Genomic DNA, 57,071 nt, shown 5'->3' with positions numbered 1-57,071 from the left:
TCCACCCGGCTCATGGATTGCGGCACGAGCGCGATACCGGTGCCGATGCCAACGAGGGCGGCGATTTCCGTGAAGTCGTGGGCGATGGCCCTGACTGATGGTTCGAAGCCGGCCTCCCGGCAGGCCTGCAGGGTGTTGCGGTAGAAGCCGACTTCCTGCGGTTGGCGCGGCGTGATGAAGGTATTGTCGGCCAGTCGGGAGAGCGTGTCGATAACGCGCTCTGAGAATTCGTGATCCGCGGGCACCATGGCAACCAGCGGCTCGCGCAGCAGGACCTGCACAATAACGCCTGATGGGATCGGCGCCGGCGCGCGGATATAACCGAAATCGAGCAGGCCGTCGGCAATGCGCTGCAGCTGCTGGCGCAGTTCCATTTCCTGCAGCTCGACCTCGACATAGGGATAATCGCGTTTGAACTCCCTGATGGAGCCGACGACCGCGCCGGAATAAGCCGCCGACGCCACATAGCCGATCGAGATGCGCCCGCTTTCGCCGCGGCCTGCACGGTGGATGGCCGCGACGGTTGCCTCGGTCTGCACCAGCACCTTGCGCGCTTCCTGGAACAGGATCTCGCCGGAATGAGTGAGTTGCACGCCCCGGCGGGTCCGGTCGAGCAGCGGCGTTCCGACGATCTTTTCAAGGCTCCTGATCTGCTGGCTGAGGCCTGGCTGGGCGATACCGAGGCGGGCCGCAGCGCGCTCGAAGTTCCGCTCCTCGACGAGGGTGACAAGATACCTCAAATGCCGGAGTTCAAAGCCGGGGTCGGACAGGGCCAATTCTCTCTCCTGGAAGAATTCAAATCTATGGCATTAGGCGCGTTTCATAAATCAGACTTATGAAAAATTCGAGCCTCGTTTATTGGACCTTGGAAAAATAACATGATTAGAAAAATCCAGTTTTCCAATGTAACGGGCTTTCGATGACTGGTTCTCCTCACCTGCTCAAATTCGTTTCGACGACGGCGCTGGCAAGCGCGCTTCTGGCGCCGCTGTTTCCGGCTACTGCGCAGGAAGTCAATCCGACGACGCTTGCCCCGATCGTCATCAGCGGCTCCAAGAATGAGGACCCGACGGCGCCGGTTAAGGGATTTGTCGCAAGGACGAGTGCGACTGCCACCAAGACCGGTACGCCGCTGCTCGAAACCCAGCAATCCATCTCGGTGCTGACGGCTGACCAGCTGAAGTCGCAGGGTGCCGAAACCGTCGGCCAGGCGCTCGATTATGTGCCCGGGGTCGTCGGCGAGCCCTATGGCGCCGATCCGCGCTTTGATTCCCCGCGTATCCGCGGCTTCGACAGCCGTCAGGCGCAATTCCTCAACGGACTGCGCATGATGCGCACCGCAGGTGCCCCAGCGGTCGATCCCTATCAGCTCGAGCGTATCGAAGTGCTGCGTGGTCCGGCGTCGGTCATGTACGGCCAGGGCAATCCGGGCGGCATGATCAATCTCATCAGCAAGCGGCCGGTCTTCGAACGTTTCGGCGAGGTCGGCGTACAGGCTGGCAGCTATGACACCTATGGCACCTATTTCGATTTCGGCGACATCATGCCCGGCAATTCCGATTTCGCCTATCGTCTGACCGGATTGGCAAGGACGGCCTCGGCGCAGGTCGACGAGCTTGACAATGACCGCTACTTCATTGCGCCAGCGCTCACTTGGCAACCGGATGACGATACCAAACTGACGATCTTGACCAGCGTCCAGCACGATAATCCGAGCACGCCGTCCGGCTTGCCACCACAGCTCACCCTCGACGCTTCGGGCGCCAACCGCTTGTCGCGGGATTTCTTCGTCGGCGATAAGAGCTTCGACAGGTCCGACCGGACGCTGACCAATCTCGGCTATGAACTCGAACATCGCCTGAACGACACCTGGACCTTCCGCCAGAACCTGCGCTACCAGAATTTCGACTGGAACTATCAGGCCCTCGGCATGTCGACGACCGGCCTTACTGGCGGGCGGACGATCAACCGCAACGCCACTATCCAGGATGAGCTGCTCAACACCTTCAATGTCGACAATAACCTGCTTGCGGAATTCGATACCGGCGAGATCCAGCACAAGGTGCTCTTCGGTCTGGATTACCGCTACTACGACAACAATGTCGGCACCCAGTTCTGGCGCGCCACGCCGCTCGATGCCTTCAATCCGGTCTATGGCTCGGTCAAGCTGATTGCGCCGACGCTCAGCACCAAAGTCGATTCGCAGATGACGCAGGTCGGCCTCTATGTGCAGGACGAGCTTGCTTATGAGAACTGGCGCGCGACGGCAGCCCTTCGCCAGGATTGGGCAAGCACTGAGGGCACCTCGACGAACCGGCTGACTGGCGTATCGCGCTCCCTCGACAAGGACGACCAGAAGCTGACCGGTCGCGCCGGCCTCAGCTATGTCTTCGACAACGGCATCGCCCCCTATATCAGCTATGCCACCTCCTTCGAGCCAGTGCCGGTGCCGGCGACCGGCGGGCCGCTGCAGCCAACAACGGGCGAACAGGTGGAAGTCGGCGTCAAATATCAGCCGGAGGGCTGGAATGGTTTCTTCACTGTCGCCGCCTATGACCTGAAGCAGAAGAATGTTCTGACGATAATCGCGCTGCCGTCCGGTGGCACGACGACGGGGCAGATCGGCGAGGTCGACGTCAAGGGCATCGAGCTGGAAGGGGTCACCAGCCTGACCGACGGCCTCGATCTGCGGGCTGCCTACACTTACATGCAGGCTGAAATCGTCGGCGGCATCGACGACGGAAATCGTCCGGACAATGTGCCCGAACATGCCGCCAGCCTCTGGCTCGACTATACCTTCCCCGAGGATATGGCGCTTGAAGGCTTCGGTCTCGGCGGTGGCGTGCGCTATGTCGGCCAGCGCTATGGCGACACCAAGAACACACTCGATCTTGACGCCGTCACCCTCTTCGATGCAGCAGTGCATTACAAGAAGGACAATGTGACCACCTCGCTGAACGTGAAGAACCTTGCCGACAAGGATTATGTTGCAAGCTGCAGCTCCTTCGGCTGCACCTATGGCGATGGCAGAACGGTGATGGGCAAGCTGACCTTTCAATGGTGAGTGAATTTCGCGACGCATATGGAAAGAGCATCAGCCGTCGGCAGGCGCTTGCACTGCTGGCGGCATTCGCTGTTCCGGGAAAAACCTTCGCGGAAACGCGCCAATCCCTTCCAAAGCGCATCGCGGCGATCGACTGGGCCATGCTGGAAACGCTGGCGGCTCTCGGCGTCATGCCGATCGCCGCGACCGAACTCGTGCAGTTTCGCAAGGATGCCGTCGAGCCGGTGCTGGATGAGAGCGTTGCCGATCTTGGCCTGCGCGGATCGCCCAACCTCGAACTCCTGCGTCTCTTACGCCCGGACCTCATTCTGATTTCACCCTTCTATGCCAGGTTCGAGGCGAGCTTTCGGGCGATCGCGCCAACCTTGTCGCTGCCCTTCTACAACAGGGGCGAGCCGCCCTATGCGAAGGCAATCATCGCCGTTTCGGCACTGGCAAGTGAACTCGGCCTCGACGAGCGTGGCCGCGAAGTCGTGGCCAAACAGGCAGCCCTTGTCGAGGAGGCACGCCTCAGCTTGCAGGGCTTTGCATCGCGGCCGACCTATCTCGTCAATATCGGGGATGCGAGGCACGTCCGCGTCTTCGGCGCCGACAGCATGTTCGGCGATATCCTTTCCAGGCTTGGCCTGCCGAACGCCTGGACGGACCGCTCCCGTTATACGTTCGCCGCTCCGGTGCCGATCGAAAACCTGGCTGCCGAGCCGGAAGCGCGCATTGTCATCATCTCCGATATCCCTGTCGAAGCGCGCAACGGCCTCAAGAACAGCATGATCTGGCAGTCGCTGCAGCCGGTGCGGGACGGGCGTGTGCTGATGCTTGGCAATATCAATCCCTATGGCGGCGTCGCAGCCGCTGCCCGCTTCACGCAGCTCTTCAAGACGGCCTTGTCGTCGTCAGGAGAAACGCCGTGATCAGACCTGCTGCGCTCACTGTCGCGCTTCTCGCCTTCGTCGCTTCCGCCGGCCTCTTCCTGTGCGCGGCACTCAACCATCTGCCCTTCGCCGACTGGCCGTCCTTACCCTTCGATGCCGGGCAGATGACCACGCAGCAGATCATTTTCGCCTATGCCGTCCTGCCGCGCGGGGCAGTCGCGATTCTGGCCGGTGCAGCCCTCGGGCTTGCCGGCGCCCTCTTGCAGCGATTGCTTCGCAACCCGATTGCCGATCCCTCGACGCTCGGCGTCTCCTCAGGCGCGCAGCTTGCGATCGTCGCTGCCACGCTGTTCTTTCCCGAGGTGCTCGATGGCTACCGCGCTTTTGTGGCGCTTGCCGGTGCTGCCACGGCCACGGCGCTCGTCTTCCTGCTCGGCTGGCGGCGCAGCTTCGAGCCCATCACCATGGCGGTTTCCGGCCTGCTGGTTGGCATCACCTGCAGCGCGCTGTCAGCAGCGATGACCCTGTCTCAGGGCGAATATCTGATGTCGCTCGTCACCTGGAATGGCGGTTCGCTCAGCCAGCAGGACTGGTCGGCGACGGTGACACTCGGCCTGGAGCTGCTGCTCGGTCTTGTCATCACCGTGCTTCTTCTGCGTCCGCTGACCCTGCTCGGCCTCGGCGACAGCGGTGCGCGCTCGCTGGGTGTGGCGCTCGTCGGCACGCGCATTGCCGTTGCAAGCCTTGCCGTAGCCCTCAGCGCTGGCGTTGCTGCCGCCGTCGGTCTCGTCAGCTTTGTCGGCCTGGCCGCCCCCGCGCTCATGCGCCTGCTCGGTGCGCGCACGACACGCAGCATCCTGCTTCTCTCGCCTGTCGCCGGTGGCTTGCTGTTGTGGTTCTGCGATGGTGTCGTGCAACTGCTCGCTTCCTCGGCGGGCGAGACTTTCCCGACGGGATCGGTGACCGCACTGATCGGCGGGCCGTTGCTGCTCTGGCTGCTGCCGCAGGTGCGTGCCGTCGAGCCGCCGCAGCCGCCCGATAGCGTCGTCGTTTCCCGGGCACCGCTGTCGCGCCTCATCCTGATCCTCTGCCTGCTCCCGCCGCTCGTCTGGGCGGCCCTCTTCGTCGCGCGCCTGCCGGATGGGTGGACGTTGCTTCGCGGCGAGCTCTTCTGGGAACTGTTTCCCGCCCGCTGGCCGCGCCTGGTCGCATCTGCCGCCGCCGGCGGCCTGCTTGCCATGGCGGGCGCCATGCTGCAGCGCCTCACCGGCAATCCGATGGCAAGCCCCGAGGTCCTGGGGGTCAGCGGTGGGGCCGGCGTCGGTTATGCCATTGCCTTGAGCTTTTCCGCCAATGCCGACGCGGCTGGTCTTTTCGTCGGCGCCGGCGGCGGTGCGATCGTCGTCCTCGTCGTTGTGGCCCTCTTTGCCGCCCGCCGGCATCTGCCGCCCGAACGCCTGCTGCTTGCCGGCATTTCCGTCAGCGCCTTCAGCTCGGCGATCCTGAGCGCACTTCTTGCTGTCGGCGACCAGCGTGCCTGGCAGATCCTTGCCTGGCTCGGCGGTTCGGCTGCGGCCGCCACGCCGCAAACGGCTACGTTCCTCGCCGGCCTCACCGTCGTCATCCTGGCCGTCGGTCTGATCTTCACGCGATGGATGACCATTCTGCCGCTCGGGGCACCCGTCGCGCTTGCGCTCGGCTTGCCGCTCGTCGGTGCCCGCACGATGATGGTGCTGACGGCAGGCATTGCGACCGCTGCCGCCTCGCTGCTTGTCGGCCCCTTGAGCTTCGTCGGCCTGATGGCCCCGCATATCGCCCACCGGGCCGGTTTCGAAAAGGCAGGCAGCAGGCTTTTCGCCGCCGCGGTCATAGGGGCTGTGCTGATGGTGATCGCAGATCTCGGTGCCCGCACCGTGACCTTCCCCTACGATCTGCCGCTCGGCCTGTTTGCCGCTTTCGCAGGCGCCCCCTATCTCGTCTGGATGATGGGAAAACGGCCATGAGGGGAGCAGTCGCGGAAGAGATCAGCCGCGCGAATAGGATGCGGCAACCGACTGGGGCATCATTACTTCGATCGAAGGGAATAATTTCAGGAATTCGACCAGAGGCACGGGGCGGGAGAGAAGGAAGCCCTGCAGGTCGTTGCAGCCGGCTGCGACGAGAAAGTCTCTCTGCCCCTCCGTCTCCACGCCTTCCGCCGTCGTCGCCTTTCCGAGCGTGCGGCTCAAACCCAGGATCGCGGAAACGATGGCGGCGCCCTCTGCCTGAGCCCCAAGCAAGCTGACGAATGAGCGATCGATCTTGATCCGGTCGATGTTGAATTGAACGAGATGGCTTAGCGACGAAAAACCGGTGCCGAAATCGTCGAGGGCAATTCGGATCCCCTGGGATCGGAGTCGGCCAAGCGTTGCCTGCGCATTTTCATCGATATTGAAGAGTGCAGCTTCCGTCAGTTCCAATTCCAGCCGCGATGGCGGCAGGCCGGTTTCCGCCAGGATCGAAAGCACATGGCGGTCGAAGTCCCGATGCCGGATTTGCGAGGGTGAAACATTGACGGCGACCGACATGTCGGCTGGCCAGCAAGCCGCCGCTTGCGTGGCATTCCTGAGGACCCACTCGCCCAGCTGGTCGATCATGCCAGCCTCTTCTGCAATGGGGATGAACTTGTCGGGCGACAGAAGCCCTTGGGTGGGATGGCGCCATCGCACGAGGGCCTCAGCACCCGATAGCTGCCGAGGCGCGTCGGCACGATGCACGCCTTGAAAGAAGACCTCCAGATGGCCCGGATTACCCGAACGCGAATTGTCCGGAATGCCGGAAAGCTGCACTTGATCTTCCAGCACGAGACGAAGATCGTTCTTGAGATTTTCCCGCGCTTCGACCCTATGATCGAGAGAGGGTTCATACTCGATCAAGCAGCCGCGCCCGTTGGTCTTGGCTTCATAGAGCGCAACATCCGCACGCCGCAAAAATTCGCTGGTTGCCTGGGTCGTGTCACGAAAGGTGGCGATGCCGATCGAGCAGCCTATGCGGACGACGACGTCGCCTCCGCGAAGCTGAAACGGCTTGCTCAAGGCCTCGATTATGGCGTTGCAAAGGACAATATGGGTGTCGTCGGCTTCCCTCGCATCGGGAAGAAGCAGGGCAAACTCATCGCCGCCGAGGCGGGCAAGTGTATCGCCCGATTTCATCAGGGCGTTCATCCGGTCGACGGCGCTGCGCAGAAGCTCGTCGCCGGCGGCATGTCCATGGATGTCGTTCACCTCCTTGAACTTGTCGAGATCGACGAGGGCAAGGACGGCGCGTCGGCCGGGGGATTTCATGGCCGCAAGGCATTGCTCGAAGCGAGCCGCAAACAGCGCCCGGTTCGGCAGGCCCGTCAAAACGTCATGAAGCGATAGATGCCGCGCATGATGTTCGCTGGCGCTGAGTTCTCTAAGGCTGCGGCGCAAACGACCCATCAGTGCGAAGAAGAGCCCGGCAATGACCAGGCCGGCAATGGAGAGGACCGGAACAAGCCGGCCGATGACGCGTGAGCCCGGCAGGTCCGGCGTCCAGATAACAAAGCCGATAGGCTCTCCGGTAGCCGTCGCCTCTATTTGAAACGCAACCTCATTTTGCTCCTGATCGGCGGTGCGGGCATAGCGCGCGCCGGCCAATCCCTGTTCGCGGCTCAGTGTATCGAGCGTGATGCCGTCGAGGAAGCGGAACGTCACGAGGTAGAGCCTGTTGCCGTCATTCCCCTCCTGCGGATCCACTTTCGAAGACCCCATGACCGAAACGACGCCGGCAACCGAAGGGCGGCCCTCCAGCCGCATCAGCTCCACCTGGCTCGGTTCCGGTTCGGAGCTCGGCCCCTGCGGCGCACCGTGCTGCCTTGCTTCGAGATCCTGGATCATCGGCTGAAGCAGCGGCCGCACCCATTTGAAGCGACGTTTCGTTTCGGGATCCGATTGCAGGGCAAGCTCGCCTGCCGGGGTCACGAGGAATGCCGCGTTGTAGCCGAAGACCGTTGTTGCGATCTTCCCGAATGTCGCTGCGGATGTCGCGCCAGCGCGGTCGCTCTTGCCGCTCGCGGTTGCTGAATCCGCCACCAGCAGCGAGGCATAACCTGCGCCCATCAGCTGGATATCCTGCGACACGCGCTTGACTTGATCCTGAAGGCGGCTGTTGACGAGTTGTCGCTGACGATCAAGGGCGGCTGCATCGCTTTCCTCTCCCGCCCAAATGGCGGCGAGGAATACAAGCCCAAGAATTGCCAGCCCGCTGATCGCAAGCAGGAGCAATATCGACCCGGACGACGCCCAGGTCGCTCTGTGAGCAAATAGTCGTGATGATTGACGAGCAGACACGGAACCTCCTCCCACGGAGTTCCGATACTGGCCTTGATTGATTACGAAAAGCTTTTCAAGCAGCCGTAAATTAACGGCTGAAAAGTGATGAGCTTTTTAATCGTTGTGTGGTTGGCTGCTTGCTGCGTGACGCTTGCCCGATGCAACGTTGGCAAGATAACTCCAAGATAAGGTGATGTTATGTTGCGATTTATATATAGTTTCCGCTTGAAATTTCTCGCATTGTCTTTTGCCGCCCTTATATCGGCGAGTATTCTTGAGCCCGCTATTGTCTCAGCTGCGGAAAACGACAGCATCCGTATAGCGGTCGAGGGCGCATTTCCGCCGTTCAACTATCTCGATTCCAACAATCAGCTTCAAGGCTTCGACGTGGATTTCGCCAAGGCCCTTTGCGAGACGGCAAAATTGAAATGCGAATTCGTCATCCAGGAATGGACTGCGATGATCCCGAACCTGCTGGATAACAAGTATGACGCGATCATCTCGTCAATGTCGATGAGCGCAGAGCGGCGCGAAAAGGTTGCCTTCACCCAGAAATATTATGACAGCCCGTCGGTCTTCATCGCGCCCAAAAAATCCGGCATTGCCGGCACCTCACCCGATGATCTGAAGAACATACGGCTCGGTGTGACAGCGGCGACCTCCCAGGAAGCCTATGCCAAGAAGTTCTATAGTGGCGTCGCGACGACCGTGTTCCCTGCATCTCCGGATCTCTACAAGGGTCTTGCCGACGGCAAGGTCGACATCATCCTGGAAGACAAGCTGGCGGTCTACGACTGGCTCGCAAACACCAAAGCGGGCAGCTGCTGCGCCTTCAAGGGCGAAGATATCAAGAATACCGAATATTTCGGTGACGGCGCCGGTATCGCCGTGCGCCCTTCCGACAAGGCGTTGCTGGACAAGCTCAATGCTGCGCTGGAGACGATCCAGGCCGGCGACACCTACGATACGATCAACGCGAAATATTTCCCGTTCAGCATCCGCTGAGGGCGCGCCGCCTCGCTCGTTCTTGATGACCTAGCTCTCGGTCATGCGCCGATCCTCGTCGGGGCCGACCGAGAGCTGCTTCCAGTCCAGGTCCTCCTGCAGTTCCAGATATTGGGTCGGGCCGATCTGGTCCGTGTCTCGCAGTTCCTCGAGGCGCTGGCGCTGGGCGATCACCGCTGCGATCGTCAGATCGCGGCGTCGGATGAGCTGCGAGGCCTCATCCGTATTGGCCGGCGCGTTCCAATGATCCTTGCTGACTGCGCGGAGCGCCGCGGCTTCGGCACCATCTTCCTTCTCCAGTCGCTGAAATGCGGCTTCGGCAAGCGACCGTCGGGCCGCCTCGAACTCATCGCGGACTTCCGCCTGCCGCCCGAGTTTTAGAAAGTGGATCATCGGGGCGAGTGTCGCTCCCTGGATGACGAGCGTTGCGAGCACGACCGCAAAGGCCGTCAGCACGACGAGGTCCCGCTCAGGAAAATCGGCAGGCAGGGCAAAGGCGGTCGCGAGCGTGACAAGGCCACGCATGCCGGACCAGCCGACCAGAAAGGTCTCGCCGTTGGTAAACGGCGCCAGCACATTGCCGCGCCGGTGGCGTGAAGCGACGATCGCATGCAGCAGGAAGGCCATGGCCAGGCGCGCCAGGATGACGCCGCCGACGACGATGGCGGCAAAATAGAGGGCCCGTTCCAGCGCGTCGGCGGACATGGATTCAAGAATACGGCGGGCCTGCAGGCCCATGAGCAGGAAAGCGACTACGTTCAGCAGGAAGACGACCGTCGTCCAGACGGCGAAGGAATGTACCCGCATGCGCGGGGAATCATCGACCGTTGAAAGCGTGGCGATCGTCATGGCGCTCGCAACCGTCGCCAGCACCGCCGAAAGGTGCAGATGCTCGGCGATCAGCCAGGTCGAAAAGGCATAGACGAACTGCAGCAGCGTGCCGCCGACCGTATTTTCGGTGATGGGGCGCAGCCGTGAGACGAGGAAGCCGAAGACGATGCCGAAGAGAATGCCGCCGGGTGCGGCAAAGCCGATCTGCAGCGCGGTTGCGCCATCGAGCCCGCCGCGTGCCTGGACTGTCAGTGCCGCTCCAAACAGCAACAGCGCCGTTGCGTCATTGAACAGGCTTTCGCCCTTGAGCAACGCATCCACACGCCGATCCACCGGCAGATTGGAAAGCACGGCGGTCGCTGCAGCAGCATCGGGCGGGGCAACGATGGCGCCGAGCGTGACGGCCACCGCAATCGGCAGGCCAACAGTCAGCATGCTGATCGAGACCACCAGGCCGGTCGTGACCAGAACGGCAATCACGGCATAAAAGATCAGCGGCAGCACCATGCGCCGCGCAGCACCCATCGGGAAGTCATAGGCGGAGTCGACGAGCACCGGCGCGATGAACAGGGCAAGCGCCGTCGGCGGATCGATCGGGATAACAGGCGCGCCGGGCAGCATCGCCACGCAGACCCCGGCAGCAGCCAGAATGCCGGGATAGGGCAGATGCATGCGCCGGGTGATCTGCAGGAGCAGGATGGCGACAGCCAGCAAGGCAACAAGGGTTTCAAAGAAGGTCATGTCGGCATAGTAGCAGGCTTTCGGGCGCATTGAAGCGGGGGCAGCTCCCATGTAAAGCTGAAGCCTATCAAGGTGATGACGAAGCACGTGGCGGAGGGGTGACGATGGACTACGACGTGGCTGTTATCGGCGCTGGCGCAGCGGGCATTGCTGCCGCACGAAAGCTTACCGATGCCGGGCGCTCGGTCGTCATCCTCGAGGCCAGCAACCGCGTCGGCGGCCGGGCCTGGACGATCGAACTGTCAGGCATGCCGCTCGATATGGGTTGCGGCTGGCTGCATTCGGCCGAACGCAATCCCCTTGTCGCAATCGGCCGTGCGGCCGGCTTTACGATCGAGCGCGGGCCGACGGCCTGGCAGAATCAGTGGCGCGATCTCGGTTTCTCGCCGGAGGAACGTCGGGCTGCCGCCGCTGCCTGGGAAGCGCTTGAAGAGCGCCTGCGCGTCAATCCACCCGAAAGCGACCGGGCGTCGGACGCGCTGGAGCCGGATGGCGAGTGGAATGCCTATTGCCAGTCGCTCAGCGGCTATCTGAACGGCGCACCGCTGGAGCGACTGTCGGTCGCCGATTTCCTTGCCTATGACAATGCCGCGACTAACGCCAACTGGCGGGTGCACGAAGGCTATGGAAACCTGATCGGTGCTTCCGTTCCTGATGTGCTCCTGCGCCTGTCGACACCGGTTCGCCGTATTGCCCTGACCGGTCAAGGCGTGCGGCTGGAAACCGACCGCGGCCCGGTCGCGGCGGGTGCGGCGATCGTCACGGTCTCGACCAATGTTCTTGGCCGCGGCACCATCGCCTTCGACCCTGAGGCCGATGACCATCTGCATGCCGCAGCGCAATTGCCGCTCGGCCTCGCAGACAAACTGTTCCTGGAGCTCACCGGCAATCACGGTCTTGAGCCGGAAACCCATCTGCTCGGCGATGTCAGGAGTGACGAGACCGGCAGCTATTATATCCGGCCGCTCGGCCGCCCGGTCGTCGAAGGCTTCTTCGGCGGAAAGGGCGCCGTCGTCATCGAACAGTCCGGCCTGCTCGACGCCTTCACCTTCGCCCTCGACCAGCTGTCATCGCTCATCGGAAACAATATTCGCCGCCACCTGCGGCCTCTGGCCGCCTCGTCATGGTGCCACACGGATTGGGTTCGCGGCTCCTACAGCCATGCGCTACCCGGCCATGCAGGCGCCCGCACCATCCTTGCACGACCGGTCGCCGACCGGCTGTTCTTCGCTGGCGAGGCGACACATCAATCGGACTTCTCGACCGCACATGGCGCTTGGGAAAGTGGCTTGCGTGCCGCCGACGAGGTGATCGGGGTGATTGGCTAGAGACCGGTTCGACCAGTCCAGGCTTTGCGCGCTTCGCCGTCCGGCCCAAGGGCGCGGTCCAATTTTCCCCAGTTTCGAATTGCCGTCCGGCATAAAGGACGCGCAGGATCACGACCTGCGTCGGTTCAAGCACGAATGCCAGGCTTACGCGGCGCTCAAAACCGACGATAGCGCAAACCTGGCCGGACATGATCACGAACGTTGCCACTAACTTAGAGGTGGGGCGACCTCATAGGCCTTCAGCATCTTACCGCTGAGAGAGTCGAGATGACGACGTGGTTGCAGCCACTCTCATCTCTCTCAAATGCTCTTGCCCGTTGCCGCTAAAAGAAACCGCCTGAGTCAAGCGATCCTGTCAGGCTATTGCAGCATGCGGCCCTGGAGTTGCTCGGCAGTGAAGCCCGGCGCGGCAGCGGTTGCGCCGGCGCCGTCAAGGCCGGTCGCAACGACAGCAACGCGGAACCTGCCGTCCAGGCTGCGATCGAAGATCGCGCCGACGACGATTTCGGCGTCGTCCTGCACCTCGTCGCGAATGCGGCTTGCGGCCTCGTCGACCTCAAACAGCGTCATGTCCGAGCCGCCGGAGATCGAGATCAGCACGCCCTTGGCGCCCTTCATCGAGATATCGTCGAGCAACGGGTTGGCGATGGCCGCTTCCGCTGCCTTCATCGCCCGGCCCTCGCCGCTGGCTTCGCCGGTACCCATCATCGCCCGGCCCATGCCGCGCATGACGGATTTCACATCGGCGAAGTCCAGGTTGATCAAGCCTTCCTTGACGATGAGGTCGGTGATGCAGCCAACCCCGGAATAGAGCACCCGGTCGGCCGTCATGAAGGCATCGGCGAAGGTGGTCTTGGCGTCGGCAATGCGGAAGAGGTTCTGGTTGGGAATCACGATAACGGTATCGGCTGCCTGGCGCAGCGCTTCGATGCCGGCTTCCGCCATTTTCATTCGGCGATTGCCTTCGAAGGTGAAGGGCTTGGTGACGACGCCGACGGTCAGGATGCCGGCCGAACGGGCCGCATGCGCAATGACGGGTGCCGCACCCGTGCCCGTGCCGCCGCCCATGCCGGCGGTAACGAAGCACATGTGCGAACCGCTCAGGTGATCCATGATCTCGTCGAGCGATTCCTCTGCGGCGGCGCGGCCGACTTCCGGCAAGGAGCCGGCGCCGAGGCCTTCGGTGACATGGGCGCCAAGCTGGATGCGACGCGATGCCTTGGAGGTCGCCAGCACCTGCGCGTCCGTATTTGCAGCGATGAAATCGACACCGGCCAGTTTCTCGGCGATCATGTTGTTGATCGCGTTACCGCCGCCGCCGCCGACGCCAATCACCGTAATCTGCGGCCGTAGTCCCGTAATGCCGCTCTTGGCGTCTGTCATCGAACTCTCCTTTTGTCCCTCGTGCATGCTCCGCCCCGTCGCGGACAGCGAATCGCATAATACGCTAAGCGCGCAACAAGGCAGAGGCGGGGCGAGCTTTGCAATATCCAAAGGGATTTCAGCACTCGATCATATTCAAACAAAACGCCCGGTGAGATTGCCCTCAAGGCAAGTTTCGCTAAAGATGAAAGCGAAACGAAGGGAGGGCGCATGTTTCTGTCGGATCGTCAGGAGAAGATCATCGCGCTTGCAAGATCGTCGGGCCGGGTGCTGGTCGATGATCTGGCAACGCAGTTTGCCGTGACACCGCAGACGATCCGCAAGGATCTGAACGATCTTTGCGATGCGCAGCTCCTGACGCGCATACATGGCGGTGCGACCTTCCCGCGCGGAACGGAAAATGTCCGCTACGACGCAAGGCGCCAGATCGCCGCGACGGAGAAACAGGCGATCGGCATTGCCGCAGCCGATCTTATCCCCAACAACAGTTCGCTTTTCATCAATATCGGCACGACGACAGAAGCCGTGGGCGAAGCCCTCTCCGATCATCACGAGTTGATGGTGATCACCAATAATATCAATGTTGCCAATAGATTACGACTGATCGACAATATCGAGGTGGTGATTGCCGGCGGCGTCGTGCGCCAGTCCGACGGCGGCATTGTCGGGGAAGCGGCCGTCGATTTCATCAGGCAGTTCAAGGTCGATTATGCCGTGATTGGCGCCTCGGCAATCGATCCTGACGGTGCCCTGCTCGATTACGATTTCCGCGAGGTCAAGGTGGCGCAGGCGATCATCGCCAATGCCAGACACGTCATCCTGGTGGCGGATTCGACCAAATTCGAACGGACCGCACCTGTTCGTATCGGCCAGATTTCGCAGGTCCATACCTTCATTACCGACCAATGCGATTCACCTTCCATCCGCAATATCTGTCAGCAGAGCGGCGTCGTTCTGGTCGAAACGGCGAAAGCCAATCGCTGATTTTAGCGGCGAGTAACATTCGTTTGACATTCGAAAAATTTTCGGTTTAATCGTCCTCACTTTCGCAATGGTTGGGGAAACTATTGCGCTTTCTGGCTCAAAGAGGGGGAGCATGAGCCGAATCCACGATATTTTCGTCATTGGCGGTGGGATCAACGGCTGCGGCATTGCGCGCGATGCGGTTGGCCGTGGTTATACGGTGGCCCTTGCCGAGATGAACGATTTCGCCTCAGGCACCTCGTCGGGCGCCACAAAGCTCATCCATGGGGGCTTGCGCTATCTCGAACATTACGAGTTCCGCCTGGTGCGGGAATCGTTGATGGAGCGCGAGATCCTGTGGGCCATGGCCCCCCACATCATCTGGCCCCTGCGTTTCGTGCTGCCCTATCACAAGGGCGGCATCCGGCCGGCCTGGATGATCCGCCTCGGCCTCTTCCTCTACGACCACTTGGGCGGCCGCAAGCTGTTGCCGCCGACATCGGTTCTCGACATGCGCTCCGATCCGGCCGGCAAGCCGCTGAAGGGCCTCTTCACCAAGGCCTTCGAATATTCCGACGGCTGGGTCGACGATGCCCGCATGGTGGTGCTGAATGCGCGCGATGCCGCCGACAAGGGCGCGCTGATCATGCCGCGCACCAAGGTCGTGTCGGCGAGACAGGAGAAGGGTGCCGACGAGAAGGGCGTCTGGACGATCGAGACGGTCAACACGGTAAGCGGCAAGAGCGAGCGCCATCAGGCCCGCATGCTCATCAATGCCGCCGGCCCCTGGGTCGATCATGTCATCCGCGCAGCCTTCGGCCAGAACGAGGCCCGCCATGTGCGCCTCGTGCAGGGCAGCCACATCATCGTCAGGAAGAAGTTCGATGGGCCACGCGCTTATTTCTTCCAGAACCCCGACAACCGCATCATCTTTGCCATCCCCTACGAGACCGATTTCACGCTGATCGGCACCACCGACCGCGATTACACAGCCGATCCGAAGGACGTGAAGATTTCCGAAGAGGAGACGCTCTATCTCTGCAATGCGGCATCGGAATATTTCAAGGAGCCGGTGAGGCCGGAGGATATCGTCTGGACCTATTCGGCGGTGCGGCCGCTCTTCGACGACGGCGCCTCGAAGGCACAGGAGGCGACGCGCGATTATGTGCTGAAGATCGAGGGCAAGGCCGGCGAGGCGCCGCTTCTCAATGTCTTCGGCGGCAAGCTCACCACCTACCGGCGGCTGTCGGAACATGCGCTGGAAAAGATCGGCGAAGCGATCGGTCTCAAGGGCAGGCCATGGACGGCGGGCAGCCATCTGCCGGGCGGCGACTTTCCGGTGCAGGGTTATGAGGGCGAAGTCAGCAAGCTGAAGAGCCGCTATCCGTTCCTGACCGATGCCCATGCCCGCCGGCTCGTACGCCGCTATGGCACCAGGGCAACCACGCTTCTCGGCGGCGCCCAGAAGATCGAGGATCTGGGCAGGCCGTTCGGATCCGACCTCTATGAGGCCGAGGTCGAATATCTCGTCCAACATGAATGGGCCAGGCACGCCGAAGACGTGCTCTGGCGAAGAACAAAGGATGGCCTGCGTCTTTCCAAGGAGCAGGTCAGATCACTGGAGGAGTACATGGCTGCCATGCCGGCGCAGATGGCCGGATAAGGTGGCGTGTGGTCCCCGTTGCGAGGAGGCACGGGAATCGGAATGCTGGAGCTGCGAAACGCCGCCAAGATGGTGGGCGCGGACTATCATATCTATCCGACCGATCTGGTTCTCGAGCGGGGCACGCTGAATGTCCTGCTGGGGCCAACCTTGTCGGGCAAGACATCGCTGATGCGTCTGATGGCGGGGCTTGATCGGCCGACCGAAGGCTCGGTGCATTTCGACGGCGCCGATGTCACCGGCATGCCGGTGCAGAAGCGCAAAGTCGCCATGGTCTACCAGCAGTTCATCAACTATCCGGCATTGACCGTCTACGAGAACATCGCCTCCCCGATGCGCATTTCCGGCAAGGATGCGGCTGCGGTCGATCGCGACGTGCGCAAGGCAGCCGAACTCCTGAAGCTCACGCCCTATCTCGATCGCACGCCGCTCAATCTCTCCGGCGGCCAGCAGCAGCGCACTGCGCTCGCGCGCGCCCTCGTCAAGAATGCCAGCCTGGTGCTGATGGATGAGCCGCTCGCCAATCTCGATTACAAACTGCGCGAGGAATTGCGCGAGGAATTGCCGAAGATCTTCGCCCAGTCGGGTGCGATCTTCGTCTACGCCACCACCGAGCCATCGGAGGCATTGCTGCTCGGTGGCAATACAGCGACGCTGAACGCCGGCCGCATCACCCAGTTCGGACCGACGATCGAGGTCTATCGCCGCCCGGTCGATCTCGCCACCGCCGGCATCTTCGCAGATCCGCCGCTGAACGCCATCGAGGTCACCAAATCGGGCCCTCTCTTCGTGCGCCCAGGCGGGGGCACGCTTCCGGTTCCGGCCCATCTTTCCACCGTGCCGGACGGGCCTGTCACCATCGCCTTTCATCCGCACCACCTCGGCCTTGCGCCGCAGACCGGCGATGCAGCCCGTCTGCAAGCGCGCACGCTGGTGTCCGAAATCACCGGTTCGGAGAGCTTTGTTCACCTCGACTATGACGGCGTGCGCTGGGTGATGCTGGCACACGGCATTCACGACATCGATCCGGACATGGAAATCGAGGCCTTTCTCGACACGCGCCACATGATGGCCTTCGGCGCCGACGGACAGGCCATCGCCACGGTCGGAAAGGTTTAGGAGAGCACAATGGCACGCATCACGCTCGACCATATCCGCCACGCTTACGGCGCCAATCCGAAGAGCGACAAGGATTATTCGCTGAAGGAAGTCGACCACGAGTGGAACGATGGCGGCGCCTATGCGCTTCTCGGCCCCTCCGGCTGCGGCAAGACCACGCTGCTCAATATCATCTCCGGCCTCCTGCAGCCGTCGCATGGCCGCATCCTGTTCGACGGTAAGGATGTCACGGACCTTTCGACCCAGAGCCGCAATATCGCGCAGGTCTTCCAGTTTCCGGTCATCTACGACACGATGACGGTCTACGACAATCTAGCCTTTCCGCTGCGCAACCGTGGCGTCGCCGAAGCGGATGTCGACCGGCGCGTGCGCGACATTCTCGAGATGATCGACCTTGCCGGCTGGGCGAAGCGCAAGGCGCAGGGCCTGACCGCCGACCAGAAACAGAAGATCTCGCTCGGGCGCGGGCTCGTGCGCAACGACGTCAACGCCATCCTCTTCGACGAGCCGCTCACCGTCATCGACCCGCATATGAAATGGGTGCTGCGTTCGCAGCTGAAGCGGCTGCACAAGCAGTTCGGCTTCACTATGGTCTATGTCACCCATGATCAGACCGAGGCGCTGACCTTCGCCGAGAAGGTGGTGGTCATGTATGACGGTCAGATCGTCCAGATCGGCACGCCAGCCGAACTCTTCGAGCGGCCGAGCCACACCTTCGTCGGTTATTTCATCGGCTCGCCCGGCATGAACGTCATGCCGGCGCGGATCAATGGCAGCTCCGTCACGGTCGGAGACGAGACGCTGACGCTCGACTATGCGCCGAAGACCGAGGGCGCGACCAAGACCGAGCTCGGCATTCGCCCGGAATTCATCCGGCTCGGTCGGGAGGGTATGCCGGTATCGGTGAGCAAGGTCGAAGATATCGGCCGCCAGAAGATCGTTCGCGCCCGCTTCGCCGGCCAGCCGATCGCAATCGTCGTATCCGAGGATGCCGAAATCCCGGCAGAGGCCCGCGTCAGCTTCGATCCGTCAGCCATCAGCATTTACGCCGACAGCTGGCGCGTCGGCAGGGAGGCCTGATACCCATGCAGAAGACGTGGAACAACAAAGCTTGGTTTCTGGTCCTGCCGGTGCTGCTGCTCGTGGCGTTTTCGGCCGTCATCCCGCTGATGACTGTCGTCAACTATTCGGTGCAGGATACGTTCGGCAATAACGAGTTCTTCTGGGCCGGTACCGACTGGTTCGTCCAGACCCTGCATTCCGCCCGTTTCTGGGACGCACTGCAACGCAACCTGCTCTTCTCCTTCATCATCCTGGCGCTGCAGATTCCGCTTGGTATCTTCATTGCGCTCAACATGCCGAAATCGGGACCGGGCGTTCCCGTCTGCCTCGTCTTGATGGCGCTGCCGCTGCTCATTCCGTGGAACGTCGTCGGCACGATCTGGCAGGTTTTCGGCCGTGTCGATATCGGCCTGCTCGGCCATACGCTAGAAGCGATCGGCCTCGACTACAATTATGTACGCGATCCGGTCGATGCCTGGGTAACCGTCATCATCATGGACGTCTGGCACTGGACGAGCCTCGTCGTGCTGCTGTGCTATGCCGGCCTCGTTTCGATCCCGGATGCCTATTATCAGGCGGCCAAGATCGATGGCGCCTCGCGCTGGTCCGTCTTCCGCTACATCCAGCTGCCGAAGATGAAGCGCGTGCTTTTGATCGCCGTGCTGTTGCGCTTCATGGACAGTTTCATGATCTATACCGAACCCTTCGTCGTCACCGGCGGCGGCCCTGGCAACTCGACGACCTTCCTCTCCATCGATCTGGTGAAGATGGCGGTCGGCCAGTTCGATCTCGGCCCGGCGGCGGCAATGTCGATCATCTACTTCCTCATCATCCTGCTGCTCTCCTGGGTGTTCTACACCGTGATGACCAGCGGCGACGCGAACGGCTAAGGGGGAGGTAAGACATGACCAGCAAATACAAACCTGCAGGCAGCCTTTCCTGGCTCGTTCCGACAATCTACATCCTCTTCCTGATCCTGCCGATCTACTGGCTCGTCAATATGAGCTTCAAGGAGAATGCCGAGATTACCGGCGCCTTCTCGCTGTGGCCGACGAACCCGACGCTGCGCAACTATGCGGTCATCTTCACCGATCCGTCCTGGTACAACGGCTATATCAACTCGATCATCTATGTGGTGATGAACACGGTGATCTCGGTGGCCGCAGCACTTCCGGCCGCCTACGCCTTCTCGCGCTACCGCTTCCTCGGCGACAAGCACCTGTTCTTCTGGCTGTTGACCAACCGCATGGCGCCGCCGGCGGTCTTCGCGCTGCCATTCTTCCAGCTCTATTCGGCCTTCGGCCTGATCGACACGCATATTGCCGTCGCACTCGCCCACTGCCTGTTCAACGTGCCGCTGGCGGTCTGGATCCTCGAGGGTTTCATGTCCGGCGTGCCGAAGGAGATCGACGAGACGGCCTATATCGACGGCTATTCCTTCCCGCGCTTCTTCGTGAAGATCTTCATTCCGCTGATTGCGAGCGGTGTCGGCGTAGCAGGCTTCTTCTGCTTCATGTTTTCGTGGGTCGAACTCTTGCTTGCCCGCACGCTGACGACGACGGCCGCAAAGCCGATCTCGGCGATCATGACACGCACGGTCTCGGCTTCTGGCATGGACTGGGGGGTGCTGGCGGCAGCCGGCGTGCTGACCATCATTCCCGGCGCGCTCGTCATCTATTTCGTTCGAAATTACATCGCCAAGGGCTTTGCCCTAGGTCGCGTCTGAGGAGGACCGGACATGAGCTTTTCCTGGATGGCCTGGACGCTGCCGACGGCGCTCTTCTTCCTGACGATCCTGCTGCTGCTGATCGGCATGAGCGTCTGGGAATATTTCTCGCCGGGCGGTTCGCCCCGCGTCGGCCTGCTGCGCTTCGAGACGACGCGCGGCGACCGGCTGTTCATTTCGCTGCTTGGCGCAGCATTCATTCATCTTGCATGGCTGGGTCTGGGAGGACCCAACCTGTGGTGGGCTCTTGGCATCTCCGTGATCTACGCGATCGGCGTGTTCCGTTACGTGTGATGCCAGGGTGATACAGATGGCCGGGGGTACTGGCCGCCTGAGACGTGAGACCTGCAATCGCAAACCCCGGGAGGATATTATGCGAAAGCACTTACTGACGACGACAGCAGGCTTGCTGCTGGCAATGACCGCGTCGGCTTATGCCGGCATGGACGAGGCCAAGACATTCCTCGACAAGGAAGTCGGCGATCTATCGACGCTTTCGCGCGCCGACCAGGAAAAGGAAATGCAGTGGTTCGTCGATGCCGGCAAACCCTTCGCCGGCCTGGACATCAAGGTTGTTTCCGAAACGCTGACGACGCATGAATATGAATCGAAGGTGCTGGCGCCTGCCTTCACCGCAATCACCGGCATCAAGATCACCCATGACCTCATCGGTGAAGGCGACGTCGTCGAAAAGCTGCAGACGCAGATGCAGTCCGGCGAAAATATCTATGATGCCTATGTCAACGACTCGGACCTGATCGGCACCCATTGGCGCTACCAGCAGGCCCGCAGCCTGACCGACTGGATGGCCAACGAAGGCAAGGATGTCACCAATCCGGGCCTCGACATCGACGACTTCATCGGCACCAAGTTCACGACCGCGCCGGACAAGAAGCTCTATCAGCTTCCCGACCAGCAGTTCGCGAACCTCTACTGGTTCCGCTACGATTGGTTCAACGACGAGAAGAACAAGGCCGACTTCAAGGCGAAATACGGCTACGACCTCGGCGTGCCCGTCAACTGGTCGGCCTATGAGGACATTGCTGAATTCTTTACCGGCCGTGACGTAAACGGCAAGAAGGTCTTCGGCCATATGGACTATGGCAAGAAGGACCCGTCGCTCGGCTGGCGCTTCACCGATGCCTGGCTATCCATGGCCGGCAATGGCGACAAGGGTCTGCCGAACGGGCTTCCGGTCGATGAATGGGGCATCAAGGTCGACGAGAATTCGCGTCCGGTCGGCTCGTGCGTCGCACGCGGCGGCGACACCAACGGCCCTGCCTCCGTCTATTCGATCGAGAAGTATCTCGATTGGATCAAGGCCTACGCTCCGCCGGAAGCCGGCGGCATGACCTTCTCCGAATCCGGTCCGGTGCCGGCGCAGGGTGCGGTTGCCCAGCAGATCTTCTGGTACACGGCCTTTACCGCTGACATGGTCAAGCCCGGCCTGCCGGTCATGAATGAGGACGGCACACCGAAATGGCGCATGGCTCCGAGCCCGCACGGCGTCTACTGGAAGGACGGCATGAAGCTCGGCTATCAGGACGTCGGATCCTGGACGCTGATGAAATCGACGCCTGACGACCGCGCCAAGGCCGCATGGCTCTATGCGCAGTTCGTCACCTCGAAGACCATAGACGTGAAAAAGAGCCACGTCGGGCTGACCTTCATCCGCGAATCCACCATCCGCGACAAGAGCTTCACGGAGCGCGCTCCCAAGCTCGGCGGCCTGATCGAGTTCTACCGCTCGCCCGCCCGCGTGCAATGGTCGCCGACCGGAACCAACGTTCCTGACTATCCGAAGCTCGCGCAGCTGTGGTGGCAGGCAATTGGTGATGCCGCTTCCGGCGCAAAGACGGCACAGGAAGCCATGGACTCGCTGTGCGGCGAACAGGAAAAGGTGCTGCAGCGCCTGGAACGCGCCAAGGTGCAGGGCGATATCGGCCCGAAACTCGCCGAGGAGCATGATCTCGCCTATTGGAACGCAGACGCGGTGAAGAAGGGCAACCTTGCGCCGCAGCTGAAGATCGAGAACGAGAAGGAAAAGCCTGTCACCATCAACTATGACGACCTCGTCAAGAGCTGGGCCGACGCCAAGAAGTAGGCGTCGGATTGGCCGGGCGCTCTGAGCGTCCGGCAACCGTCAGGCCTTCCCGGCGACAGTGCCGGGAAGGTCGACAGCGCTTCCAAACATAAAACGAGCACAGGGCCGTCGTTTCGACGGAGCGATGGCTGCTGCGCAGGAAAGACATGTCATGAACGGCCATATCCTTGCCATCGACCAGGGCACGACATCGTCGCGGGCAATCCTTTTCGACCCTCAGATGCGGATCGCATCATCGGCCCAGACGGAGATTACCCAGCATTTCCCGCAGACCGGCTGGGTGGAGCACGATGCGGGCGAAATCTGGGACACGGTGCTTGCGACGGCGCGCGATGCGGTAGCAAAGAGCGGCATAGCGCCGGGCGCGATTGCCGCCATCGGCATCACCAACCAGCGGGAAACGACCGTCGTTTGGGAAAAAGCCACCGGCCGGCCGCTCCACAGGGCGATCGTCTGGCAGGACCGGCGCACGACGGAAATGTGCGACCGGCTGAAGGTCGATGGCTATGAAAAGCTCTTTACTGCCAAGACCGGCCTGCTTCTCGACCCCTATTTTTCCGGCACGAAGCTGCGCTGGCTGCTCGACAACGTTGAGGGACTGCGTGTCCGCGCCGAAGCTGGAGAGGTCTGTTTCGGTACCATCGACAGCTGGATCATCTACAAGCTGACCGGCGGGCGGACGCATGCCACCGATGCGACCAATGCCTCGCGCACCCTGCTCTACAACATTGCCGAGAACCGCTGGGACGACGAGCTTCTCGAGATCCTGCGCATCCCGCGCGCGCTGCTGCCCGAGGTCAAGGACAGTGCCGACGATTTCGGCATGGTCGATCCTGACATCTTCGGCACGGGGATCCCGATCCTCGGGGTCGCGGGCGACCAGCAGGCGGCGACGATCGGCAATGCCTGTTTCGAACCGGGCATGGTGAAATCGACCTACGGCACCGGCTGTTTTGCACTCCTGAATACCGGTGACGACCGCGTGCACTCGAAGAACCGGCTGCTCACCACCATCGCCTACCGTCTGAACGGCAAGACGACCTACGCGCTGGAGGGATCGATCTTCATTGCGGGCGCTGCCGTGCAGTGGCTGCGTGACGGTCTCGGCATTATCGGGAAGGCATCGGAAACCGGTGCTCTGGCTGACAGGGCCGATCCGCAGCAAAGGGTCTATGTCGTGCCGGCCTTCACCGGGCTCGGCGCTCCCTATTGGGATCCGGAAGCGCGGGGAGCGATCTTCGGCCTGACGCGCAATAGCGGCCCGGCCGAGCTCGCGCGCGCTGTCTTGGAGTCGGTCGCCTACCAGACGCTCGATCTTCTGGTGGCGATGCGCAGCGATTGGGGCGACCACCCGATCGAAACCGTCCTGCGCGTCGATGGCGGCATGTCGGCCTCCGAATGGACCATGCAGCATCTCGCCAATATTCTCTCAAGTCCTGTCGACAGGGCCGCGACGCTGGAGACGACGGCGCTTGGCGCTGCCTGGCTTGCCGGATCCAGGGCCGCAGTCTGGCCGGATCGCGATGACTTCGCGCAGGCCTGGGCGAGCGACCGCACCTTTGAGCCGGATATGACTGATATGGACAGGCAGGCTCGGATCGTCGGCTGGCGCAATGCGATTGCACGAACACTCAGCACGGTGACCTGACCTGGGGCGGACCAACACCGTGGAAGAGCCGGGCGGTGTCAGGCCGCCCGGCTCATTTGTATCTGAGGGTGCTGATCTCAGCGCAATTCCAGCAAAGGAGCGCAGCTGTTCTGTGTCCGGAATGGCGGGAACACAACGAGCTTTAAGCGTCGAGCCTGTTCTGCGTCTGCCGGTCGAAGAAGTGTACCTTGGGGGTCGCAAACGACAGCTTGACGCGCTGCTCCGGAGCAAGGTTTACGCGTTCGCGCACGACCCAGGTCAGCTCCTTGCCCTCCACCTCGACGGCGACATGGGTTTCCGAGCCGGTCGGCTCGATAACCTTCACCACCGCCTCGACGCCCTCATCGCCACCGAGCGAAATATCCTCGGGACGGATGCCGAGCGTGAGTGGCTTGCCCGCGGAATTGGCCGGCGCCTGCGAGAGTTTGACCCGCGCGCCGCCGGGAAGAGCGAGACTAGGCCCGCCGGAATCCTCAAGCGTGCCCTCGAGGAAATTCATTGCCGGCGAACCGAGGAAACCGGCGACGAAGATGTTGCGCGGCCGGTCATAGAGTTCGAGCGGGCTGCCGATCTGTTCGACGTGGCCGCCCTGCAGCACGACGATCTTGTCGGCCATGGTCATGGCTTCGATCTGGTCATGCGTGACATAAACGATCGTCGTCTTCAGGCGCTGATGCAGTGCTTTGATCTCGGCCCGCATCTTGACGCGGAGCTTCGCGTCGAGGTTCGACAGCGGCTCGTCGAAGAGAAACACCTTGGGATCGCGGACGATGGCGCGGCCCATGGCCACGCGCTGGCGCTGGCCGCCCGAAAGCTGCGCCGGCTTGCGCTCCAAAAGCGGCTGCAGGCCGAGGATCGCCGCAGCCTCCGCCACTTTTTTGTCGATCTCCGGCCGCTTGGCGCCGGCAAGCTCCAAAGCAAATCCCATGTTCTGGGCGACCGTCATCTGCGGATAGAGGGCGTAGTTCTGAAAGACCATGGCGATATCGCGGTCCTTCGGCTGCAGATTGTTGACGACGCGCCCGTCGATGCTGATCTTGCCGGCGCTGATCTCCTCCAGGCCGGCAATCATGCGCAAGAGCGTTGACTTGCCGCAGCCGGACGGGCCGACGAGGATGACGAACTCGCCGTCGGCAATCTCCACGTCGATGCCGTGGATGATGTCGACCGAACCGAAGGATTTCTTGACTTTGTTGATACTCAACCCAGACATGGAGCTTCTCCCTGATCCCTAGCGCTTCCTGCGCACGCGCAGCGCCTGATGCGGCTTGCGCGGGAGCTTGACGCCGAAGGCTGCATCCGGCTTGCCGCCGCGCACGATCGCGCCATGACGGGTGGGATGCGGCACGGGGGCCTCAACCTTTTCGGCTGGCGTGATCGTCATCTCCCAGGTGTCGATGATATCGACGTCGTAATCGGTGCCGTCGAGCGGCAGGCCCGATGACCAGATGACGGGTTGATGCTCGCCGAGATAGATCAACCGGAAGTCGCCGTCGCCATCGCGCGCGCCCGAGACCCGTGACCAGGGCCATTCGCCGATGATGCCGAGCGGTTCCAGCCCGTGCTTGACGTCGGCCTCGAGCAGGTCCCGCAGGAAGCCGATGCGCTTCCAGGCCTCGCCGCGCAGCTCGCCGCCCTTGGCCCACCAGATCAGGTCCTCGGGATGCGAATAGGTCTCGCCATGGCCAGCATAACCGCCGCGCGCCATGGTGATCCAGTAGCGGTGGACCAGCTCGTGGGCGGAGAGATTGCCCCAGGACTGCAGGATATCGCCTTCATATTCCGGCTCGTCGTTGACGACGGGTTTGCCATAGGCATTGCGCCATTCCTGCGTGCGCTTGACGTCGGGGTTCTGGATGCAGGTATGCGTTACCCACGGCTTACGATGGTCGAAATTGGCCGTCACGTCGCCATTATGGATCGATCGAAGGTGCTGGTAAGGGTCGTTTTCCTCCAGGATGTGGAAGTAGCGGTCCCACTGTTCCATGGGCTTGGTGTCGATGAGGAAGTCGTATTCGTTGGCAAGCGACCACCAGACGTTCCGGTAGGCGGAAAGCCGCGCTGCCAGATAGGCGACATAGCGGAAATCACGCTCCGCCGACATGTCGGCGTAACCCCAGCGGTCATAGGGATGGAAGATGATGATGTCGGCCTCGATGCCGAGCGCGCACAGGGCTGCCACTTGCCGGTCGAAATGCTGAAAGAAGGCCGGATTCGGCCGGTCGAAGTCCTCCTTGCCGTCAGCGCTTTTTTCGAAGCCGGCATGCAGCGGTTCGTTGACATTGTAAGGATAGTCCTTCGGAAAAATGCCCATGCGGATCTTGTTGAAACGCGTCTTCTTCAGCGTCTCCAACGTCTGCTGCTGCATCTCCCGCGGCTGGTGCGTCCAGGCATAACAGGTTGTGCCGAAGGAGAAGAACGGCGTGCCGTCTGCATAGCCGAAATGGAACTTGTTGCGCACCCGCACGGGGCCGTGATTGCCGGCCGATGGCGCACTTGCCGTAAACGAACCCGTCTTGCCGTCGAGTGCACCCGTCTTCGACCGTGTCTTGAAGGACCATTCGCCCTCGGTATCGGGCATGAAGCGGATTCGGTAGGTGCCGTTGCCGTCATAAAATCCCGGCACACGGACTTCCCGACTCTTCTGCGTGAACACGGCATCGAATGCCACGTCGAGATAGGGATTGCCCTCGGACGGGCCCGCGAAGGCCGCTTCGAACACGCCCCATTTTTCGACTGCTGCATCAGACATTTATTCTCTCCTCGTAGAAATCGATTTCGCTATCAGCCCTTGACGGCCCCGGAGGTCAGTCCGGACACGAAGTAGCGCTGGAACATGAGATAGACGATCGTCGCAGGCAGGACGGTCATGACGATCGCGGCGTTGAGCTGGCCGTAATTGCTGGAAAACTGCCCCTGGAATGACATGAGGCCGAGCGGCAGGGTCCACATGTGCTGGTCCTGCAAAAGGACGAGCGCCATGGCGAATTCGTTCCATGTGGAGACGAAGTCGAGGATCAGCAAGGCAGCGAGAACCGGCAGGCAGACGGGCAGGAAAATCCGCCGGAAGATGGTGAAATGCGTCGCACCGTCGATGAGGGCTGCCTCCGACAGCTCCTTTGGAATGCTCTTGAAGAAACCGTGTAGGATGAAGACCTGATAGGGAACGCCGAAGGCGATATAGGGCAGGATGACGCCCGCATAGGTGTCGATGAGCCCGAACGAATTCACCAGCGTGAAGAGTGGTGCGAGCATCACCTGGAAGGGGATCATCGTGCCGAAGACCACCACCAGCAGGAGCGCCTTGCTGATCCTCAACTTGATCTTGGCAAGAGCGTAGGCAGCCATCGCCGACAGCGCCAGGCCGAGCGGCACCTTGATGACGGTGATGATGACGCTGTTGAAGAAGGAGCTGGCAAAATTGCCGCGGCTCCAAGCGTCGGCGTAGTTTTGAAAGGCTAGGTCGGTCGGCGGCATGAAGGCGCCGGTGCTGGTGACGGCCGCCGGTGTCTTCAACGAGGTGAACACGATGAAGATGAAGGGTGCGACCCAGACCAGCGCGACAAGGACAAGCGCGATCCACAACCCGATCAGCACCGGATCGCGCTTCAGCCGGATCGGCTTCATATCGATGTCGATATCGTCGACGTCGGCTCCGAGAACTGTCACGCGTCGACCTCCTCGTGCTTTTGTGTCCAGCGTAGATAGGGGATGACGATCGCCATGGTGATCAAAAGCAGCACCACCGAGATCGCCGCACCGCGGCCGAAATCGAAGATCTGCATCGCCTGGGTGAAGGCCCAGAGTGCCAGCATCTGCGTCGACTGGGCAGGACCGCCGCCGGTCAGGCCATATACGATGTCGAAGGCCTTCAGCGACGAGATGATGGAGAGGACGAGCACGATCGTAATGGTGGGTCGCAGCGCGGGCAGGGTGACATGCTTGAATACGGCCCAGCGGCCGGCGCCATCGATGCGGGCGGCTTCGACCAGCGTCTGCGAGACGTTCTGAAGCCCTGCGAGGAACAGCACCATCGAGAAACCGACGGTCTGCCACAGATAGGCGATGAAGACGGAATAGAGCGCAATATCCTTGTTGCCGAGCCAGTCCTTGATCGAGGTCTGCATCCCCCATGAGGTCAGCATCTGGCTGAACAGACCGAAGAAGGGATCGTACATCCACTTCCACATGGTGGCGACGGCGATCGGCGCGATGATGACGGGCAGGTAGAAAATGGCGCGCAGGCTGTTGCGGCCAAAAATCTTCTGGTTGAGGCTGAGCGCGAGCAGCAGCCCGACCAGCGGCGGGAAAACCAGGCTCATCAGCGTCCAGATCACGGTATTCTTGAAGGCGACCCAGAAGACCGGATCGCGCGTGAAGATCGCCGCGTAATTCGCGAGGCCGACGAAGGGCCGTTGCGGATCGAGCCCGTTCCACTTCTGGAAGCTGATGATAACCACGTTCAGCATCGGGTAGAGCGCGAAGATCGCGTAGATGGCCAGAGCCGGCACGAGCAGGATGAAGGCCTGCACGCGTGGATCATGCGTTGTTTGGCGCAAGGACATTGTCACCTCCGGGGCAGGGCATCGCCCTGCCGGTCTTGCGTATGCGGCGCCAGCCGACCGACATTGTGTCGGCCAGCCGGCGTCTCGGGAGGGGTCAGGTTCTGCCGGCGATGAAGGCCTGCATCTGCTTTGCAGCGTCTGCCGGCTCGATGCTGCCGGAGGCAACATCGTTGATGACGCGGAAATATTCCGTCGTCACGTCAAGCGGGAAGGCCTGGTCGCCGTTCATGTAGATCTTGCTGTAGGTCTTGAAGATATCCAGCCACTCGGCCTCCAGAGGCTTCTGGTTGCTGTACTGGACATTCTTGTTGACCGAGATCGAGCTGATCTGGCCGACGAGATCCTGCTGCACCTTCGTCGACAAGAAATAGTCGACGAACTTCGCAGCCATATCCGGGCTCTTGGTCTTGGTGCTGATGTAATTATACTCGGCAAAACCGTAGAGGCGGTTGGTGTTGGTCGGGAAGGGGAAGATCCCGTAATCATCGAGGTTGACGCCGCTGCCGGAGAGCTGACCGACCAGCCAGTCGCCTTCCAGCATCATCGCCGCACGGCCGGCGGTAAACAGGCTATAGGACTGCTTGTTGTCGATGCCCATGAAAGGCTGCAGCGTATAATCCTTCGTCCACTTGGCGAATTCGGCGAATGCGTCGGTGGCGCAGGGCTCCTTCGACCAGTCGAGCTTCATCAGCTTCAGCTGGTCGTGCTTTTCCGCACCGCACTTGGTTTCGAGGATCACATCCATCAGGCGCATGACGTGCCAGTTGACGGTGCCGCCGAAGGTGAAGCCCGGAATGCCGGCTGCCTTCAGCTTCTCGGCTGCGGCCAGAAGCTCGTCGTAGGTCTTCGGCTCTTCGGTAATGCCGGCCTGCTGGAAGAGCTTCTTGTTGTAATAGACGGCCTCACCCTTGAAGGTGAAAGGTGTGCCGTGCTTGCCGCCCGGATAGAGATCGGCGAAGGCTGCTGCTGCGGGAAGCAGCTCGTCGTTCCACTTATATTCGGTGTAATACTTGTCGAGCGGCAGCGACAGGCCGGCCTTCACATATTCGCCGCCGAGACCAAGGCCTGCCCAGCTGAAATAGATGTCCGGGCCGCGGTTGGAACCGGCAGCCACGCGCAGCGCCGTCTTGTGCTCGTCGACGGCGCGCTGGACGATCTCGATATGGGTTCCCGGATTTGCCGCTTCGAAGTCGCTCGCAACCTTCTTCAGCGCCACATTGGCGGCATTGTTGTCGAAGTTCAGTGTCCAGAGCGTGATGTCTTCAGCCTTGACGGGCGTTACGGCAACGGCCGCGACAGCGATAGCGGCCATGCATGAAGACTTCAATTTTGCAGAAAGCGTCAGCATTACGTCCTCCTCTTGTAAGCTGGCGCCTTTCTTGCCGGATGCTCATTGACATGTCAACTGGTATGATGAGCTAACCATAGCAGAGGGGCTCTCGTGATCGATGTCAGTTCCGTTGAGGCCCTGCGGGGGAAACGCGGCCGCGACCGGGAGGATTCGCTTGTTGCAATGGTTATTTCGGGTTGGAAAAACCTGGCGATTTCTAGCCTCGTGCGTTGCGCGGGACATCGATGCTCGTTGCGCTGAAGAATGAGGAGATTTGCCCATCGCCTCTGATGAAGCATTCTTGCCGCACTGAAAAGAAAGAATGTCGATCGGCTTGATTAAGCGGAATCAATTTCCTTGGAATGATACAGTTTATTACCTGCCAGGATCAGTGAAATCTTTCGGGTTGACCGGAATGCGGCCAACTCCGGGCCATCAGAGAAGCCGTGCGGCCCGGCCGCTCCTCCTTGCAGCATTGTTGTAATAGCTGGAGGCCTGCTGAACTGACCGGTGCCTCGATTGCTCCATCGCTTCGGGCAGTGGAACGCCTCGGTTGGCGGCCTCTGTGAGATAACCCGACCGCAGGCCATGCGCCGAAAAATCCCCAGCCTCGAGCCCGGCCATCTCCGCCCGCTGCTTGATGATCGCATTGACAGACTGTGGATCCAGCGCGCGGCGCGATACGGTCCCCCAGCGCCCGATCCCCCGAAACACGCTGCCCTTGTCGATCTTTGCCGCCGCCATCCAGGCGTTCAGCGCCTCCACCGGTCGACCGGTCAGGTGGACCACGACGTCCTGTTCTCCGGTCGTCGTTTTGGTGCGGCCGAGATGAATGGCCAGAGAGGGGAGGGGAGAGCCATCGGGCACGCCGATCGGCGGCTCGGCGGTCAATTGCTCGCACCGCAACCCGGCGATCTCGCTGCGCCGACGGCCGCCGGAGGCAAAAGCGACCATCAGGATCGCCCGGTCGCGCAGATCGCGCAGGCTGTCGGTTGCGCAGGTCGCCAACAGCTTGGCCAGCACGTCGCCGGTCACCGCCTTGGCACTCTTGCGGCGCCGGGTCTGTGGGACGGCGCGCACGGCCAGGCGAATGGCGGATTTGAGGGCAGGGGAGGCGAAGGCACCATCGAGGCTGCGCCATTTGGTCAGCGTCGACCAGTTCGCCAGCCGGCGGCGCACCGTGGCCGGCGCATGCGGACCGGTGGATTTGAGAAAACCTTGGCGCCGGAGGTTGTTGTCAACCTCTACAGGCATGCCGTGATCGGGATCGGCCGCGCGGCGCTCCGGGTCCCAGAGGTGATGGGCGACGAATTTCAGCAGTAAGGCTTCTGGTGCCGGGTAAGGCAAGGGCCGCCCAGTCGCCGCCAGCCCCCAGGCTTCGAGATAGGCGAGGTCCGAAGTCAGCGCCCGCAGCGTGTTGTCGCCCATGCCCTGGTTGACGAGATGCCGTAGGGTTTCGACATCCTGGTCGGTCAACAGCTCGGCGAGTTCGTCGCGGCGATCGACCGGTAGCACCGCTGCGATGGTATCAAGCTCTTTGGCGCGGCGTTCGACGGCGCTCGTCATTGTCACGCCGTCGCGGAAGCTGGATGCAGCTTCAGGTCTGTCTTACCGAAATCCTGACCCTTGAACAGGAGAGGGGCCCTGGCGATCGCGGCCACCGCATATGAAAAACAGTCGCCCATGTTGAGGCTGGCGGGATGCCGGCCTTTGCCGAATTGGTCAAAGGCCTTTTCCGCCGCCTGGTACTGAAGCTCGTCGAAGGCGATTGCCGTGACATTCGGCAAAGCGACAAGCTGGGCGACAATGGCCGCTGCGTTGCCAAAACCTTTACCGGTGAGCACCATCCGCGCTTCCAGCAGCGTCGGCCAGCCAATCACTGCGGCTTCCTGCCGGACCAGCGCACTGAACTGCTCGGCTTCGGGTTCTCGCAGAGCCATTGCCACGATAACCGACGTATCGATGGCGATCATTTCGGCAGACCGTGTTCGTCGTAGAGATCGTCATGAGCGGATGTCGTGCCAACCGGCACAGTGCGGCGACCTTCTGCCATCAGATCCAGCAGAACGTCCATCGGGGATTGTGCCTGCTGCTCGCGCAGTTCGCGATCGTAGTGCTCGAGCGCGATTTCAACGAGCTTGTTAATCGGCTGGCCAGTGCGGCGCGCCAACGCATGGGCCAGATCCCGGGCCTTGGTGCTCCGCACGGAGAGTTGCGGTTCGGACATTTTGGTTCCTCGTCGAATTCGTGCCGAACATAGCGCTCAGCGGCGGAGATGGCAAGAAACAGCCTTTAGATGGCTTACCATCGATAAGCGTTAGTTATCGATGGTTAAAAGCACAACCTCCGATCATACCATGTGAGGAACACTAACTTTCGTATAGAGTTCCTTTAGCAAACCATGATTTCAATGGCTTACGATCTTACGAAAATCAACATGACACCTCTGATGCGGCCGGCTTTCGACGCCGGTCTCGCGCTTGCGCGTCTGGACGAGCGCATCGCCCGTTCGCCGGTCGGCCAGGGATGGATCGAACGATTTCATTTTGGCGACGCCTGCGCCTCGCTGTGGATCGACGGCGAACTCGTGCATCTCGAAGACCTCGTCCTCCACGACGCCACGAAGGATATTCGCACACCCACCCATGAGCTCACCATCGCCCGCGACGTGTTGCGAACGCGTCGGCGGATCGCCGGCCAGTTCCCGGATTGGGCGCTTTCTGCCGACGGCATCCGCTCGCTGCGGAAAACCTCGGAGATCGGGTCGGGCGGCGGGGACGAGGCGACGACGGCCGGAGTTATTCGGGCGGCTGTCGCGATCGACGCGGAAGGGGAGGGGGATGATGGTGACGACGTCAAAGATCTGCCCGGCGTCGACTATGCCGCGATCGATGCGATCCTCGCGCGCTCTGACGCCGCGATCGAACGAGCCAAAAAGCCCGGCCGGGCTCCGGCCGATCCGCTGGTCTATAATCTCGACTGGGACGAAGATGCCCGGCTGGAAGAATGGCGGGGCGTGCTGCGCCAGGCAGAAAACTTGCCGGCGGTGCTTCAGGCGATCATCGCGCTCGATGCCTGGAACGAGATTTCGGTGCTGCAGCACGCGCCCTGGCTCGGCCGCCTGTTGTGCGCCTCCATCCTGCGGCAGGCCGGCATCACGTCAGGTGCCCATCTGGCCGCCATCAATCTCGGCCTTAGAACCATTCCCGTCGATCGGCGCCGGCATCGTGATCGGAAGACGCGGCTGCTTGCCGTTGCTCACGGCCTGATCGCGGCCGCGGAGATCGGCATGAAAGAACATGACCGGCTCACGCTGGCGAAAACGATGATGGACCGAAAACTCGAGGGGCGCCGGACATCTTCAAAGCTGCCGGAACTGGTTGAACTGGTGATGGCGAAACCGCTGGTGTCGGCCGGGATGGTGGCGAAGACGCTTGATGTGACGAGCACGCTCTTCCTTGCCTTCATTCACACCCGCAAAGCCGTTGTAGGGCGGGTTGCCGATAACGACGAGGATCGGTGCGCTGAAACCGGATGAAGGCCCGTCTTCACAGGAGGAGTGGGAATCCTTCCGTTTAGTTCCCGATCTCCAATTTCAGCCGAAAGGCACAAAACTTAAGGCTGCAATAGAGATCAAGATGTTCCGTTGGCAAAGCGATTGGCTACATCGGGTCGCCGACGCCATCTCCCACATGCAGGAAATACTGGCGACGAGAGATTTTGAACGCGGCATCGTCATTCTTACGCTCGATGTTTCTGACGAGATACTTACGCAACTAGGTTCAACTCCAAGTTCCGGCATTGAAATCTGGGGCATCGGCAAGCTGCGTGAACTTGCCGAGGGAAGCGACGAGCTCGCCGACGGGCTGGAAGATTTGATTACACAGACGATCCTTGACGATAACATCCGTGGTCCTATCAGGATCGAGACGGAGTTACGGCAAGGTAGTTTGCTCGCGAGTAAATTGCGTCAGAGTGCACCGGGGACAGCCGGATGGCGGGAATTTGAGTTGCTGAGCGAGGAGGCGGTCCGGCTGTTGTTTGGTCGGGAACTCTTGAATCTCACCGCGCAGCAGCGTACCGACGATGGGCTGAACCGCATGGATTGGTGGGTCGGATCAAAAGCGAGGGTAACTCTTTCTGGTCCATGATCGCATCCGACTTCTCGACACGCTATATTGTGTTCGACGCAAAGAACTCGAACGAGCCGATCACCCAGTCCGAGATACAGATCACCGAAAAATACCTGTTTTCGAAGGCTGAAATTCAAGCGCCGCACAGAAGTCGGGTCGTAGCGACTGCCATAACGAGCACGGCTCCGTCGCGTGGGCGGGCCTCATCCTGGTCTTCATCGATCGACCAGCTCTGCTTCGAGACCGACGCGCAGCGGTTGATCCTGATAGCGGCTGGAAACATACGGGTTGATTTAAGCCCTGCGGATCTCCTTGTTCGCAACGATATCGAGCCGCTGGACGATCCGGCGCAAGCTTGGAACGCAATCACTATAGGGGCCTTCACCAACAAAGTTGACGTGACCGATCCGGCTTTTGCCGGCTACGCCCCGATCGCGCCAGCTGGAGAACTGTCTCCGGCGAGCAGGACCTCCGTTAGCTGGGATCGCCAGTGGCCGGTCAAGCCGGATATTGTCATGGAGGGTGGGAACCTCGCGCATGACGGCGTCAATCCCGGTGAGCCGATCGATGACCTGCGCATTCTGACTACACACTTCCGGCCCGAGAACCGCTACTTCTCTACGATCGGCGACACCAGTTCCGCAACCGCTCAAGCTGCCGAGCTCGCAGCAGAGATCATGGTCAGCCGGCCGGGGCTCTGGCCTGAGACTGTCCGTGCTTTATTGGTCCATTCCGCTGAATGGACACCTGCGATGGCCACCCGCATCACGGCCTGCCACGGCAACAAATCGCAATTGCAAGCGATTTTGCGCCGATACGGTTATGGCGTGCCTGATCTCGGCCGGGCGCTGCTTTCCGCCAGTAACGACCTGACGTTGATGATCGAGGACGATATTCGACCCTTCCAGCGGGAAGGGAGTGGATCGGTCAAAACGAGAGATATGAAGCTTCATCTGCTTCCATGGCCAAAGGAGGAGTTGCTGGCCTTGGGCGCTGAGCCTGTGGAGGTCCGGGTCACGCTGTCCTATTTCGTTGAGCCAAATCCCGGCGAGCGTGGCTGGACTAGGCGTCACAGATACGCCTCGCACGGATTGCGCTTCCAGATGAAAACAGCCACGGAATCCGTCGGCGAGTTCCGGGCCCGCATCAACCAGGCTGCCCGAAGCGAGGAAGAAGATACACCCGTCGATGTCGGCGAAAGCTGGCTATTGGGTACATTCCGCGACAGCGGATCGCTGCATTCGGATTTCTGGGGGGAACGGCGGCCGATCTTGCCGAGCGTGACGCCATCGGTATCTTTCCAGTTGGCGGTTGGTGGAAGGAAAAACCGTACTTGGACAGATACAACGAGCAGGCGCGCTACTCGCTGATCGTGACCATTCGCGTGCCTAGTGCCGCTATTGATCTCTATGCGGCGGTCGAGAGTATTCTGACCACAGAGATCGTCGCACAGGTATAAGATCCCGTGGAGTGATTGGCGGCCGACCCACTATAGGCTCGAACCTCTTTGGGTATTGGCGCGAGAATTTTATCTAATTGTTTGAAGGAGATGGCCGTTAGGCTTTGTGATAACAGCGGGGTCGGCGGTTCATTTCGCTTAAAGGCGAGGCTATGACCGAATTGCGCCGTCATTCCTGTCATTCACGCGGAATTGGCGAATACCGAAAGCAGACTTTCCGGTTTTGTCAGCTCTACGCTCGAAATGGAGGTGAGAAGCTGCCGAAGCGCAAATCGTCGCGCTTGGCTTGCAGGCGCAGGCGCTCATTTTCCTTCTGGCTCGCGGCAACAGCAGCTTCAAGATCCATGACGGCATCCTCCTCGCCAAGCGCGCTACGGATATCGTGACGCAAGTAAAGCAACTCACCTCTAAAACACTCGGCACTGAGCTTGGCCAAAGCGCGCCGTCGATCCATCTAAGGCGCCGTCGGCATCGCCCGGACCAAGGCGGCACAGCACCAGCAAGAACCTGAGGCGGGAACTCGCGCGACGGTCGGCGTTCCGTTTCTTGCAACGCCGTGTGTCGTGATCGACGTCTTCTATGCCAGCGAGGGCTGTGACAGGTTCCGCGGGAAAGACCTGCAGAAACGACGGGTCCTACCTGGCGGAAGATCATATGATAAAGAAAATACTGATCGCATCCTTTGCGATCGCGTCCATCTCCGTTTGTCGGGCAGAAACCACTCCGTGTTCAACGGGCGCCGATCTCATTGTTTTCAATGCGAAGATATTCACTGGAAACGCCGGACAGCCGGAAGCATCCGCGATAGCTGTGACGAAAGGACGGATCTATTCAGTCGGGTCGGATTCGGACGTGCTGAGCCTCAAGGACTCCGAAACGAAAGTTATCGACGCGGGCCGCCGGCGCCTCATTCCAGGCATCATCGACGCCCACACGCATGTGCTCAACGATAGCGGTTTTAACTACAACATTCGATGGGACGGCGTTCCGACGCTCGAAAGGGCGCTGGCAATGTTGAGCGAGCAAGCTTCGCGCACTCCCGACGGACAGTGGGTCAAGGTGATAGGAGGCTGGTCGCCCTACCAGTTCAAGGAAAATCGCCTACCCACAATGGAAGAACTTGAAAGGGCCGGACCCGACAAGCCGTTGATCGTTCAATATGCTTACAACCAGGCCTTCTTGAACAGGAAGGCGATGGAAACGCTTGGCGTCGGAACCGATCGGTTTCCAAAGCTGCCCGACACGGAATTCGAACGGGATGGCGAAGGCAGATACACCGGCGTCGTCTTCGGCAACACCTGGACGTTCGTCGCTCTCGAGACCATGGTGCCGCAACTCTCCTTCGACGAGGAAGTAAGCTCGCTGACCTCGAGCATCCGCGGGCTGAACCGTTTCGGTGTCACCTCCATCATCGATGCCGGCAGCAGGTGGGGATATCCAAAAGCCCAGTCGATGGTCGAAGTTCTCTCACGCGAGAAGCGACTGAATGTGCGGATGCCCTTCATCGTTCTGCAGCTTGGCGGCGGACCCGGCGTCAGCATGACGGATCTGCAGCTCGCGGCGATCACGAAGACGGCGCCGATCAGTCCAGGGCAGAATCTGGATCCGTCGCTCGCCCACGGGCACGAGTATCGAGGCGCAGGCGAAGTCCTCGAGGCCGAGGTGCACGATCATGAGAATTTCGAGCGTCCGGCCATCGTCATTCCTCCCGAGCACATGCATCGGCTGGTCGACCGGGAAATCAGGAAACTCGTCCAGAGGCGGATGCCGTTCCGCGAGCATATCAGTTACAACGAGAACATCACGCCGTTCCTCGACGCCCTGGAAGCTCTCAACCGGGAGATTCCTTTCAATGGACTGCGGTGGAGCCTCGAGCATGCCGAGACCATTAGCCCGGAAAACATTGAACGTGTGAAAAAGCTGGGCGGAGGGATCGCGCTGGATCACAAGATGGCGCTTCATGGCGACGCTTTCATCAAGAGCCATGGGCGCGAGCAGGCCCTGCGGACCCCGCGTCTACGCCAGCTTGTCGATAGCGGTATCCCGCTTGCAATGAGCACCGATGCTTTTCGTGCCGCCACGTTCAATCCCTGGGTGGGTGCTGGATGGTCACCGGCAGGTCTGTGTCGGGATCCGAAGTGCTTGCTCGCGAAAACAGGCTCACCCGCGACGAAGCGCTCAAACTCTTCACCAAGGGGCCCGCCTGGTTCATGAACACGGAATCCGAGATGGGATTGATTGCTCCCGGCAATCTCGCAGATTTCGCCATCCTGGACCGGGATTACTTCTCGGTTCCGGACGATCAGATCAAGTCAGTCTCGTCGGTGCTCACCGTCATGGACGGCAGGGTCGTCTTCGGTGCGCAGGACTACGCCGCCCTTTCGCCGACCCTCCCGCCGATTTTGCCTGCGTGGTCGCCGGTCAAGTATTTCGGAACATACTACGGCGAGAAATGAAATCGGAAAACCAAACCTCGGGTGTCTCCCCGGAAAGCTTCCCCGCCGGCACGAAATCAAACATCCTCAACCCACGGAGATCTATTACATGAAACCCTCTATCAGGCCTTCCGATGAAGACGCAGCCGCCACGTCGGCCCGGCTGGAAATCGAAAAAGCGCTCGCGCAATACGAGGCCGCTTTGAATGCCTCGGACACGACCGCTGTCGCTAAAATGTTCGTGGCCGACGCCGTCTTCATGGCACCGAACAATCCTTCCGTTATCGGTGTAGATGCGATTCAGAAGGCGTATAATGGAATATTTCAGACAATTACCTTCGACACGGAATTGGCTGTGGAGGAAGTTGTGCAGACCGCACCAGAGTGGGCCTTCGTACGCACCAATTCGAAAGGGTTCGTCACCGTCAAGGCCATCGAACAACGCGTTCCAGACGCCAACCACGAGCTGTTCATTTTCCAGAAGGACGTCGGCAATCAATGGAAAATAGCCCGCTATTCCTTTGCGACAACCAATCCGCTGCCGCATTGATTCCAAGCTGCGCTATCGACCACTGAAGTGACGGGAAGAATGCCACCCTGAACATGCGAGAGCGGAATCAAAGAGAGCCGCTCTCGCCCAAAGGCTGCTTGTCGAGCGGCGGGCGATCGAAACAATCGATAAGCATCTCAGTGAGCGTCTTCACTTTTTCCGACGGATAGGGACTCGGCGCCCGCACGACGAATATTCCTGCCGGAGGCACAGGGTATCGATCCATGACTGCGACCAGCGCCCCTGAAGCGATGTGATCCGCAACGAGTGGTTCCGGCAGATAAGCGAGCCCCACACCCTCCACAGCGGCAGCGACAAGTGACAATGCATTGTCGGCGATGAAGCGTCCGTTGGGGCGTACGGCCGTGACGTCGTCTCCGTCCACGAATTTCCAAACTTCTGCCTCTCGCATCGCAACCCGATGGTTCGCGATCTCCTGAGGCGTCTGGGGCGCTCCTTCAGCATCGATGTAGCTCGGACTCGCGACCAGCTTACCGAACATGGGGCCGACTCGCTTTGCAACGAGATTGGAATCTGGAAGATGACCTACCCGGATTGCACAGTCGAAGCCTTCTCCCGCGAGGTCCACGAAGCGATCAGTATATGACGAAAGCACCTGGAGCTTCGGATATCGTCGCGCTAGGCTGGCGAGAACCGGAGCGAAATGTGTTGGCCCGAAGGACAGCGGAGCGGCGATCCTCATGCGTCCCTGCAACTCGCCCGCCTGCGAAACCGCCTCCCGAGCCATGTGCACTTCGGCGCAGATGCGGGCGGCGTACGCCTTGAACGTCACTCCGGTTTCGGTAACGACCATGCCGCGTGTTGATCTGGCGAGCAATTGCGCGCCTAGATCCGCTTCAAGCTGGGTAATCCGCCGGCTGACTATCGTTTTCGAGATGCCTAGACGGAGCGCAGCCGCCGAGACGCCCCCGGCGTCTGCAACCTCCAGGAAAATCCTCAGGTCTTCTATTTCCAAAGGCTGAATCCTTTCATGGCTGAAGACGTCGCAGGTGCGAGTCTTGTCGAACACGCTCGCTAGCCCTCTGAGCACCGTGAAGGGGGACGGCCCGTCTTCCATAAGGGCCGTCCGTAGGATGAAGATGGCTCAGGCGATCGCGCCGCCATCCGCGGTGAGCGTCGCGCCTGTGATGACGCTGGCGGCGGAGCTTGCCAGGAATGCAACGGCGTTTGCGATCTCCTTCGGCTCGCCATAGCGTCCCAGCGACGTCAGGCTTCGCTGGAAGTCTGCTGACGCGCCGTCGGCCGGATTGGCATCCGTGTCCGTCGCTCCAGGCTGGACCAGGTTCACGGTGATGCCGAACGGCCCAAGCTCACGCGAGAGGCCGCGCGTGAAGGATGTCAGTGCCGCCTTCGACATTGCGTAAGGCGTTAGACCGGGAAAGGGCACCCGCTCGCCGAGCGCAGAACCGATCGTGATTATGCGCCCGCCGTCGCGCAAATGCGGGATGACCGCTTTTGCGAACAGCACCGGCGCTCTTACGTTAACGTCCATGAGTGTTTGATATTCGTCCAGGTTCAGATCGGCGATGTTTCCTGAATGGCCGATCGCTGCGCTGTTGACGAGGATGTCCAGCCCGCCTAGCGCGGCCACGGCGTCCTCGACAGCCCGCGCGATCGCCTGTGGATAGGCACTGTCGGCCTGGATGGCGGTGGCTCGGCGGCCGCGGCTTTCGACGGACCGGGCAACCGCCGCGGCCTTCTCGCTCGAACTTTGATAGGTGAACGCCACATCCGCACCATTCTCCGCAAGCGCTTCCACGATGGCCGCGCCGATGCCGCGCGAGCCGCCCGTGACCAAAGCGCGCTTTCCATTCAAATCGATCATTTGCGTCGATTCCTTTCTTCGTCGTCGGTCTTGAAGTCGGGAGAGCCGCAGCTTTGCGGATGCGCCCGACAGGGTGTCCCGCCTATTTCGTGACCCTGGGGCAGCGGTTGAAGTGACGATGAATGCGACAGCTTGTTGCACGGTGGGGAACGGCGACCGCGTCCGATCCCGGTCGTTGCAGGTCGCGCAACACGACGTTCCCGATGGCGAACCCTTTCTCGGGAACACGGACAACCTACATGTCTCTACAAGTTGCTTGAAGAATGGAGTGATGATGAAGGCCGCCGTCTACGATAATCCGGGACCACCGTCTGTGCTCAAATACGTCGACGTGCCTGATCCGGTCTGTAGGGCGGACGAAGTCGTCATTAGGGTGGAAGCGATCTCCATCGAAGGCGGAGATCTGATCAATCGCAGATCGACGTCACAGCCACCTCGGTGGGTGGTCGGGTATGCAGCGGCCGGCACGGTCGTGAGTGTGGGCAAGGACGTGACCACCCGTACCGTTGGCGACAAGGTCGCTGCCTTCAGCATGCAGGGATCGCATGCTGAACTCTGGGCTGTCGCTGCTTCGCGAACGTGGCCGGTTCCCGCAGGATTGGACATGGCAAGGGCCGCCGCGCTGCCCATCTCCTTCGGCTCTGCCTATCACAGCGTGGTTACCCGAGGCGCTGTCGGTGTAGGCGAAACGATCCTAATTCACGCTGCGGCCGGTGGCGTAGGGCTCGCGGCGGTACAGCTTGCCAAGCGGGCAGGGGCGACCGTGATCGCGGTGGCGAGCGGGAGCGAAAGGCAGGCCCGTCTAATCGAACTCGGCGCCACCTTCGTCATCGACCGACTCCAGCACGACGTCGTGGAAGAAGCGCGCCGACTGACCGATGGGAAGGGCGTCGATCTGCTTATCGACCCGGTCGGCTCCACATTGCAAGCTTCGCTCTCCGCACTCGCACTGGGCGGGCGTCTCGTCTTCCTTGGCAATGCCGGCGGCGGAAAGCTCGATGTCAATCTATGGCAGCCGATGCAGAACAATCAGACGCTGCACGGGGTATTCATGGGATCCATCTTCGAACGGCCTTCGGTGCACGGCACCGTCGACGATCTCCTTGCCACCGCCGCAGCCGGAAAGATCGACGTCGTGATCGGCCGATCTTTCGCGCTCGAAGACGCTGCGCACGCGCACAACTACGCCGAGACCGCCAAGCCTCTCGGGCGGATCGTGATGACCCCATGAACGATGGAAAGAGGACCACCTTATGATCAAGCGGGTTTCGTTCAGAAACAGAGGGATCGAAGTCGTCGGCAATATCCACTTGCCGACGGACATCGACGAGACTGGCACATATCCTGCGATCATCCTTGCGACACCGGGCAGCAGCGTGAAGGAACAGATCGGCGCCGTCTACGCCGAAAGGCTCTCCGCATACGGCTTCATAGCCCTCACGTTCGACCCGTCTTATCAGGGCGAGAGCGGCGGTGAACCACGTGATCTCGAAGATCCGGCCGTTCGTGTGGAAGACATTCATTGCGCGGTCGATCTTCTGACCACGCTACCCTACGTCGATGAGGCGCGGATCGGACTCCTTGGGATCTGCGCAGGTGGCGGCTACGCGATCAAGGCAGCACTGACCGAACGGCGCTTCAAGGCGGTGGGCACGGTCGTTGCCAATGACATCGGCGAAGCGATGCGCCGCCTGCTTCCCGACGCCCGTCAGACGCTCCTGGACGTCGCGGCGGAGCGCACTGCGCAGGCGCGCGGTGCCGCGGCACGGAGAGATCCATGGATTCCTGATAGCATAGCCGACGCCAAGGCCGCAGGAATAACCGATCCTGAATTGCTGGAGGCCGTCACGTTCTATCGGGAGTCGGCGTATCGGCATCCGAATTCGACGAATCGCCTGCTGTTCGTCAGCTATGGCGCCTTGCTGGGTTTCGACGCGTTCAGCCTTGTGCCCGAGCTGCTGACCCAGCCGCTGCAGGTGATCGTCGGCGGGCGCCGGGGTCCGACCGGACAGTACGAGGCGGGGAGGCGTCTGTTCGACCTTTCTCCGTCGAGGGCGAAGCACTTCTTCGAAGTCGAAGGCGCGGGACACTACGACATGTACTACAAGCCGGAATATGTCGGCCCGGCGGTCGCACGGCTGGCCGAGTTCTTTTCAGAACATCTTGCGCCGTAGGATTCGGCGGGCTGCTAGGACGAGCCGGAGTCGTAGCACTCGATCAGCATCTCTGTCAGCACACGCACTTTCTTGGCAGGATGCTGTCCAGGAGGCCTGACCACGAAGATGCCAGCGGTGGGAGGCGGATACTTCGGCATCACTTCGACGAGGGCACCGGAGGCGATGTGTTGGTCCGTAAGACCGTTCGGAAGTCTGGCGATGCCTAGCCCTTCCAGCGCGGCAGCGAGCAATGCTACTCCGTTGTCGGCCTTGAACCGTCCTTGCGGCCGGGTGTTGAGTACCTGGTCGCCATCTGTGACTTGCCAACTCTCAGTTCCCTGCATGAGCGCCTCATGCTTGAGAAGTTCGTCCGGCGTCTCGGGCGAGCCATTCCGGGTGACGTAGTCGGGGCTCGCAACGAACTTCGCGTAGAGTGGTCCAACGCGCCTGGCCACGAGATTGGAATCCGGCAGGTATCCGATCCGGATCGCACAGTCGAAACCTTCCGTAATGAGATCGACGAAGCGGTCGGTGTAGCACGAGGTAACCTGGAGGTGCGAGTGTCGGCGCGCCATCTGAGACAGGACAGGAGCGAGGTGGGTCGGCCCGAACGACAGAGGGGCGGCGACCCTGATGCGCCCGCGAAGCTCGCCCGCCGGCAATATCGTCTCGCGGGCCGCATCGATCTCCGCCGAAACCCTCGCCGCATAATCTCGGAATGTCGCGCCTTCCTCAGTCAGTGCGATGCCGCGGGTCGTTCGCGCGACGAGCTGAACGCCCAACTCCGCCTCAAGACGAGCGATACGCCGGCTAACCATCGACTTGGAGACGCCAAGTCGCTGCGCGGCGGGTGTCACCCCTCCTGCGTCGGCGACTTCCACAAAGGTCCTGAGATCGTCGATTTCCATTTTGCGTTCCCCTTTCTGCAACACAGCTCGCGTTTCCGAGGGCTACCGCATCAGGGCTGGCACTGACAAGGTTTTCGTGGATCGACGTCCAACGGACGCGTTCGCATCTGTCGACGAACCAACAAACAAGGATGTTTCATGACCTTTCGTAACGGCCTCGCCTCGCTTCTCCGCCCTGAAGATTCGGTTCTCGTCCTCATCGACCATCAGCCGTATCAGCTCGCGAACGTGAACAGCCACGAACCGACGATGGTGGTCAACAACACGGTAGGCCTGGCCAAAGCGGCCAAGGCTTTCGACGTTCCGACTGTCCTCACCACGGTGATCGCGGAACGCGGCGGCAACCTGTTCCCGCAGATCGCCGACGTCTTTCCCGGCCAGGAAATCATCGACCGAACGCTCATCAACACCTGGCAGGATTCGAAGGTTGTCGACGTGGTGAAGGCGACAGGCCGCAAGCAACTGGTAATCGCGGGCCTCTGGACCGAGGTATGTGTTGCCATGCCAGCAATTCAGGCCGCTGGCGAGGGCTGGGATGTCACGGTCATCACAGACGCCTCTGGCGCAGTCTCGTCCGAGGCGCACCAGATCGCAATTCAGCGCATGATCGCAGCCGGCGTCAACATGATGACCTGGCTCGCGCTCGCAGCCGAATGGCAGCGCGACTGGGCCCGTGCCGAACAGGCTGCGAAGATCACCGACGTCATCGTCCAGCACTCTGGCGGGAGCGGCATCGCATATCTGTGGGAGCAGCAGTTGCTCAATACCCAGGCACCGAAAGCTGGTGCTGGAGCATAAGTACGCTTAAAAAGAGGAACGGGTGCGTCACGCGTCACCGCTTCTCGCTATGAATGGATGATCATCGGCCGAAGAAGAGGACGAAACACATGAGCTGGAACCCTGCGATCGAACCAGGATGCCCTGATGAGGTCGGCGTGGAGGCGATTGAGACCTTGATCGTTCCGCGAGCTCGCGATCTTGGCGGTTTCGAAGTCCGACGGGCGCTGCCCGCACCGAACCGACAGATGGTCGGCCCGTTCATATTCTTCGACCAGGCCGGTCCCGCCGAACTCCTGACGGGGCAGGGCGTCGACGTCCGGCCACATCCGCATATCGGTCTCGGCACCGTCACCTATCTGTACCAAGGAGACTTTCATCACCGGGACAGCACCGGTGCCGACCAGATCATCAGGCCAGGCGAGTTGAACTGGATGGTCGCGGGCAAAGGCGTATCGCACTCGGAGCGCACGAGCGCGGCGGCAAGGAGCGGACCGAACAGCCTGTTCGGAATACAGACGTGGCTCGCCCTGCCTGACGGCCAGGAGGACGTGGCGCCGTCCTTCGAGCACCACGGCCGGAGCGCGCTTCCGATGATCGAAGACAAAGGCGTCTCGGCGCGGCTGATCCTCGGAAACGCCTATGGCGAGCGCGCTCCCGCTAAGATGTTTTCGGAGACCTTCTACGCCGACGTCAAGCTGTATCCGCTCGCCCGTCTTCCGATGCCAGATGAACACGAAGACCGCGCCATCTACGTCGTTGAAGGTTCGATCTCGGTCGCCGGACAGGAATTCGGCACAATGCAGATGATGGTGTTCCGTCCCGGAGACAGGATAACCGTCGCGGCCGGCGAACGCGGCGCCCGGATTATGATACTCGGAGGCGCAACGTTCTCCGGGCCAAGATACATCTGGTGGAACTTCGTCGCCTCGTCGATGGAACGTATCGAGGAAGCCAAGGCCGAATGGCGAGCCGGAAAGTGGGGCGTGGGCCGTTTCGACCTTCCTGCCGACGACCGCGGTGAGTTCATACCCTTGCCCGATTGATGCCTCATGTAAGCCTGGACGCGAGGGCTTGACCCGATGTCATGTAACGAAGAGAGCTAATTCGTGGGAGAGGCTCATGCCGACGACAATAGACGAGGTGCATCAGGCAGACGAGGAGTTGTTCCGAGCTGTTGATGAAGCGATCGATCAAGCCGTTCGAGCCGCCGGCGCCAAGCTCCAGTCCCTCGGCGTTTCCGCTGCGCCACACGACTACTTCAGCGATGGAGCGCTTCGCCACCTCTTCATGCGCCTTTGCGGCGCCGATGCCCGAACATTCGAGAATGGCGATCCCGACGTCGCCTGGAAGATTCTCTATGCCGGGCGCAACGTCGCTCGGAGGTGGGAAAGGCAGCAAGGCAGGCCAGCGTCGATGCGACAGAAGAATGAACGCGCAGAAGATATCGCGAAGAATCAAAGCGAACGACAACAGTTGGCTAGATCGGCGGAATCCTTTGCCTTGAGAACCGTCCTTCGTGCCTTGATGGAGAAAGCGCGTGCCACCGATCCGCAGATCGACGCTCGGCTACAAGCGACGGTGGACGCCCGTGCGGCCGAACTCGCCGACGGCTCCGAAGCAGAGCGAGCTTTCATCGAAACCGCGCGAAACTACCTAGCGCTCCTCACCAAATCAACCGGCTGACGACCGTCCCTACCGCCGAAGGAAAGAGGCATGACGAGAGACAATCCTGCTGGCAGTTCCGCCGATAGGGAAATCGCCGACGTCATTGAGCGTGCCGACAAAAGGTTGGCCACAGCGATCTTCGCCGCTCTGCAGGATGCGAGAAATCAAGCCGCAGAAGACATGGCGGCTATCGGACAAGAGGACGCGACGCCGGCCCCGGAATACTTCGCTGCGGTCGTCCATCAGCGCATGTATTGCGTTATGTGCGGCGCTGATCCCGACACGTTCGCCGGAGGGGATCCTGAAATGGCCTACCACGTCATTCGCAACAGTCAGAACATTGCCAAACACTATTGGTCGGCGGAGATCGACGTTGATCCTCCGGAATTTAAGGTCACGTAGTGCCTCTTGAACTAGGAGTCTTCAATCCGGACATGTCGGCCCCGGCCGCATGAGACTGTGTGATCCCGTGTCCGAAATCCTTCGAGCAGCTGTACTTGATGTCCCCTCCAATAGAGCAACGGCGCTGTCTACTGATGACGGGCGGGCAATATTGGTCGCCTGGGCATCGGATCGCTAACCGGTAGAATCGAAACCGCCGCTTCGGCAGTTGCCGGGGGACGCCAGAGCCCGTCTCGATTGACGAGATCAGTCAGCGCTGACAGAGATGGGTAGGCGATATAGCTATAATAGCTATTGACGTCATAAAAATGCGCGGCATCACCTTTTGAGGAGGCAGTGAATAGAAACGATTGTGCTTGCCGAAGTTTCGGGTGCAACGGCATGAGGCGGCCTGTGAAGCAGCGAACTGATGTGGAGGATAGCCGGTTAAGCCTGCACCTGACAACGATTTGAACGTTGATCGGCACAGAGTTTCAGTTCCACAAATTGTTGTTATCGCACAGATCTGAAATACCGGGTCGGCGGTTCAAATCTAGTCAAGAGCGCGATGCCAACTCGCCAAGATCGGCAAGACCGCGATGCAGGGACATGGCAGTGTCCAATTCCTGCTTGGTGTTATGTCCCTCACGATATAGGTTTATAATGATCGCAGCGGCAAGCTCAGCCTCTGCGCTGTTCTTGGTCACATGGTGAGCTTCCAGCCAGTCGTTGAATGATTGGTCGATAACCGAGAATTCGTTCGGACCAAATGACGTTTCTAAAAATGCGCACATACACTTCCCCTTCACGCGGCGCCCATATGGGAAATCGGCCGGGAAGGGTCAAGGCTGCTAGGCTTGTTGAGCGAGCAAAATCAGTAGCGGTCTGTCCGATTTGAAGCTGATTTCATTGCGAAAAGACCTTGCTGCGACCATCTCACGCTATACATTGAGCACGAGTGGCGGGGAATAACGTTTGCGACGTCGCAACGAGCTAGAGTGGGCGCCGATGCAAAACGAAACGGGGACAACTTTCTCAGGGCAGGACGAAATTTCTCGAATGCTTGAGCGGGGAGACTGGGACCGGTCCATGCTCGGCCCGCCTTCGGTTTGGCCTCCCTGCCTGAAATCAGCGGTCGACATCATGCTGCCTTCCATGGCGCAGATTGTCATTTTCTGGGGGCCGGATTTCGTCGCCCTCTACAACGCACCCTATGCACCGTCGATCGGACAACGGCACCCGAGGTCTTTCGGTCGCCCGGCACGAGAAAACTGGAGCGAGCTATGGGACGACCTCGAACCGCTCCTGCGTCAAGTCCTGGACAAAGGCGAGACGGTCGCCGCCAAGGACCGCCCATTTTATATCGAGCGGCACGGCTACCCGGAAACCGTCTATTTTGACATTTCATATTCTCCGATCCGCGATGAAGCCGGGACCGTTCGCGGCGTCTTCTGCATCGTCAACGAGACGACGGATCGCGTTCGCGCCGACCGGGCGCTCCAGGCAAGCGAAGAACGGATGCGCGCGGTAATATCGCAGTCGGCGGCCGGGATCGGTCAAGCGAGCCTCGATGGCGAGATCCTGCACGTCAACAAGCGGTTTTGCGAGATTGTCGGCTACGAGGAACAGGAGCTGCTCGGCAAGAACATCCGCGACATCACCTATGCCGACGATATGCCCGAGCAGACCCGATTGTACCGGCGGCTTGCACAGACCGGCGAGAGCTTCGATCTCGAAAAGCGATATGTCCGAAAAGATGGCAGTCTCGTCTGGGTGAACAATACCGTCTCGCCGCTTCGAGACGATAGCGGCAGGATTCGCCAGGTTGCGGTCGTCTCGATCGATATAAGCGAACGCAAAAAAGGGCAGGAGGTCGAGCGCCAGCTGGCGTCCATCATTGCATCTTCCAATGATGCCATCCTAGGCATCGATCTCGATATGACTATCACGTCCTGGAACGCCTCGGCGGAGAGGCTCTACGGTTACAAGGCGGACGAGATCATCGGTCAGTCTGTACTGATCCTTGTGCCTGCTGATCGGATTGACGAGGAGCCGACGCTGTTGAGCCGCGTCAGGGCCGGATCGACGGTGGAGCCTTACGAAACCAGACGCCGTCACAAAGATGGCCATCTCGTCGATGTTCTCCTCAGCGTCTCGCCAATCTACGACAGTGCCGGCCGGATTATCGGTGCATCTAAGATCGCTCACGATATTTCTGCGAAAAAGGAAGCGGATCGGCTTCAGGCGGTGCTGATCGGCGAGTTGCACCACCGGGTGAAGAATGTCTTTGCGACGGTCATGGCGATTGCCCGTCAGACCCTGGCAAAAGATGCTGAGGCCAGCGGTGCGGTTACCGCTTTCGAGGCTCGCCTTTCGGCCATGGCGCATGCCCACGACCTTCTTGCCGAGGGTCATTGGCAGAGTGCCGATCTCAAGGCTGTGGTAGAGCAGGCTATCGCTCCATACCCTTCAGAGCGGTTTGATGTTTCTGGCGATCCGGTCTTGCTGCCGCAAAAGGTCGTTGCGTCACTCTCGCTTGCTCTCCATGAACTCGGCACAAATGCTGCCAAATATGGTGCACTCTCCAATGCGACAGGCAGAATTGCCATCAGCTGGAGCTTCGCTAAAGAGACCGGAGATCTTCGCCTCGTTTGGAGGGAGATGGACGGACCGGAGGTTCTCCCTCCCACCCGCAAGGGCTTCGGGTCCCGCCTCGTTGAACGCTTGTTGGCCGCGGAGCTGAACGGCAAATCGACAATCGCCTATGATCCGTCCGGTGTGATTTGCGAGATCGAGGCGACGATAACGTCTTTGCCCTGACAAAAACCGGAACCAATTCCCCAGCCGCGGCATTTGTTGCGGACAATGCGATCAGGACCCCCATGCAAGAAAAGGATCAATATCGGACCGATGCCCGCAACGCCGGCGACCGTCTCGTCGCCGGACATGTAAGCGAGGATCCATTTGCGGCCGCGTTCAAGGCGACCCGGATGCCAATGATCGTCACCGATCCGAACCAGTCCGACAATCCGATTATCTTCTGCAACGAAGCCTTCCGAAGGCTCACGGGCTACAGAGATGACGAGATAATCGGGCGCAATTGCCGTTTCCTGCAGGGTCCAGAGACTGACAAAGCAACGATCGCGAAGATCCGAGAGGGCATCGCGGCCGGCCACGATGTTGCTGTCGATATCCTTAATTACCGAAAAGACGGCACCACGTTTTGGAACGCGGTATTCATCAGCCCCGTCCGGGACGAGGCCGGGACAATCATCTATTTCTTTGCGTCCCAGCTCGATTTCACAACGGTCAAGAGCCGGGAGGCTGACCTGGCGGCTGCGCGCCATGAGGCGGAGGAGGAGGTGGCAAAAAACACCGCCACCCTTAAGGCGGCACTGGAGGCGCGCACGCTGCTGGTCCACGAGGTGGACCATCGGGTGAAAAACAACCTGTTGACGATGGCTTCCATCGTAAAAATGCAGGCACGCATCACCACCGATTATCGGCAAAGGCAGACACTCATGTCGGTCCTCAACCGGATCGAGGCCCTCAGCACGGTTCAACGAAAGCTGTTCACGCTCGACGACGTGTCGAAGTTCGATATCTCAGAGTTCACAAAGGAATTGGTGACAGATCTTGTCGATGCCACTGGCCGCAACGACATCCGTCTGTCTTTGGATCTTTCGCCGCTGCTCGTGCCCGCTGTCAAAGCCACGCCTTTGTCGCTGATCGTCAATGAGTTGGTCGGCGATGCAGTTCGACGGGGCCTCATGGACGGCGGCGGCGACATCCACGTGCTGGTCAAACGCCTCAACGGTCATTTTCTGATCCGTGTCGAGGACACATCCGAACCAGTTGAGCCTGATTTTGAAAGCACCGAGCTCGGACGCATGTTGATCGAGGCGTCTGCTTTGCAGCTCGGCGCCGAAATCGAACGTAAACAGGATGGACGAAAGACGGTTGTCGATGTGGTGCTGCTTGTCGGCGACCATCAGGAGAATACACATTGAAAGTTATGATCGTCGAAGACGAAATGCTGCTCGCCATGGAGCTTGAAAGCGAGGTGGAGATGGCGGGCCATCAGGTTACAGGCCTCGCCATGAGCAGCATCCAGGCGCGCGAGCAGATGAACGCGTCGAAGCCTGATTTCGCATTCGTCGATATCCATCTCATGGATGGCCCGACCGGGATCGACGTGGGTCGCGAACTAGCAGCTGCGGGCATCCCCTATGTCTTCGTGAGCGGTAATATCAAGAAGATCCCGGAAGGGTTTGCCGGCGCACTCGGTGCAATCGAAAAGCCCTACACCATGAACGGAATGAAAAATGCCCTGACTTACATTTCCGCAATCGTCGGAGGCGACGAGAGTGGGTCGCCGCCCGCAAGTCTGGTTTTGGCGGATGACGCGAATGCAGGGAAGCGGTTTGGCTAAAACCCAAGGAGGAGCGTCGGCCAACACGGAGCAAAAATGGGAGGAATTGATGAGTGACAACCAAAACATTTTGAAGGAGGTCAAACCGAGGCTGCACGCGTTGATCGATGAGCTCGTCGCTAAAGGTGCCGAGAGATCCGCGGTGATCTACATGATCGAGAAGGAATCTGCCCAGCTTCGTGATACGATGGACGAGATCCCAGATCATCAGATCGACGAGCCCTCAAACGATTGGCCGTCGGCGACCAAGTAAGTCTTGTCTTGCTTGCCTTCAAGGTAATGATCGCATCGGGCATCATGGTGGGCGGTTGCGATTGCAGAGTTGCTAGCATCGGCATCCTTGGCTTGACGGTCTCGCTCAGCGTACGACGTCATCGTGTTAGATCATTTCGCGTATCGCGTGAATCACGCGTGACGAATCATAGGGCTTACTGAAAAAGCGGCCGACGATCGGAAGGGTACCATCGCTCATTTGGCGATGACCCGATGTCACGATGATCTTGACTGGTGGCCATCGATCTCGAACCGCGGCCGCAAGTTTCGGGCCATCCATGCTGCCAGGCATATCGATATCGGTGAACATCAGACGAACCTCCGGGTGTGCGTCGAGAAGGCTGATAGCGTCGTCAGCGTTCGATGCTTCCAGCACCTGAAAACCTTCGTCCTCTAGCAATAGCGCAATATCCATCCGAACGAGAGCCTCGTCCTCCACGACAAGGACCGTTATACCGTTGCCGCCCATCCCCAACGCTCCATCATGATTTACAGGCAGATAAAATGGTCCAAGAGTATGATAACGTCTCTCGTACGAATATGATCCGCCAGGTTCGGGAATGTCTTCAGTAAGGTGTTTAACCCTTCCGATAACGGATACTGTATCAAACAGCTTCCGCCGACTGCCTCGCAAGTCTTGCCACCGGACCCGCAGCGTAGCATCGAAACCCATTGCGATCGAACGTGATTGTCGGCGCTGCCCCCAAGAGCGAGGCGAGCGCCGAGCGAACATACTTCGTGCCGTAGCCCTGCCGCTTCGGTTGAACGACTTCGGGGCCGCCCGATTCGATCCAGTTCATTGAAAACACGGGCGGATCTTCCTCCGAAACGGACCAGGCAATGTTGATGCTGCCGTCGCCTTGAGACAGTGCGCCGTACTTGATGGCATTCGTCGTCAGTTCGTGGAGGCAAAGGGCGATGATTGTCGCAGCGATCCGTCCGACAAGGAGGTCCGGGCCGGCAATATTGATCCGAGTCAAGCTCTCACCGTTATAGGGTGCGACGGTTACCGCGATCACGGATAACAGTGAGATTTCGTCTCCGCCTGCTTCGAACACTGCGGTGTGGACGTCGGACAGAGCACGAAGCCGGCCTGTGAAATCTGCCGCAAGCTCATCAACCGTAGACGCGCCGCGTTGCGTCATTTGAAAGATTGAGGTGACGCTGGCAAGAATGTTCTTGATGCGATGATTGAGCTCCAGCCGCAACTCGACTTCGCGCTCAATCGCATCGCGCACCTGCTTCTGGCGCAATCGGACGAGCAGATTGGTCTGAATGCTATTGGCCAGCTCCAGTCGCGCGATTGGGCGTGTATAGAACAGGAGGCGGGCGCTCGGCCAGGCGCTTTGAAGCTGAGTGCGGATCTGTGCAACGGGAGCCGCGCGCTCAAGCAGGACCACGATTGGCACTTCGGACCAATCAGGCTGGCCGGCGAGATGATCGCCAATGGTTGCGACGACGGGCGGGCTCAGCGCCTCATGGGTGATGAGGATGACGCCCGGCGAAAGTGCCAGATTTTCAGCCAAATCCTCGCCAGCCTGGCCATGCCTGACTGCGACGTTCTGCTCCTGCAAGGAAGCCGCGATGTAGTCGGCGTCCTTGCGAAACGGGGCAAGTACGAGCACCCAATCCAGTTTACTTGGTGTTTCATTCATTTCGGGTCAGGAAGAGGGTTATAGGAAACGACGCTGACGCTGCCGCTTTCTATCAGCAGTTCCTGAATGTTGAGGTCATGTGGACCGTGGCGCTTTTTGACGACGGTGATGTTACGGCGCAGCCGACCCTCATGCTCCATGATCCGCAGCAGGAGCACGGTGTCGCCGAGGAAGCTGACATCTACGTCGATGCCGACATTCTGACCGATCAGGCCGTGCTGAGCGACAATCAGCATCGTCAGCACGCCCGAACGAGCCAGGAATTTGAGAAGGGATTGGATGTCGCGGACCGCCTTTTCCCGATGCGGTAGCGAGTTTAGATAGCCGGTCAGGCTATCGATGACGACGACGCGGACTTTGTTTTGCGTCACCGCGTCCTGGACGATTTGACCAAATTCACCCGGTGAGATTTCGTTCGGATTGAAATCCCGAAGAATGAGCTTTCCATCCTTATGGAACTGCCGAAGCTGCATTCCCAGGCCTTCCGACCGGCGGAAGAACGTTTCCAGCCTCTCTTCGAACAAGAACAGCGCGACGCTCTCGCCGCGGTCGAGCGCTGCGGTCGCATAGAGTGACGACATAGTCGACTTGCCAGTGCCCGACTGTCCGATGACCAGCGTAGTGGTTCCGGCCTCCTGGCCGCCGCCAAACATGTCGTCGAGCGCTGCGACACCCGATTTGATCAGTTGCGGCTTGGTGGCCTCAGATGCAGTATTGGGCATAATGCGAGGAAAAACGATGACCCCTTCACCTTCCCGGATTGCCATGTCGTGATAACCATCGGCAACGGGGACACCGCGCATCTTGGAAACTTCGACGCGACGTCGCACGGCGCCGTACTCCTCCAGTGACTTGTCGAAACGGATGACCCCATGGGCGAGCCCCTCTACTTCCTCGCCGCTGCGGTCATAGCCGGGCGTCTGGGTGTCAAGGAGAAGTGCGACGACGTTGCGCTTGGCAAGAAAGGACTTGAAACCGATCAGTTCGCGACGAAACCTAGGAGAGTCACCCGTGATCAGGCGGATTTCGAGGAGGGAGTCGTAAACAAGGCGCCGCGGCTTGTGTTCTTCGATAGCTGCCTCGATCGCCTTTCGCGTCTCGTCGAGCCTGAGGTCTGCGGTCAGAAATATGCTCTGGTCATCGGCTTCGCTGACCGAACCGGATGTCGACAGTTCTTCGACCCGAATGCCATCTAGTGTCCAGCCGTGTGAAACAGCAATGGCTTCAAGCTCTGCCGCCGTCTGCGACAGTGTCACGTAAATGCAGCTCTCTCCCGCTTCTACCCCGGCGCGAAGGAACTGTAGCGCTGCTGTCGTCTTTCCGGAGCCCGGAACGCCTTGCAGCATATAGAGATTGGATGCCGGCAGACCACCACGCAGAATTTCGTTCAATCCTGTGATGCCTGTGCTGACAACCGCCGGCGCTTTTCGTTTCGGCATAACTCATCTTTCAAAACTGTTAGCGTGATCCGGGTCGGAGCGCGCGCACCATCGTCGTTGAAAGATGCCTTCCCCTTATATTTGGGTTTCTCAAAACATCAATGACACGCTGGAGGTGTTGAAGCCGCAAGCCTGCCCTGAGGGAGTCCTACGGCTTTACGGCGGTCCCATCGCCAGAGAGTTCCGTGTCAGCAGCACGGTGTGCTTCAGCCAAAAGAAACTGCCGGTCGCGAAGGCCTTTGTTAAATAGCTTCGCGACCGTCATGGTCAGCGTCGCAATCGCTTGGTGATTGCCCCTCAGCTGTCGCTGTTCAACGATCTCCCTGATCACGCTTGCGCACAGGCGCGCATCTTCTTTCGACGGCAAGCTCATAGTCTTCCTCAAGAAAGGCTCGCCTCTGGCGGTGAGGCGAGCCCATATGATCAATTAGAAGTCCATCCCAGCGCTGGCAGGAAGGGCGGGGGCGGCGTCCTTCTTGGGCTTCTCGGCGATCATGGCTTCCGTGGTGACCAGGAGGCCGGCAACAGATGCCGCATCCTGGAGGGCCGTGCGAACCACCTTGGCCGGATCGATGACCCCCTGGGCATAGAGATCGCCATACTCGCCGGTCTGGGCGTTCCATCCGAACGACAGGTCAGTCTTTTCCCGGAGCCTGCCAACGATAATCGAACCCTCGGCGCCAGCATTCTCGGCGATCTGACGCACAGGTGCCTCGATCGCACGGCGGACGATATCGATGCCAACCCGCTGATCGCCATTGGCAGTCGGAAGACCGTCCAGTGCTTTGACCGCACGTAACAAGGCAACACCACCGCCCGGCAGAATGCCCTCTTCAACGGCTGCGCGGGTTGCATGAAGGGCGTCATCGACGCGGTCCTTTTTCTCTTTCACCTCGACTTCGGTGGAGCCACCGACGCGGATGACGGCGACACCGCCAGCGAGTTTGGCAAGGCGTTCCTGCAGCTTCTCGCGGTCGTAGTCGGAGGTCGTTTCCTCGATCTGGGCGCGGATCTGAGCAACGCGGCCGTCAATCTCGCCCTTGGAACCGACGCCGTCGATGATCGTCGTGTTCTCCTTCTCGATCGCCACCTTCTTGGCGCGGCCGAGCATGTTCAGCGTGACGTTCTCCAGCTTGATGCCGACGTCTTCGGAGATGACCGTTCCACCCGTGAGGATGGCGATGTCTTCGAGCATGGCCTTACGACGATCGCCGAAGCCCGGAGCCTTGACGGCAGCGATCTTCAGGCCGCCACGCAGCTTGTTGACGACGAGTGTTGCAAGCGCTTCGCCTTCGACGTCTTCAGCAATTATCAGCAGAGGCTTGCCGGACTTCACCACGGCTTCCAGCACCGGCAGCAAAGACTGAAGGTTGGAGAGCTTCTTCTCATGGATGAGGATATAAGGCTCTTCGAGCTCGACCCGCATCTTGTCCTGATTGGTCACGAAGTAGGGCGACAGATAACCGCGGTCGAACTGCATACCTTCGACCACTTCCAACTCGGTCTCGGCGGTCTTGGCTTCCTCGACGGTGATGACGCCTTCGTTGCCGACCTTTTCCATCGCTTCGGCCAGATACTTGCCGATCTCCTCGTCGCCATTGGCCGAGATCGTTCCGACCTGAGCGATCTCCGAATTGCTGGTAATCTTGCGGGCGTTGGCTTTCAGCTCTTTAACGACAGCATCCACGGCGATATCGATGCCGCGCTTCAGGTCCATCGGGTTCATGCCCGAAGCAACCGCCTTGGCGCCTTCCTTAACGATGGCCTGGGCGAGGACAGTTGCCGTGGTGGTACCGTCGCCGGCGAGATCGTTGGTTTTCGATGCCACTTCGCGCAGCATCTGGGCGCCCATGTTCTCGAACTTGTCTTCAAGTTCGATCTCCTTGGCGACCGAAACGCCGTCCTTGGTGATGCGCGGCGCGCCGAACGACTTGTCGATGACGACGTTGCGGCCCTTCGGACCAAGCGTTACTTTTACCGCATTGGCGAGCACGTCGACACCACGCAGCATGCGTTCGCGCGCATCTGTGTTGAATTTGACTTCTTTCGCAGCCATTTGTTCACTCCTTCAATAGGCAGCTTTTTGACTGATGGGTGACGGTGCGTGATTACGCAGCCTGCTTCTGCTCGTCCTGGGCTTCGATGATGCCCAGGACGTCGCTTTCCTTCATGATCAACAGGTCTTCGCCGTTGATCGTGATTTCGGTACCTGACCATTTGCCAAACAGGATGCGATCGCCCGCCTTGACGTCGAGCGCCTGGACCTGACCGGCTTCGTTGCGGGCGCCAGGACCGACGGCGACGACCTCGCCCTCGGAAGGCTTTTCCTTGGCGGTATCCGGAATGATGATGCCGCCCTTGGTTTTTTCCTGGGATTCGACCCGGCGGACGAGAATGCGATCGTGAAGTGGTCGGAACGACATGTTTTCCTCCATTGGACAAAAAAGATGACGCAAAGTCCCCTGCCGGACCGGGTGACCAATCCGGACGGGTGCGAACCTCACTCGAGCGTTCGCGGGCAAAATTTATTTTCGAGATTTTTCGATTTCAAGAGGGTGCTCTAAAAAATAGCACTCAGCCATCGCGGCTGCTAACATGCTGCAATCGCTTGGTAATTCGAACAAATAACATGGAATCGCCTTGAAGCCGATCAGAATTTAGGTCACCTTCGGCTTGTCACGAAACGGAGATGAAGTATGCAATTCTCATCTGACCTGGAGCGACAGCTCAATGGCTACGGACTGACGACTGCCCACATCCTCTATCGCATCCCAGACTTTGAATCCGTTCTACAAACCTATGTTTGGCAGGATTACGATCTCGCTCCCGATTTCCCCGAGATGCACAAGTTCCTGCATTTCTGGAGGGCGTCGCTCGATGGGCCGCTGCATTCGGTTCGCTAAAGCCATCAGCGCCTGATCGGGCCCAACGAATGGCGACGGGTCGATGGCGAATTTAAGCTGCACTAGGCTCCAGACTCAATCAGGCCCACCAAATGACGATGGCGGCGATGTAGCAAGTTGCCGCGAAGTTGAGCATGAGCTTGTCATATCGAGTTGCGACACGCCTCCCGTCCTTGAGGCGACAGAAAGCACGTTCGATGATATTTCTCCGGCGGTAGGCGACGGGGTCGAACGGTTTGATCTGCTTTCGGGTTGGATTGTTGGGAATGACAGGCTCGGTGCCGCGTGCAGTGAGAAAGTCGCGCAACGCGTTGCTGT

At 60.3% G+C, this 57,071-nt stretch carries 51 protein-coding genes and 2 pseudogenes (1 of these 53 running past the window's edge); 30 read left to right on the top strand and 23 right to left on the bottom strand.

What is annotated here, in order from left to right; all coding sequences use genetic code 11:
- Nucleotides 1–776: the 5' portion of a LysR substrate-binding domain-containing protein gene (locus AC1DUP_RS20100; RefSeq protein WP_477833983.1), read on the bottom strand. It extends 277 nt beyond the left edge of the window; the window shows 776 of its 1,053 coding nt (coding positions 1–776); the start codon lies at nucleotides 774–776; the stop codon falls past the left edge of the window.
- Nucleotides 777–919: 143 nt separating this feature from the next.
- Between AC1DUP_RS20100 and AC1DUP_RS20095 the strand changes: the two genes are divergently transcribed.
- Genes AC1DUP_RS20095 through fhuB form a run of 3 tightly spaced genes read left to right on the top strand, consistent with a single transcriptional unit; the run spans nucleotide 920 to nucleotide 5,939 of the window.
- A complete protein-coding gene (locus AC1DUP_RS20095; RefSeq protein WP_113309735.1) occupies nucleotides 920–3,064 on the top strand; it encodes a TonB-dependent siderophore receptor in 2,145 nt (714 codons plus the stop codon).
- Nucleotides 3,058–3,975: an iron-siderophore ABC transporter substrate-binding protein gene (locus AC1DUP_RS20090; RefSeq protein WP_113309734.1), complete on the top strand. Its 918-nt coding sequence runs from the start codon at nucleotides 3,058–3,060 to the stop codon at nucleotides 3,973–3,975. The genes AC1DUP_RS20095 and AC1DUP_RS20090 overlap by 7 nt, the downstream gene beginning before the upstream one ends.
- On the top strand, nucleotides 3,972–5,939 hold the full coding sequence (fhuB, locus tag AC1DUP_RS20085; protein WP_162748524.1) for a Fe(3+)-hydroxamate ABC transporter permease FhuB: 1,968 nt from the start codon (nucleotides 3,972–3,974) through the stop codon (nucleotides 5,937–5,939). Before AC1DUP_RS20090 ends, fhuB begins: the two co-directional genes overlap by 4 nt.
- Before the next feature lie 21 nt (nucleotides 5,940–5,960).
- On the opposite strand, the gene AC1DUP_RS20080 is transcribed toward fhuB, so the two are convergent.
- On the bottom strand, nucleotides 5,961–8,288 hold the full coding sequence (locus AC1DUP_RS20080; protein ID WP_113309733.1) for an EAL domain-containing protein: 2,328 nt from the start codon (nucleotides 8,286–8,288) through the stop codon (nucleotides 5,961–5,963).
- A 180-nt stretch (nucleotides 8,289–8,468) separates the two neighbouring features.
- Here AC1DUP_RS20080 and AC1DUP_RS20075 point away from each other — a divergent pair, with 180 nt between their 5' ends.
- Nucleotides 8,469–9,275, top strand: coding sequence for a transporter substrate-binding domain-containing protein (locus AC1DUP_RS20075; protein ID WP_113309732.1), 807 nt, complete (start codon nucleotides 8,469–8,471; stop codon nucleotides 9,273–9,275).
- 30 nt (nucleotides 9,276–9,305) lie between these two features.
- Here the strand turns inward: AC1DUP_RS20075 and AC1DUP_RS20070 are convergent, their stop codons facing one another.
- Nucleotides 9,306–10,847, bottom strand: coding sequence for a cation:proton antiporter domain-containing protein (locus AC1DUP_RS20070; RefSeq protein ID WP_113309753.1), 1,542 nt, complete (start codon nucleotides 10,845–10,847; stop codon nucleotides 9,306–9,308).
- 104 nt (nucleotides 10,848–10,951) lie between these two features.
- On the opposite strand from AC1DUP_RS20070, the gene AC1DUP_RS20065 reads away from it, so the two are divergent.
- A complete protein-coding gene (locus AC1DUP_RS20065) occupies nucleotides 10,952–12,175 on the top strand; it encodes an NAD(P)/FAD-dependent oxidoreductase (protein ID WP_113309731.1) in 1,224 nt (407 codons plus the stop codon).
- 360 nt (nucleotides 12,176–12,535) lie between these two features.
- Here the strand turns inward: AC1DUP_RS20065 and ftsZ are convergent, their stop codons facing one another.
- Nucleotides 12,536–13,558, bottom strand: a complete 1,023-nt coding sequence (gene ftsZ, locus AC1DUP_RS20060; protein ID WP_113298018.1) for a cell division protein FtsZ — start codon at nucleotides 13,556–13,558, stop codon at nucleotides 12,536–12,538.
- A gap of 210 nt (nucleotides 13,559–13,768) precedes the next feature.
- Here ftsZ and AC1DUP_RS20055 point away from each other — a divergent pair, with 210 nt between their 5' ends.
- The 9 genes from AC1DUP_RS20055 (at nucleotide 13,769) to glpK (ending at nucleotide 23,843) form a co-directional block, all read left to right on the top strand.
- On the top strand, nucleotides 13,769–14,542 hold the full coding sequence (locus AC1DUP_RS20055) for a DeoR/GlpR family DNA-binding transcription regulator (protein WP_113298017.1): 774 nt from the start codon (nucleotides 13,769–13,771) through the stop codon (nucleotides 14,540–14,542).
- Nucleotides 14,543–14,654: 112 nt separating this feature from the next.
- Complete coding sequence (glpD, locus tag AC1DUP_RS20050; protein ID WP_113309730.1) at nucleotides 14,655–16,184, top strand: glycerol-3-phosphate dehydrogenase; 1,530 nt, start codon at nucleotides 14,655–14,657, stop codon at nucleotides 16,182–16,184.
- Between the two features lie 42 nt (nucleotides 16,185–16,226).
- Nucleotides 16,227–17,303, top strand: a complete 1,077-nt coding sequence (locus AC1DUP_RS20045) for an ABC transporter ATP-binding protein (RefSeq protein ID WP_113309729.1) — start codon at nucleotides 16,227–16,229, stop codon at nucleotides 17,301–17,303.
- A 9-nt stretch (nucleotides 17,304–17,312) separates the two neighbouring features.
- Nucleotides 17,313–18,383, top strand: coding sequence for an ABC transporter ATP-binding protein (locus tag AC1DUP_RS20040; protein ID WP_113298014.1), 1,071 nt, complete (start codon nucleotides 17,313–17,315; stop codon nucleotides 18,381–18,383).
- 5 nt (nucleotides 18,384–18,388) lie between these two features.
- Nucleotides 18,389–19,255 carry a carbohydrate ABC transporter permease gene (locus AC1DUP_RS20035; protein ID WP_113298013.1) on the top strand — a complete coding sequence of 289 codons (867 nt, stop codon included), beginning with the start codon at nucleotides 18,389–18,391 and terminating at the stop codon, nucleotides 19,253–19,255.
- 14 nt (nucleotides 19,256–19,269) lie between these two features.
- The gene (locus AC1DUP_RS20030; protein WP_113309728.1) at nucleotides 19,270–20,091 is read left to right on the top strand and encodes a carbohydrate ABC transporter permease; all 822 of its coding nucleotides are present in this window, start codon (nucleotides 19,270–19,272) and stop codon (nucleotides 20,089–20,091) included.
- 12 nt (nucleotides 20,092–20,103) lie between these two features.
- A complete protein-coding gene (locus tag AC1DUP_RS20025; RefSeq protein WP_113298011.1) occupies nucleotides 20,104–20,385 on the top strand; it encodes a DUF2160 family membrane protein in 282 nt (93 codons plus the stop codon).
- Nucleotides 20,386–20,464: 79 nt separating this feature from the next.
- Nucleotides 20,465–22,195: an ABC transporter substrate-binding protein gene (locus tag AC1DUP_RS20020; RefSeq protein WP_113298010.1), complete on the top strand. Its 1,731-nt coding sequence runs from the start codon at nucleotides 20,465–20,467 to the stop codon at nucleotides 22,193–22,195.
- Nucleotides 22,196–22,346: 151 nt separating this feature from the next.
- Nucleotides 22,347–23,843 (top strand): glycerol kinase GlpK, encoded by a 1,497-nt coding sequence (glpK, locus tag AC1DUP_RS20015; protein ID WP_113309727.1) that lies wholly within the window; start codon nucleotides 22,347–22,349, stop codon nucleotides 23,841–23,843.
- A 142-nt stretch (nucleotides 23,844–23,985) separates the two neighbouring features.
- On the opposite strand, the gene AC1DUP_RS20010 is transcribed toward glpK, so the two are convergent.
- The 8 genes from AC1DUP_RS20010 to AC1DUP_RS19975 all read right to left on the bottom strand — a co-directional run bounded on the left by AC1DUP_RS20010 (nucleotide 23,986) and on the right by AC1DUP_RS19975 (nucleotide 31,965).
- Nucleotides 23,986–25,056, bottom strand: coding sequence for a sn-glycerol-3-phosphate ABC transporter ATP-binding protein UgpC (locus tag AC1DUP_RS20010; RefSeq protein WP_113309726.1), 1,071 nt, complete (start codon nucleotides 25,054–25,056; stop codon nucleotides 23,986–23,988).
- Nucleotides 25,057–25,074: 18 nt separating this feature from the next.
- Nucleotides 25,075–26,595: a DUF5060 domain-containing protein gene (locus AC1DUP_RS20005; RefSeq protein ID WP_113309725.1), complete on the bottom strand. Its 1,521-nt coding sequence runs from the start codon at nucleotides 26,593–26,595 to the stop codon at nucleotides 25,075–25,077.
- A 32-nt stretch (nucleotides 26,596–26,627) separates the two neighbouring features.
- Nucleotides 26,628–27,470 (bottom strand): carbohydrate ABC transporter permease, encoded by an 843-nt coding sequence (locus AC1DUP_RS20000; protein WP_113298026.1) that lies wholly within the window; start codon nucleotides 27,468–27,470, stop codon nucleotides 26,628–26,630.
- 38 nt (nucleotides 27,471–27,508) lie between these two features.
- On the bottom strand, nucleotides 27,509–28,408 hold the full coding sequence (locus tag AC1DUP_RS19995) for a carbohydrate ABC transporter permease (RefSeq protein ID WP_113309724.1): 900 nt from the start codon (nucleotides 28,406–28,408) through the stop codon (nucleotides 27,509–27,511).
- 94 nt (nucleotides 28,409–28,502) lie between these two features.
- On the bottom strand, nucleotides 28,503–29,756 hold the full coding sequence (locus AC1DUP_RS19990; RefSeq protein WP_113309723.1) for an extracellular solute-binding protein: 1,254 nt from the start codon (nucleotides 29,754–29,756) through the stop codon (nucleotides 28,503–28,505).
- A 417-nt stretch (nucleotides 29,757–30,173) separates the two neighbouring features.
- Nucleotides 30,174–31,304, bottom strand: a complete 1,131-nt coding sequence (locus AC1DUP_RS19985) for a site-specific integrase (RefSeq protein ID WP_115038848.1) — start codon at nucleotides 31,302–31,304, stop codon at nucleotides 30,174–30,176.
- Nucleotides 31,305–31,306: 2 nt separating this feature from the next.
- A complete protein-coding gene (locus tag AC1DUP_RS19980) occupies nucleotides 31,307–31,711 on the bottom strand; it encodes a type II toxin-antitoxin system VapC family toxin (RefSeq protein ID WP_113309721.1) in 405 nt (134 codons plus the stop codon).
- A complete protein-coding gene (locus AC1DUP_RS19975; protein ID WP_113309720.1) occupies nucleotides 31,708–31,965 on the bottom strand; it encodes a type II toxin-antitoxin system VapB family antitoxin in 258 nt (85 codons plus the stop codon). Before AC1DUP_RS19975 ends, AC1DUP_RS19980 begins: the two co-directional genes overlap by 4 nt.
- Nucleotides 31,966–32,139: 174 nt before the next feature.
- Between AC1DUP_RS19975 and AC1DUP_RS19970 the strand changes: the two genes are divergently transcribed.
- The 5 genes and pseudogenes from AC1DUP_RS19970 to AC1DUP_RS19950 all read left to right on the top strand — a co-directional run bounded on the left by AC1DUP_RS19970 (nucleotide 32,140) and on the right by AC1DUP_RS19950 (nucleotide 38,315).
- Nucleotides 32,140–33,276, top strand: a complete 1,137-nt coding sequence (locus tag AC1DUP_RS19970) for an RHE_PE00001 family protein (RefSeq protein WP_162748523.1) — start codon at nucleotides 32,140–32,142, stop codon at nucleotides 33,274–33,276.
- Nucleotides 33,236–33,889: a hypothetical protein gene (locus AC1DUP_RS19965; protein ID WP_113309719.1), complete on the top strand. Its 654-nt coding sequence runs from the start codon at nucleotides 33,236–33,238 to the stop codon at nucleotides 33,887–33,889. Before AC1DUP_RS19970 ends, AC1DUP_RS19965 begins: the two co-directional genes overlap by 41 nt.
- A complete protein-coding gene (locus tag AC1DUP_RS19960; RefSeq protein WP_477833972.1) occupies nucleotides 33,886–35,241 on the top strand; it encodes a S8 family peptidase in 1,356 nt (451 codons plus the stop codon). The genes AC1DUP_RS19965 and AC1DUP_RS19960 overlap by 4 nt, the downstream gene beginning before the upstream one ends.
- Before the next feature lie 668 nt (nucleotides 35,242–35,909).
- A pseudogene (locus tag AC1DUP_RS19955) lies at nucleotides 35,910–37,786 on the top strand (amidohydrolase).
- 88 nt (nucleotides 37,787–37,874) lie between these two features.
- On the top strand, nucleotides 37,875–38,315 hold the full coding sequence (locus AC1DUP_RS19950; RefSeq protein ID WP_113309718.1) for an SgcJ/EcaC family oxidoreductase: 441 nt from the start codon (nucleotides 37,875–37,877) through the stop codon (nucleotides 38,313–38,315).
- A 67-nt stretch (nucleotides 38,316–38,382) separates the two neighbouring features.
- Here the strand turns inward: AC1DUP_RS19950 and AC1DUP_RS19945 are convergent, their stop codons facing one another.
- Together AC1DUP_RS19945 and AC1DUP_RS19940 are read right to left on the bottom strand one after the other, a co-directional pair.
- On the bottom strand, nucleotides 38,383–39,291 hold the full coding sequence (locus AC1DUP_RS19945) for a LysR family transcriptional regulator (RefSeq protein WP_113309751.1): 909 nt from the start codon (nucleotides 39,289–39,291) through the stop codon (nucleotides 38,383–38,385).
- Nucleotides 39,292–39,420: 129 nt separating this feature from the next.
- A complete protein-coding gene (locus AC1DUP_RS19940) occupies nucleotides 39,421–40,161 on the bottom strand; it encodes an SDR family oxidoreductase (protein WP_113309715.1) in 741 nt (246 codons plus the stop codon).
- Between the two features lie 271 nt (nucleotides 40,162–40,432).
- Between AC1DUP_RS19940 and AC1DUP_RS19935 the strand changes: the two genes are divergently transcribed.
- Both AC1DUP_RS19935 and AC1DUP_RS19930 read left to right on the top strand, forming a co-directional pair.
- A complete protein-coding gene (locus AC1DUP_RS19935; protein ID WP_477833969.1) occupies nucleotides 40,433–41,392 on the top strand; it encodes a quinone oxidoreductase family protein in 960 nt (319 codons plus the stop codon).
- Between the two features lie 22 nt (nucleotides 41,393–41,414).
- Entirely contained in the window at nucleotides 41,415–42,335 is a 921-nt protein-coding gene (locus AC1DUP_RS19930) for an alpha/beta hydrolase (protein ID WP_113309712.1), read from the top strand.
- A 14-nt stretch (nucleotides 42,336–42,349) separates the two neighbouring features.
- Here AC1DUP_RS19930 and AC1DUP_RS19925 read toward each other — a convergent pair whose 3' ends face one another.
- A complete protein-coding gene (locus AC1DUP_RS19925; protein WP_113309749.1) occupies nucleotides 42,350–43,225 on the bottom strand; it encodes a LysR family transcriptional regulator in 876 nt (291 codons plus the stop codon).
- A 138-nt stretch (nucleotides 43,226–43,363) separates the two neighbouring features.
- On the opposite strand from AC1DUP_RS19925, the gene AC1DUP_RS19920 reads away from it, so the two are divergent.
- From AC1DUP_RS19920 to AC1DUP_RS19905, 4 genes are all read left to right on the top strand, one after another.
- Nucleotides 43,364–44,023 carry a hydrolase gene (locus AC1DUP_RS19920; protein WP_113309709.1) on the top strand — a complete coding sequence of 220 codons (660 nt, stop codon included), beginning with the start codon at nucleotides 43,364–43,366 and terminating at the stop codon, nucleotides 44,021–44,023.
- An 89-nt stretch (nucleotides 44,024–44,112) separates the two neighbouring features.
- Complete coding sequence (locus AC1DUP_RS19915; RefSeq protein ID WP_113309748.1) at nucleotides 44,113–45,048, top strand: pirin family protein; 936 nt, start codon at nucleotides 44,113–44,115, stop codon at nucleotides 45,046–45,048.
- Nucleotides 45,049–45,145: 97 nt separating this feature from the next.
- Nucleotides 45,146–45,688: a hypothetical protein gene (locus tag AC1DUP_RS19910; RefSeq protein WP_477833966.1), complete on the top strand. Its 543-nt coding sequence runs from the start codon at nucleotides 45,146–45,148 to the stop codon at nucleotides 45,686–45,688.
- A gap of 30 nt (nucleotides 45,689–45,718) precedes the next feature.
- Entirely contained in the window at nucleotides 45,719–46,072 is a 354-nt protein-coding gene (locus tag AC1DUP_RS19905; RefSeq protein WP_113309703.1) for a hypothetical protein, read from the top strand.
- Between the two features lie 536 nt (nucleotides 46,073–46,608).
- On the opposite strand, the gene AC1DUP_RS19900 is transcribed toward AC1DUP_RS19905, so the two are convergent.
- Nucleotides 46,609–46,845 (bottom strand): hypothetical protein, encoded by a 237-nt coding sequence (locus AC1DUP_RS19900; protein ID WP_113309699.1) that lies wholly within the window; start codon nucleotides 46,843–46,845, stop codon nucleotides 46,609–46,611.
- A 265-nt stretch (nucleotides 46,846–47,110) separates the two neighbouring features.
- On the opposite strand from AC1DUP_RS19900, the gene AC1DUP_RS19895 reads away from it, so the two are divergent.
- The 4 genes from AC1DUP_RS19895 (at nucleotide 47,111) to AC1DUP_RS19880 (ending at nucleotide 50,736) form a co-directional block, all read left to right on the top strand.
- Entirely contained in the window at nucleotides 47,111–48,871 is a 1,761-nt protein-coding gene (locus AC1DUP_RS19895) for a PAS domain S-box protein (protein ID WP_113309695.1), read from the top strand.
- Between the two features lie 62 nt (nucleotides 48,872–48,933).
- A complete protein-coding gene (locus AC1DUP_RS19890; protein WP_113309691.1) occupies nucleotides 48,934–50,061 on the top strand; it encodes a PAS domain-containing protein in 1,128 nt (375 codons plus the stop codon).
- Nucleotides 50,058–50,483: a response regulator gene (locus tag AC1DUP_RS19885; RefSeq protein WP_112432214.1), complete on the top strand. Its 426-nt coding sequence runs from the start codon at nucleotides 50,058–50,060 to the stop codon at nucleotides 50,481–50,483. The genes AC1DUP_RS19890 and AC1DUP_RS19885 overlap by 4 nt, the downstream gene beginning before the upstream one ends.
- Nucleotides 50,461–50,736 (top strand): hypothetical protein, encoded by a 276-nt coding sequence (locus AC1DUP_RS19880; RefSeq protein ID WP_113309687.1) that lies wholly within the window; start codon nucleotides 50,461–50,463, stop codon nucleotides 50,734–50,736. Before AC1DUP_RS19885 ends, AC1DUP_RS19880 begins: the two co-directional genes overlap by 23 nt.
- 126 nt (nucleotides 50,737–50,862) lie before the next feature.
- On the opposite strand, the gene AC1DUP_RS19875 is transcribed toward AC1DUP_RS19880, so the two are convergent.
- The 6 genes from AC1DUP_RS19875 to AC1DUP_RS19850 all read right to left on the bottom strand — a co-directional run bounded on the left by AC1DUP_RS19875 (nucleotide 50,863) and on the right by AC1DUP_RS19850 (nucleotide 56,273).
- A complete protein-coding gene (locus AC1DUP_RS19875) occupies nucleotides 50,863–51,225 on the bottom strand; it encodes a response regulator (RefSeq protein ID WP_113309684.1) in 363 nt (120 codons plus the stop codon).
- Nucleotides 51,226–51,361: 136 nt separating this feature from the next.
- Nucleotides 51,362–52,411, bottom strand: a complete 1,050-nt coding sequence (locus AC1DUP_RS19870) for a sensor histidine kinase (RefSeq protein ID WP_113309680.1) — start codon at nucleotides 52,409–52,411, stop codon at nucleotides 51,362–51,364.
- Nucleotides 52,408–53,850: a DUF7125 family protein gene (locus AC1DUP_RS19865; protein ID WP_113309677.1), complete on the bottom strand. Its 1,443-nt coding sequence runs from the start codon at nucleotides 53,848–53,850 to the stop codon at nucleotides 52,408–52,410. Before AC1DUP_RS19865 ends, AC1DUP_RS19870 begins: the two co-directional genes overlap by 4 nt.
- A gap of 148 nt (nucleotides 53,851–53,998) precedes the next feature.
- On the bottom strand, nucleotides 53,999–54,223 hold the full coding sequence (locus AC1DUP_RS19860; protein ID WP_113309747.1) for a hypothetical protein: 225 nt from the start codon (nucleotides 54,221–54,223) through the stop codon (nucleotides 53,999–54,001).
- A 54-nt stretch (nucleotides 54,224–54,277) separates the two neighbouring features.
- The gene (gene groL / locus AC1DUP_RS19855) at nucleotides 54,278–55,906 is read right to left on the bottom strand and encodes a chaperonin GroEL (RefSeq protein WP_477833961.1); all 1,629 of its coding nucleotides are present in this window, start codon (nucleotides 55,904–55,906) and stop codon (nucleotides 54,278–54,280) included.
- Nucleotides 55,907–55,958: 52 nt separating this feature from the next.
- On the bottom strand, nucleotides 55,959–56,273 hold the full coding sequence (locus AC1DUP_RS19850) for a co-chaperone GroES (protein WP_113334875.1): 315 nt from the start codon (nucleotides 56,271–56,273) through the stop codon (nucleotides 55,959–55,961).
- 273 nt (nucleotides 56,274–56,546) lie between these two features.
- Between AC1DUP_RS19850 and AC1DUP_RS19845 the strand changes: the two are divergent.
- Nucleotides 56,547–56,819, top strand: a pseudogene (locus AC1DUP_RS19845) (usg protein).
- A 13-nt stretch (nucleotides 56,820–56,832) separates the two neighbouring features.
- Here AC1DUP_RS19845 and AC1DUP_RS19840 read toward each other — a convergent pair.
- Nucleotides 56,833–57,071: transposase (locus AC1DUP_RS19840; RefSeq protein ID WP_477833959.1), on the bottom strand; the 239-nt coding region annotated here is incomplete at its 5' end.

This window comes from Rhizobium sp. 01L419 (assembly GCF_056400025.1).
The sequence above is the reverse complement of the archived record's forward strand: the minus strand, read 5'-3'. Positions and strand labels throughout refer to the sequence as shown.

Coding starts and splice junctions, on each gene's coding strand:
- AC1DUP_RS19870 (WP_113309680.1), bottom strand. CDS start 52,411: ATGAATGAAACACCAAGTAAACTGGATTGGGTGCTCGTACTTGCCCCG.
- AC1DUP_RS20065 (WP_113309731.1), top strand. CDS start 10,952: ATGGACTACGACGTGGCTGTTATCGGCGCTGGCGCAGCGGGCATTGCT.
- AC1DUP_RS19875 (WP_113309684.1), bottom strand. CDS start 51,225: ATGGGCGGCAACGGTATAACGGTCCTTGTCGTGGAGGACGAGGCTCTC.
- AC1DUP_RS19890 (WP_113309691.1), top strand. CDS start 48,934: ATGCAAGAAAAGGATCAATATCGGACCGATGCCCGCAACGCCGGCGAC.
- AC1DUP_RS19990 (WP_113309723.1), bottom strand. CDS start 29,756: ATGCTGACGCTTTCTGCAAAATTGAAGTCTTCATGCATGGCCGCTATC.
- AC1DUP_RS19930 (WP_113309712.1), top strand. CDS start 41,415: ATGATCAAGCGGGTTTCGTTCAGAAACAGAGGGATCGAAGTCGTCGGC.
- AC1DUP_RS19900 (WP_113309699.1), bottom strand. CDS start 46,845: ATGTGCGCATTTTTAGAAACGTCATTTGGTCCGAACGAATTCTCGGTT.
- AC1DUP_RS20005 (WP_113309725.1), bottom strand. CDS start 26,595: ATGTCTGATGCAGCAGTCGAAAAATGGGGCGTGTTCGAAGCGGCCTTC.
- AC1DUP_RS19980 (WP_113309721.1), bottom strand. CDS start 31,711: ATGATCGCCATCGATACGTCGGTTATCGTGGCAATGGCTCTGCGAGAA.
- AC1DUP_RS19975 (WP_113309720.1), bottom strand. CDS start 31,965: ATGTCCGAACCGCAACTCTCCGTGCGGAGCACCAAGGCCCGGGATCTG.
- ftsZ (WP_113298018.1), bottom strand. CDS start 13,558: ATGACAGACGCCAAGAGCGGCATTACGGGACTACGGCCGCAGATTACG.
- AC1DUP_RS19920 (WP_113309709.1), top strand. CDS start 43,364: ATGACCTTTCGTAACGGCCTCGCCTCGCTTCTCCGCCCTGAAGATTCG.
- AC1DUP_RS19905 (WP_113309703.1), top strand. CDS start 45,719: ATGACGAGAGACAATCCTGCTGGCAGTTCCGCCGATAGGGAAATCGCC.
- AC1DUP_RS19940 (WP_113309715.1), bottom strand. CDS start 40,161: ATGATCGATTTGAATGGAAAGCGCGCTTTGGTCACGGGCGGCTCGCGC.
- AC1DUP_RS20035 (WP_113298013.1), top strand. CDS start 18,389: ATGCAGAAGACGTGGAACAACAAAGCTTGGTTTCTGGTCCTGCCGGTG.
- AC1DUP_RS20040 (WP_113298014.1), top strand. CDS start 17,313: ATGGCACGCATCACGCTCGACCATATCCGCCACGCTTACGGCGCCAAT.
- AC1DUP_RS20010 (WP_113309726.1), bottom strand. CDS start 25,056: ATGTCTGGGTTGAGTATCAACAAAGTCAAGAAATCCTTCGGTTCGGTC.
- AC1DUP_RS19860 (WP_113309747.1), bottom strand. CDS start 54,223: ATGAGCTTGCCGTCGAAAGAAGATGCGCGCCTGTGCGCAAGCGTGATC.
- AC1DUP_RS19880 (WP_113309687.1), top strand. CDS start 50,461: ATGCAGGGAAGCGGTTTGGCTAAAACCCAAGGAGGAGCGTCGGCCAAC.
- AC1DUP_RS19960 (WP_477833972.1), top strand. CDS start 33,886: ATGATCGCATCCGACTTCTCGACACGCTATATTGTGTTCGACGCAAAG.
- AC1DUP_RS19850 (WP_113334875.1), bottom strand. CDS start 56,273: ATGTCGTTCCGACCACTTCACGATCGCATTCTCGTCCGCCGGGTCGAA.
- AC1DUP_RS20075 (WP_113309732.1), top strand. CDS start 8,469: ATGTTGCGATTTATATATAGTTTCCGCTTGAAATTTCTCGCATTGTCT.
- glpD (WP_113309730.1), top strand. CDS start 14,655: ATGAGCCGAATCCACGATATTTTCGTCATTGGCGGTGGGATCAACGGC.
- AC1DUP_RS19915 (WP_113309748.1), top strand. CDS start 44,113: ATGAGCTGGAACCCTGCGATCGAACCAGGATGCCCTGATGAGGTCGGC.
- groL (WP_477833961.1), bottom strand. CDS start 55,906: ATGGCTGCGAAAGAAGTCAAATTCAACACAGATGCGCGCGAACGCATG.
- AC1DUP_RS20055 (WP_113298017.1), top strand. CDS start 13,769: ATGTTTCTGTCGGATCGTCAGGAGAAGATCATCGCGCTTGCAAGATCG.
- AC1DUP_RS20025 (WP_113298011.1), top strand. CDS start 20,104: ATGAGCTTTTCCTGGATGGCCTGGACGCTGCCGACGGCGCTCTTCTTC.
- AC1DUP_RS19970 (WP_162748523.1), top strand. CDS start 32,140: ATGATTTCAATGGCTTACGATCTTACGAAAATCAACATGACACCTCTG.
- AC1DUP_RS20095 (WP_113309735.1), top strand. CDS start 920: ATGACTGGTTCTCCTCACCTGCTCAAATTCGTTTCGACGACGGCGCTG.
- AC1DUP_RS19895 (WP_113309695.1), top strand. CDS start 47,111: ATGCTTGAGCGGGGAGACTGGGACCGGTCCATGCTCGGCCCGCCTTCG.
- AC1DUP_RS19935 (WP_477833969.1), top strand. CDS start 40,433: ATGATGAAGGCCGCCGTCTACGATAATCCGGGACCACCGTCTGTGCTC.
- AC1DUP_RS19950 (WP_113309718.1), top strand. CDS start 37,875: ATGAAACCCTCTATCAGGCCTTCCGATGAAGACGCAGCCGCCACGTCG.
- AC1DUP_RS20000 (WP_113298026.1), bottom strand. CDS start 27,470: ATGAAGCCGATCCGGCTGAAGCGCGATCCGGTGCTGATCGGGTTGTGG.
- AC1DUP_RS19985 (WP_115038848.1), bottom strand. CDS start 31,304: ATGACGAGCGCCGTCGAACGCCGCGCCAAAGAGCTTGATACCATCGCA.
- AC1DUP_RS19925 (WP_113309749.1), bottom strand. CDS start 43,225: ATGGAAATCGACGATCTCAGGACCTTTGTGGAAGTCGCCGACGCAGGA.
- AC1DUP_RS19995 (WP_113309724.1), bottom strand. CDS start 28,408: ATGTCCTTGCGCCAAACAACGCATGATCCACGCGTGCAGGCCTTCATC.
- AC1DUP_RS20090 (WP_113309734.1), top strand. CDS start 3,058: ATGGTGAGTGAATTTCGCGACGCATATGGAAAGAGCATCAGCCGTCGG.
- AC1DUP_RS20030 (WP_113309728.1), top strand. CDS start 19,270: ATGACCAGCAAATACAAACCTGCAGGCAGCCTTTCCTGGCTCGTTCCG.
- AC1DUP_RS20070 (WP_113309753.1), bottom strand. CDS start 10,847: ATGACCTTCTTTGAAACCCTTGTTGCCTTGCTGGCTGTCGCCATCCTG.
- glpK (WP_113309727.1), top strand. CDS start 22,347: ATGAACGGCCATATCCTTGCCATCGACCAGGGCACGACATCGTCGCGG.
- AC1DUP_RS19865 (WP_113309677.1), bottom strand. CDS start 53,850: ATGCCGAAACGAAAAGCGCCGGCGGTTGTCAGCACAGGCATCACAGGA.
- AC1DUP_RS20020 (WP_113298010.1), top strand. CDS start 20,465: ATGCGAAAGCACTTACTGACGACGACAGCAGGCTTGCTGCTGGCAATG.
- AC1DUP_RS20045 (WP_113309729.1), top strand. CDS start 16,227: ATGCTGGAGCTGCGAAACGCCGCCAAGATGGTGGGCGCGGACTATCAT.